Source organism: Tolypothrix campylonemoides VB511288_2, assembly GCF_045999855.1.
Classification (GTDB): Bacteria; Cyanobacteriota; Cyanobacteriia; order Cyanobacteriales; family Nostocaceae; genus Scytonema; species Scytonema bouteillei_A.
In genome coordinates this window covers 173,014-230,440 of the sequence record NZ_JBFPMW010000016.1, presented here as the reverse complement: position 1 = coordinate 230,440, position 57,427 = coordinate 173,014, and the positions used below count along the sequence as shown (strand labels likewise).

Genomic DNA, 57,427 nt, shown 5'->3' with positions numbered 1-57,427 from the left:
CCTCCATTAGTATTGTCAGTATTGCCTTGGGTATCGTTTGGAAGTGTGGGACCGGAATTGGAAGTTGGGGGTAAATCCACATCAATACTGTCATCTTCAAAGAGAATAACAGAGTTTGCAGGTAGCACTATAGTATTATTATTGACCGTATCCCAAGCAGTTAATTCTTGACTATAACCAGAGTCAGAAATAATATGTTTGCTGACATTAGATGATGTTGAGTTCCAATTATTGAATGTAACAGCAACTTCTTGAGAGCTATTTGAAGAGTTAATTAATACATAGGCTTTATGAGAACCAGGACGATCTATTGCAAAAGTTTCAATATTACTGTTATTGCTGGTTGTAGCAATACGATTACCAACTAAATATTGATTAAACAAATGTAGAAGTTCGCCACCAGGACGTAACGTATCATTATAACTTGTTTTCCCGTAGCTACCGTCTTTTTCATTCCAAGAGAGCGATGCTGAAGCACCGTTTTCTATAGCTTTTATTATTGATAATGCATCAAAAATGGCTCCTTTGTTGTTAGCCATACGTGGATCGTGAGTTTCCCAAGTCCAGCTAATGTTATACTCACCTAATATAGCAGGAATCTCTCGATCGGGGCTGAGCTTTTTGAGCGTATCAACAATACTTTTTGTGTATTTCCCAATAGAATTAGTAGCATTAAAGACTTCTTGGTCTGGAGTCGAAGCACTACCTGTAGGGTAATAGTGATAGGTAAAAAAGTCTAGATTGTCTATTGTTCCTTTGACGAAGGGTTCATAGAAAGGAGTTAAGTCAGGACGAGCAATACTTGGTCCACCGACTTTAATGCTCGGATCGACCGCCTTCATTGCTTCAGCAACTTTGTTATAAATAGTTATTAATTCGTCCAAACGATCTGGTTGATTTGGGTCAATCAGCTTACCCCAACCACTTTTAGTGTGAAAAATACTAAAGTATTCAATATCTTTCTCGTTAGTAATTTCCCAATATTGAACGCCTAAGTTATTATCCTTATTAACAATTTTGACTAAATCCGCGCATAATTTTGCGTATTCGTCAAAGCGATCGCTATCTAAATAACCATCATTGTTGGCGTCCATCCAACTTGGCCATGAAGGAATATTGAACATGCGTTTGGGCTGATCTGCACCAAACATATCAATGGAAGCTTGAATAGTATTGACAACTTTTTGAACGTCCCACGTTTTATTTTTAGTATCGATTAAGCCATGATCCTTGCTAGAGTCTTTCATATAATCCACATTATGAAAGCGGATTATTCCCGGACTCATATAGTTCATGTTGCTGCGATATTTTGAGTTACCTGCATCTGCAACAGCCCTATAAACATTTATTCCAAAATGTTCATCTTTGGTCTGTCCTTCAACAGCATTCCAATCAACCGTTACATTTAAATAAGTAGTATTCATGAATCATTTTTGGGTAAGGGTAACGTCATGGCAGAGCACCCAAAATGACTCCCAAGTATATAGACTAAATAATTATAAAAATGTGCCTGAGTGATAGAAAATTTTTAAGAATTTAGAAGGCGATCGCGTTTCTCTATTTTTCTACAAACGACATGACCGACTCCCATCATTGCTAACTCAAACACAGTCATAAAGTTTTTCTTCTCTCATGAGAACATTATGTCAACTCAAGAAACCATGGTTTTTTAAAATAATTATTAGTTTTTGATATTTACTGTTACATTAACAATAAAATGTTTCTCCAGAAACCAATTGTTCGATGAATAGATGCACTAACTTTGACACACTCGTATCTATAGTAACATCAAAATACTGAGAATCGAAAACCGTGTATTTACTGATTTAGTACAATTTTGAATTGAGAACACCTAACTCAAATGACTCATATTTGGGAGTGTTCGTTAAATTGACTCATGGAGAGCATATGTCGCTAAAACGCTACGGAGTTCTTAAATGTAAAGCTGTAGACAGCAAGATGGAAAGAGAAGACGACCAAAGCCCTCACTTTCAGGTTCTTGCTAAAGATGGTAAAAATGAATACCGTCTTGCCATTAATGTGAAATCAGTACAGGCTCCTGTGGATTTGCTTTATTTTGTCAATGATAATTTTGAGCATCCAATTACCAACCAACTGCTTAACTTAGAATTCGGCTTTACCGAAATTAAGGAATCGGAACGGACAGCAGGAGGTATTGCATTGGATTATATTCGCGCTAACCTCTTCTCTCCCAATCAGCTAAAAGCTCTACCGGCTGATGCTCCAGGACAAGATGATGATTTACATGACATTATTGACTTATTTATTCAGCGATCGCTGAACAATCCAAATGCCGCTCTGTACGTTTTTGGAGAACCTTTTGGACCTGAAGACAAGCCCGACAAAATTTTTGGTTTCCGACCGGGTAGAGGTATTCATAACATTCATATGAATCAGGGTAGCAGCGGACGGTTTAGCCAAGATAACGGTGTTTTTCAAGATGGAGGTTTACTCATTCACTTTCAAGATCGGAACCAGTGGTTAGCAGCTTTCTTTGCATTTCAGTCCCAGTCGTTCCATACAGACGATCGCACTGGCAATCCAATAGACGCTAGAGTAGGGACAGAACCTACCTTGCCTGCAGAACCAGTCACCAGAGCAGAAGTTCGCATTGTTGCTGCGTTGGTAAACCCGCTTGGTGCTGACTCTGGCAAAGAAACTGTAACGTTACTGAATACGAGTTCCAGCAGAGTCAACTTGAATGGTTGGTCAATTACCGACCGATTAAAACGAAAGTTACCACTAGATGGTGTTCTTGAGCCTGGAAACACCACTATAGTCAAACTTTTAGGTACGGATATTCAGTTGGGCAATGAAGGTGGCATTATCACGCTTTTGAATCCACAAGGAATTAAGGTTGATGGTGTTTCTTATACAAAGAAAGATGCTCAAGAACAAGGTCGGACAATTATTTTTTGATTGTACCTAATTAATACTATCTAATTAGGGAGCATCCCCATTTGGAAAAAACACGTTTGGGATTGAAATCGCGTCTACACAAACGAAGTCCCTCCGGGTTCGCCCTATCTCAGGAACGGAGACGCTAAGCGCAAAGCGCACGCTCCGCGATGCCGCAGGCTATCCCCGTAAGGGCTTACGCCAGTTGCCTACGCGGACTTCCATTAAGTCCGCGTAGGTGAACTTTGTTTGTCTAGCATCAGAATCCTCTTCTAAAGGCAATATGCCAAAATGGAATGCTCCCTCTAATTGAGTGAGAACTGAGAAAGAAACTCAGTCCTCAGCGATATCATTAAGCGGGCAACAGCAATCGAGCTAATGCTCTAGCACTGTTGAGCGGGTTATTAAAGTCGAACGCTAGATTAATGTTGCGACTTTGATTCAAATACATCAGGCTAAGGCTAAGGGAGATAATTCCACCTACAGCCGAGTTGAGACTGGTATCGAAATTAGCAGAACGTACATTTAGCAGACTATTCAATCCGTTGCGTCGGATGAAGTCACTTACGGAGCTAAATACACCCACAGTGGCTGTGATGGATCGCAGGGTGTCTCGCAACTCTATCAAAGTGGCATTGGCAGATGCCCGTGCTGCAAGCAGAGTTGCTATACGTGGGTCTGCATCAATGGGGAATGTGGCAACTCCCCGTTCGGCTAATCTCAACGTTTCCTGGCTGCTCCGCAAAGCTGTTTCTGCCAGAGGTAGCCCTGCCTGACGGAGCCGGAGTTCCCCTTCGAGACGGACGATTTCATCCGGTCGGCGTGGAACACAAACATTGGCTCCAATCACAGGCGGAATTCGGGTACAAACTTGATTGTTCCGTTCGCGGTTAAGATCGTTTTGCAACCGCTGGATGTCTCTCTCGATATTATCCAGATTTTGTCGGGATCTGTTGACAGTGGCGCGTGCATCGTTGAGACGGGAGTCTGCTGTTGCCCGTTCCTGTCTCACTATATTACGTTGAGCAGTAATTTGCGTGTCGAGTTGATTAACTCGATTTTGAGCATTCTGAACATCCATTTCCGCTCGTCTGAGATCCGCCGTTACCGTATCCACTGCGGTTTGAATGGCAAAAGAAGTTTCTCGGTTGAGGTACTCGAACAAGTCATTTTGCATTCTACCTGCAACTCGGAAGTTGGCGGCATTGTTGAGCTGTTGTCCCTGAACTTCTAAGACAGACTGGAAAGCATTGAAGAGGCGACCTTCGGTTTGGAAAGAGAACCGATCCTGCGCCACAGCAATCTGAGTTTCACTTGCAATGCCTAACAGCCGAATGGCACCGGAAATAGCTGCTGTCAGCGGTTGTTGCGGGCTGACCCGGAACAATATTGAGGGGTTTGGTCGCCCACCAGCACCAATGAGTTTGAATGCACCATTTAGGACGCTTAAGCTTTGGATTGTGCCCTGAACCATTGCCCCACGATTACCGTCAATCTCCACCGACAAATTTGCTTGCAGTCCCCACAAGTTAATATTTACATTTCCTTGCAACAATAACTGATTTCTAGCGTCTACGTTAAGGGTGGTCATGACTCCCAACCAGTTACCTTGAACAAAGAGCCGATTGTTATCTACGATCGCCCTTGCATTCACCAAATCGAAGCCTGCAAGGGAAGTGTTCACATTGCCTGCAAGGTAAAAATTCGAGTTGCTGAGCAGTCCTTCTAGATGACCGTTTACCTGTATGGGAAATCCCTGTGGGAAGAGGCTCAACTCACCCCGATAGCTAAATTGGTCATTGACGATTTGGAGATCGCCGTTAAATATCTGGCGATTGAGAATTGACAGGGAACTGCGCCCCGTTAAGTGAAATCCTGTGGAGGATGCATTGTCTGGTAAGTTAACTGGAATCAGTATGGATGCTGGGAGTCTTTGCCATTGGGCACCTTGAATAGTGCCAGTATTCCTGTTGCCGGTCAGATCGTTAGCAACAGTGCCCTGTCCTTCGTTCAGCTGCCAGTAGCCCACCAGTCCAATCTCATCTCCTCTAAGACGACGAGACATATTCACCCGAATTTCTGGGCTTGAGAGGGCGCGGTTCCAAATGCGGACATCCTGAATTTGTCCCTGGAAGAAACGTTCAGTTCCAGTACCGCGAGCGCCAATTGCCCAGTTTTCGCTGACAGCGATCGCTCCTCTAGCTGCTTGATTCACACTGGCTTCTACTCCATTGCGGTAGAGTCGCCAGCTTGTGCCATCATACAGCCCCGCTAGGTGTACCCAATTGCCAATATCCTCAGCAGGAATTGCTACTGATGTCAAGTATTCTTGTCCATCCCAAGAGCCAATCTGATAGCTGCCGTTACTAATTCTCAAAAATACCTCACCGTTGGGGGAGCGGGTAAACCCGTGAGCGACAATGTTACGCAAGCTGTCCGTAACTTCAGGTCTAACCCAAGCTTCAATCGTAATTTGACCCGTGAAATTCAAACTAGCAGGGTTGTTGAGGGTGATGTAATTATTTTGTCCATTAAATACTAGAGCGTAAACGGGGGATGGAGTTTGGGATGACGTGGGTGCTGTCGGCATTAACGATGCTCTAAGAGTATTAATGACAACACTCCCAGCCATCTCCAAATCGATAATATTAGAAATAGCACCTGCAATCCGGAATCCGGTAGCAAAACCTTGTGAGCCAGATGCAGCTAAACCAAATACGGCATCCAGCATAGCAACATTTGTTACATTCCAAGTTCCCCGCATCAATACCATTAACCCCTCGTCGTTGCGACTACCTCCAAGTGTGGGGATAACAGCCAAAGCGGCGTTTGCCTGCTGCTCGCTGGCAAAGCCCAACTGATTGTAGACCGTTTGACGAGGTGCTGATTGAGCCGCAATTTGACGGAATTCATTTGGGGTTGTAATTAACCAGCCTGCATTAATAGCAGCGGGACCAAAGTTCAAACCAACGCTGTTCACGCGGTACTCCAGCGGCATCGCCTGAATCAACTGGTTGACTGATAAGGTTTTCAAACCATTTAACAAATTGGCAAGGTTGCGGTAAGCATCAATTTCAATGCCACTAGCTGTGGAACCCAACCGTTGGCTGCCTAGGTATTTTGGAAGTTGTAAGAAGTTGCCGCTTAGAGGTAAGGTGAATCTTAGGTTGACATCTGTGGGAGCATCGTCGGGATTGAGCAAGAAATCGCGATCGGTGAAGAACTGTTGGAAGTTCGAGAGAATTTGCCCGACCTCTGCCAAATTTACGCTGGGCATGGGGAACTGGGTGTGAGTTTCAAAGTTCACCCCTTCCAATCCCAGGTACTCAATCCCAATTTCGTCGTAGAACATGGGAATGGGGATGGGAATCCCAGTCTGATAAACAATCAGCATGAACAGCTTGTGCAAAATCAAGCGGCGGTGTAGCTCGCGGCTATTAGGTAGCGGGATGCTGTCGTTCTCAGGTAGTAGCAGCGCACCTGCTAGCGTTAGCAAGTCAAACGAATCCACATTGGCATCGACTTCTAGCAAGAACAGGCTACCTCCGGAGAGCGTACCAAAAGAGAGACTGCGTAGTTCAATCCCAATGATAGAGGGGATGGGGTTGGGAACTGGGAAAGTGGGGTCGGAGAACAAGAACCGGATTGGGCGATCGCCTTCGTTGACTCGCGCTTCCAACTTCACTTCACCTGTGGGTGTAACGGCAATATTAAAAAAGAAGTTGTCGGGAATTTGGATGTTGAGATATTGGCGGAAACTGTCAGGAAGTCGATCTAGGCGATCGCCAATTACCCCAAGCGCCTGCATGACTTCATCCGGCAGTTCCGCACTGCTAACGCGATTGAGAATGGACGCCAGTTCATCTACCCTGAAATTACCCCGGTCATCTAAAATCTGAATGGGTTGCAAAGGCACTCCATCAGGCAGAGTATCAGCAACGGCATTTAATCCTGTAGCATTGAGCAGTAGTTTGGCGGGGGTTAGAGGCAAGCTGAGGTCTCGGACAACTTCAAAGCCACCACTGGCTAGGAAACTGGAAGTTGTACTGTCGTAGCTGAAGACAGGAACCCGGAACTTGACTTCACCAAAACTATCCAGATCCAAATACCAGAAGGTTTCGTCGTTTTCCTCTTGCAGGCGCACTGCTGTAATAATGGAAGTGCGGGGTGTTAGCCGGATACCGCTAACTGCGTTAATTGTCAGTTCGACCCGAACAACCGTGTCTTCTGGATGCCTTGGATCGAAAGTATTAAAAAATCTAACTCTAGGTGTGCCATCTGCCTCCCTGCCAAACAGATTATTCAAATTTTCTGGTAGACCAACCCCAATGCGAGCAGACAGTTCAATTTCATTACCAAACAAGATTGCTAAGTCAGAGACATCAATCCGGGCATTCCCGAGGGGAATGCGAGTGTTGTTATCGATTTGGATATCAGGGATCGCAAAGTCGAAAGGCGCAACTACGCGTTCAGCACTCAGGCGAACAGAATCATTGTCTGCTGTGAATGTCGCATCGATCCGGTTTGGCAAAACTTGTTGTACTGAAGGATGCCAGCCACTAAACGCCAAGTTCACTGAAGCTACAAACATCCATGCTGTGCGATTTGGTGTACTTGGATCGGGGCTGCGTCTGACAATGGAAATGCCGCCAAACTCTAGATTCATAGACGACCGTCGATCCGGTGGTAAGGGAATGGAGAGTGTTGCTTGATTGGGTATGAACACCAGACGAGTCGTTTCTTCTTCACGAGCAAGGGTGAGATTTCCTTGGAAGTCAAAAACGGAGTCTACACGCATGACTCCATCTGCTGAGACTTGCCAAGTGGAAGTTGCAGTGGTTTGCCCTTCAATTAACTGTCGCTCAAGAGCGATCGCCAGCCCTGTAATGTTGAAAGTACCTACCCCTGCCAGATTTACCAATTCGGCAGATGTTGTTGTCATCAACATGAATTTTTTAGTATTGTCGTTCTGGTTGTATGCAGCAGACAATGTCAACATCTGCTCAAACAACTCTGCTGACACTTCTCCAGATAAGCTCCAATCCCCACCTTCTAAGGTGAAATTTAAGTTAAAGTTTTTCAGTACTAGTTCATTAGCGATCGCCAATAGCCCTTCACCACTAATGCTGAGGGAGGCGTCAATTTGACTCATACCGAGCATGACAGTTCGATTTGCCGTCAACGTCACCTGAACTCCCAGTTCGTCGCTTCCGGTAGCCAAATCCAATTGAGTGGTGGTTGCTCCTCGGAGAGCAAACATCCCAGTTGCTGGGGTAATGCTAATGCCAATCATCGTCAACTCAAAGTCTGGTAACTCAGCGGGACGAGAAACGCCACCAAGGAATGTCTGGGCGATCGCAGATAGACTAAATCGAGAAATTTCCGTTTGCCAAGTCGTCTCAGTGGCTGCATCAATTGTCAAAATGACATCAACGGCGTCAATATTTCCGCCAGACAATACGCCAGCAATTGTCCCTGTAAGCTGATTTGTTGCAGCACTCAAGTTCAATTCAAGTTGCACATTCTCCAGTGAAAGCCAAGTTGCTCCCGGAATGTGAGCGATCGGGAGCATCGCATTCAGCTTAGAGGTGACTTCACTGTCAGTTTCGGTAAATAGGATGGCAAGCCCAGCATTCTCAACACCAAGTAGAGATGTTTTGCCAGTCAGAGAAGCACTATTTGCAGAGATATTAATTTCTACATCTCTTAAGGCAAATTGTTCTAAATTTAGAATATTCAGAAACTTGTTAAGAGGAATCAATTCTAGCGTTGAGCTTGTCAGCACAATCTGATTATTTTGAATCTGATTCTCAAGCGTAGTTACAATGTTTTGGAGTGTCATGATATTTGCAGTTCTATTTATTTAGAAAAAGTATTTCCAAAGATTCCACCCTTTGGAAGGTGTTCATAACGGATTAATCTTGCTAATGCCAAAAGCTTAGACAAACTTAATTACCACTATGATTGAGCGGATAGTTAACAGGGCTTTCTACAGTAGAATGTAGAATGGGTAAAAATTAATCTACTAGGGGCGCAAGCTTGTGCAAATAACAATATGCTTGTTGGTCAAGCAAAGGTTAAAATTCTGTTCCAGTGCATATTATTCATAGAATTCATTTGACTTGTCATCAGTTCAAATCCTTGATTGCTAGTGTTCTGTTATCTTTATAGAATTTACCCAGGGAAAAGTCGATACAGAAAAGTTAAGGAATTAAAGGTAGAATCTAACTTAACTTTTACTAGATATCTTAGGTACTTAAAGAAGTAAAATGAAATTGTGATGACTTCGGACTATTGAATGGTTTAGCCGAGCTTCCAGCAACCTGCTCGCTTTTTGTCCAAGTAGCAGCTGAACTGAAGAAACATCTGCAATAAGATGCGAGATGTTCTTCTACGTCTACACGAATCAAGCGATCTCTAGCTTATAAGAAAGATTTTGTTATGAAAATTGTTATCATTGGTTATTGGGGCGATCAATAAAAAACTGGTGAACCAAACTTAAAGTGATAAACAAAAGACAAGTCATATGACAAATTCTGAGATAAAAATCTGTCAAAAGGAAAAAAATTCATGAATGCTGCTTCAGATAATCTAATTTGCCGCCATAAATTTACAACCCAAAGTCTGGTAGACACTCATCCACCAAAATTAAAAAACAAAAACAAAAAAATTGTTTATCAGATCGCTTGTCCTCCAGGCTGTATTCATAGCGGTGAAATAGTCTTCTCTCGTTGGCGTAAAATAACACTCCCAGTTAATCTATCTTCTTCAAGCGATCGCACTGAGTTTGAGGAACGATATGGTTACTTTGAATACGAACCATCGCATGAAAAAAATGATGAAGTGGAGTGGTATCTGAACTTTGCTCATTGTGACCTGTTTTGTGCCTACAGTGGCTCTCTACTCGCACAAGATGAGATGCAAGTGGCTGAACATCCTGCACTTGGTTCTTTACGAGAAGCATTGCTTGATGCAGGTATCGATCCCTTTACAGTAGAAGCTGGAGAACCGACGCCTATATTAATTCGTGGCGTGGAAAGACGGTGTGCGATCGCGACCGATGCTAGTGTAGAAAACGCAAGACCTTACGGGCTCTATGGTAACAATTTTGCACGTGCTACAGCAGAAGCTATTGAACTCGCAACAAAACCACTGAATCCGCCCACAGTGACTAATATTATTGCCATGGAAGCCCCCTCTAACGGCTATGGTGTTTACACTCAACAAGAGATCCGATACATCCTTGATACAGCATTTACTGGGTTTGCTACAGCAAAAGTGGAATCATGTTTTGAATCTGCTCAAGAGCAATTTGTAATTATTCATACAGGTTTTTGGGGCTGCGGTGCTTATGGAGGTAATCGTATTTTAATGGCTCTTTTACAACTTCTAGCTGCTCGCCTTGCACAAGTCAATCGTCTTGTCTTCCATACAGGAGTTGATGCTAAGAGTGCTCAAGATTTTGCAACGGCTCAACATATTCTTAATGAGAACTTAGCACCTGTGGGTTCAAACGTTGAAGTTTCAACTTTATTGGTAAAAATTCAAGCGTTAGGATTTCAGTGGGGTATTAGCGATGGAAATTAGAAATAGTCTCACTCTCCAGCAAGCTCTCTTAATTCAGCAACCCGTGAAATATTTAACTGCATTGGACAGTATGAATACATCGGCGAACCAACATAAGCTCCAGCCAGCTTGCAATGACTATCTCGATAGCTCAACCAAAACTTTTGAGAAAGTTCAAACTTTTTCGCATCTTCCGCCTGTCGAGATGCAATTTGATTGTAAATTTTACTGTAGAGGCGATTCATTTCCTGCTCTGTAGCCGTAAACGTTTGGCGCGAACACCGATCCACTGAACTATTATTTGTAACACCAGCCGCCTTCAAGCATTTGCCATACATCTGTTGATAGTCAACTCTATTTACAGGAGTAGCCTGCGCCACACCCGAAAAAAGTAAAACAGCAACCATCTGCTTCAGCATAAAACGCTCCTTACGTGTTCAAAAACTAAATTTTTGGAGTATTGTCAATATCCACTTATCAACTATACTTGTCAAAGCTTGTAAAATTAAGCTTTTAGTTTTGGCGAAAATGGCGATCGCTATAGGACAGACATTCAAGCATCTCCTGCACTCACAGGATATCTTGAAGATAGCCTCCTGCTGGCGTCTTTAAGAATTTGAAGGATTTAGGAAGCTTAAATATATATTCTATGTTCAAAAAATATTATATTTGTCAATTTCAAAAAAAATTAAATTTATCACTCCATCCATCAGATGGTCTTGGCTATGATGCAGTGTGGAAGAAACTAGAACAACAGAAATTAACAATTCCCAAAGCTCTTTTTGAATATTATGCATTAACTGGCGATCATTGGCTCAATATCACCCACAATCAGTTACTAACAATAGAAGAACTTGAATGGGTTGATGACAAACTTGTGTTTATGCAGGAAAATCAAGGTATTGCCTGTTGGGGAATAATCAAAGCAGATGCGAGCAAACCCAATCCATTTGTATGGCAGGGGGTCAATGGTCAATGGGATCGGGAAGAGTACAGGCTAAGCAAATTTCTTATAAGAATGTGGCAGTGGACAATTGCTGAAGAGCCGGAATAACCAGCTACATTGGCCGCTGACAATCTGTGCAAATTTATGACCGTGTTTGAGGAAAGCAATGCCAAAATGAACATCAACGGTCAAGTGCTGAAGATGCACCATTCACTGGGATGACAGCAAATCCAACTACTTGGCAGCACAAAGACCCCAAAACACCCTGTTCTTTGCAGGCGAACACTGCTCTAGATTCCCCGCATGGTTGCAAGGTTCTATTGAGTCCTCTCTGGAAGCTGTTCTCGACATTGTGAAGTACAAGCAAGTTGCAAAATCCACTGTAGCCAACACCATTTCTCGTATCCCCATTGATGACATCAACCCATTAATTGATATCGCCACGAGATTTGAAGTGACTTGACAGGACTAGACTTCTTTTCAAATATTCCTAGAGATATTCTTTAACGCATTGAAGATTATTTGGGTCCTGTTACAATACCAATGACTTCACCTCTTTTTGCTGACACGGAATCGATACCTTGCTCAATCAATGTACTCAGTTCTGATAGTGCCATCCGGCATGATTATGAAGGAATTTTATGCCGAGCAAAAAATGGATTTCAAGAGTGATTGGTCGCAACACTCAGCCGAACGCATTGCGACTCTACAATATTTAACAAGGATGCAAGTACTTGCCTGAAATTCTGAGTAACCTCAGTTTCAAGTTACTTTGAAATTGTCGGAACGGTTTATTAAACGCTAAACACCTACACTATAATTGAGAAACTGAACGCCAGCGAGACAAAGACTATGCTGTCAAAAGATCTCAAAAATGCGTTACCAAGCACTGACGAATTGCCTTGTAGTGACGATACACCTGTGGATAACGAAGACCAAAACTTTTTGCCCAACGTCTTACTATTTTTACTGAACTCAATTTGGGCAAATCGTACAGATTGGTATTTTGGGGTAGATATGGCAGTTTATCACACGACAGGAGTCAGTCCCAAAGTACCCGTAGTGCCAGATGCTTTTTTAAGCGTGGGGGTAGAACGCAAAAAAGGTGGTAAGTCTCGCCGTTCTTACGCAGTTTGGGAAGAAAACTGGGTAGTTCCCATACTGGTGTTGGAAATGGTGTCGCACACACCAGGGGGCGAATATGATGAAAAGATGGACATCTACACCAAACTGGGTGTGTTGTACTACGTAATTTATAATCCCGAATTTTGGCGACGCGACCAACATCAACCTTTTGAAGTGTATAAGTTAGTAGATGGTGAATATAAGTTGCAGATAGGTGAACCCTACTGGATGAGTGAAATCGGTTTGGGGATTGGAAGATATCAAGGGATAGCTGCTGGCATTCCCCAAGAGTTATTGTCATGGTACAACGAAAGGGGCGAGCGCTATTTGACAGGAGAAGAACAAGCCCAGCAAGAACGGCTGCGAGCCGAACAAGAACGACAACGTGCTCAACAAGAGCAACTAAGAGCCGAACAAGAACGACAACGTGCTCAACAAGAGCAACTAAGAGCTGAACAAGAACGACAACGGGCTCAACAATTGGCGCAGTATTTGCGATCGCTCGGTTTTGACCCGGATAATTTACCTAGTAAGTGATGTGATGGTGGCAAGTTCGGTTGGCTGAATACCGTATTGAGGATTGAATAGAACTAGGGGGGCGATCGCTACAATTAACATGAAGATATCTAATCGATCGCTGGACGCCCGGATGCAGTCCGTCTATAATGTTACTAGATTGATGTTTGGCAAACCGAAGCGGGGGCTAAAACCTAGGGGGTTCTGCCAAAATCGCCAGAACCTAGACAAGTTAATAGTTGTAGCATTTTGCGATTCTCCATTATTGACATTTTATGTCAAGAAGCGAGGCTGAAATGAGGTCATTTTTTCGATCTGCCAAAACTTCTAGTAGAATCCTTGCTCTATAAGGGTTTCAGTTGGCGGACTTGAAACGTAGCGATTCCCGGCAACGGGATTGAAACGATCGCCTCGGTAAAAGCCAGTAAAAACGCCACTTCTGAGGCTTGAAACGTAGCGATTCCCGGCAACGGGATTGAAACATCCCCGACTGTGCAAAGGCAATTTTCGGATTTAAGCTTGAAACGTAGCGATTCCCGGCAACGGGATTGAAACAGTTCTGGGGCATGAATTAGCTCTCCTTCAAGGAGACTTGAAACGTAGCGATTCCCGGCAACGGGATTGAAACTTTTATCCCGTAAATGACCCTTGTACCCCGATACGCTTGAAACGTAGCGATTCCCGGCAACGGGATTGAAACATTAAGGCTTATAGGTGCTCGGGACGCATTACAACCCTTGAAACGTAGCGATTCCCGGCAACGGGATTGAAACCTAGCTCCAGTGGGTAAAGGTAAGGATGCAGCTGACCTTGAAACGTAGCGATTCCCGGCAACGGGATTGAAACTTTGCTTCGGTGGGAAAGACGAATTGCCTTGCCTGGACTTGAAACGTAGCGATTCCCGGCAACGGGATTGAAACGCTTCTTCGGAGGGGCGACTCGCAGAGTCCCGCTTTTCTTGAAACGTAGCGATTCCCGGCAACGGGATTGAAACTAAAATATGCCCAGGAGATTGACTCCAGCCGAATTAGAGCTTGAAACGTAGCGATTCCCGGCAACGGGATTGAAACATTACGAGCAAGTACTGAAGCGCGATCGCACTTTTCTTGAAACGTAGCGATTCCCGGCAACGGGATTGAAACCAGGAACACGGCTTATCTTCATCTGGCGCGATCGCTTGAAACGTAGCGATTCCCGGCAACGGGATTGAAACACCTCTAAATCTAGACTAATCCTATCTATTTGTCATCTTGAAACGTAGCGATTCCCGGCAACGGGATTGAAACAATAAATTACAAACGGAAATAAAAATATGTCTGAATTCTTGAAACGTAGCGATTCCCGGCAACGGGATTGAAACTATCTTTGCTTACCCATCTGGCAATTTGCGCGTGACTTGCTTGAAACGTAGCGATTCCCGGCAACGGGATTGAAACTCTCTATCTCTCCAAAGAGTAAAGAAAGGTTCTGAATCTTGAAACGTAGCGATTCCCGGCAACGGGATTGAAACCGCTCACTCGCACGCATAGCTGACTATATTACCACCTTGAAACGTAGCGATTCCCGGCAACGAGATTGAAACGAAGAAATAGTTATGTCAGCATATTTATAACCGTCAACTTGAAACGTAGCGATTCCCGGCAACGGGATTGAAACCCGAAATACTTCTCGGCTAAATTATCCAGAATGCTTGCTTGAAACGTAGCGATTCCCGGCAACGGGATTGAAACTTGTCTCGCTCCTAAAGGACTGTAACCAAGCATTGAATCTTGAAACGTAGCGATTCCCGGCAACGGGATTGAAACCGATTGCTCAAAGAACAGTATTTAAGGCTGAAGCGCCCTTGAAACGTAGCGATTCCCGGCAACGGGATTGAAACAAAATATTATCACAAGAAATATCTTAGGTTCCTAAACTTGAAACGTAGCGATTCCCGGCAACGGGATTGAAACAGAAATGCTGGAAACTCTCACGTCCCTGGTTGGCACAACAAAAAGCAACATCGCGCATACTACCCACATTCCGCACTTCATTTTGTAGTACAAATACAAGTAAAATAAGTAACAAAAACAGCTTGCGTATAAATATTTAGTTAATTCAGTAATAAATATAAAAATAGTATAAAAAGTGCCAAGAAATGGAAATTCATAAGGTATTGACAATAAATTCAAGAGCAAAAATGAGAAAATGAGCCTGAATTAAATAAAAATACCCAAAGATATGAATTACCAAAAAGAAGAGTTGGAGAGTAAAAACTTAGATCACTTAGGAATAATAGCAGGAATAATAGATGAGATAGGAATAGTAGAAAAATTCAATGAGATATTCTTAATAGATAGTAGAGAGAAAGTTAATACAGGAGAAGTAGTCAAAGCAATCATTCTTAACGCGCTAGGTTTTGTGTCGAGGCCATTATATTTATTTTCTCAATTTTTTGAAGATAAAGCAATAGAGCATTTATTGGGTTCAGGGATGAAAGCAGAGGATTTAAATGATGATAAAATAGGCAGAGTAATGGATAAGCTGTACAAATATGGATTAACAAAATTATTCCTAATAATTTCTTTAGAAGTAGTAAAAAAATATGGAGTATCAACTAAATATTCCCATTTAGATTCAACGTCATTGCATTTACATGGAGAGTATAATAATTTTCCAAGTAATCTAGAAAAAGAATCAGGAATAAGCCGAGAAAATCCTATTATAATTACACAGGGATATTCTCGCGATCATAGACCAGACCTAAAACAATGTATATTAGATTTAATAGTAAGTAGTGATGGAGATATCCCCTTATTTTTTAGAGGAGCATCAGGAAATGAATCAGATAAAGCAGTATTCGCTCAAATCCTAGTGGAGTATGAAAAACAAATAGATTTTGAAAGTATAATGGTTGCTGATAGTGCATTGTATAGTGAAAGTAATTTAAAATTAATGTCGAATATGAAATGGATAAGTCGAGTACCTTTATCCATTAAAAAAGCTAAAAATTTAGTTAAAGTCTTCACAAGTAAAGAACTGAAACGAAGTGACATCAAAGGATATAGCTATCAAGAATCAAAAGTATCTTATGGAGGAATAGAGCAAAGATGGTTATTAGTAGAAAGTACAGAGAGAAAAAAAGCAGACTTAAAGAAATTAAACCAAAAAATCCAAGAAGAGTTCTTAAAAATTAGTAACCAGCTTGTTAAGTTATCAAAAGAAGAATTTGAACAAGAATCTTTAGCAGAATTAAAAATTCAAGAGTTAGCAGTCAAACTAAAATATCATAAGATATCAGATTTAGAAATTAGCGAGAGATTAAAGAAAAGGCAGATAAGAGTTTATAAAGTAGGAGGTAAAGTCATAGAAAATCAGGAGCTAATCAGCCAAAATCAAAACTGTTGTGGTCGATTTATTTTAGCAACGAATATTTTAGAGACAACCGAATTAGAACCCAGAGAAATATTGAGAATATATAAAGAACAGCAATCTACAGAAAGAGGATTTAGATTTATCAAAGACCCGTTATTTTTCGCTGATAGTCTTTTTGTGAAAAAGCCAGAAAGAGTAGAGACAATGATGATGTTAATGACATTATCTCTTTTGGTTTATAATTTGGGACAAAGACAATTAAGAATCTCGTTAAAAACCCAAAAAGCGACAGTTAAAAATCAACTAAATAAATCTACAGAGTCCCCTACCTTGCGTTGGATATTTCAATGTTTTCAAGGAATTCATTTTCTGATTACACAGGGAGTTTATAGGATTCTTAACTTGACTGAGGAACGTTGTCGAATCTTACAATTCCTGCCTACAGCTTGTCAAAAATATTATTTATTGTCTTAGTTTTCAAATTTCTAATTCACTATTATATAATTTTTTGTTTTTATAACTGATTGAAAAAATTCAATATTGTTGTCTTACTGGCTTTTTAAACATAATAAATAAAGCTAGATTTTTGGCGTTCATAATTGATTTTTGGTTGTTCTTTAATTTTTTTTACTATAGTTTTGAATTACTGGTGAGTGTAGTTTATTTATGTTACTTCTTGAAGTGCGGAATGTGGGATACTAGGTTGGTACAAGCGTTTTAGTTGATGCGGTTTGGAGGGAATGCGGCTCTCCCCGAAAAGCAATAGTAAAGTTAAGGAGATGACGGTAGTGATGGCAGCGTTACTGTTTTCATCCCCTGGCGGGGCGAGGGAATTGTAAAGTCTTTGTATAAATCTGGGTTGTCAACAGCCCAGATACAGATGGTTTCCTTAATTGCTTATATTAAACGTTCAAAGTCCAGACGCTTGCTGTACTTTCAAGATTTCCTCAAGAATCCCCATAACATTAAGTTTTGTAATTCTTGAGTAAATCCTAGTTTTGCAACTGAGTTCTAAGATAGAGCATTACATTTGAGAGCTTGAGCAATGAACGATAAAGCGCCGATTGATGAAGGAAATGGTCGAGAAGCGAATAATATCCAACAGAAGCCAGACTATGCTAAGTGGGTTGGTATATTTGCTACCTTTTTAACAATATTTTTAACATTTCTTACTTATAGATTGGATGCCGATCGCAGAAATGCTGAAACACAACTTCAGCTTGTAAAGAATCGTCAAGACGAACTTAGTGCCAACCTAGAAGAGATTAGAGGAAGGATAGAAATTGATTCTAACTTCTATTTTGAAGGAGCAGCAACAGCTCCTAAAAAATTTAGGGAGAGCAACATTTTAAATAGTATGTTTCCCAATGAAGTGTACAACCAAGTTGTGAGTCAGATGAAAACGGGAAGATGGGATAGCTTGAACAATTTGATGAGATGTGTATATGGCATTTACGATGCTAACACTAATTTTGGAATAATAAACTCCCGCCAAATACTGTATTTAGAGATATTTTATAATCCCTCCTCTGATAGCAAGAAATCACCAGCTGAGAAACTGGAAATTACTTATCGATTTAAAGATTTTCCTTCTATGCCTGTAAGTGGCTCGCTCACTCGACAGTATAGTTTTAAGGAGTTGGAGTCAGATGTGAATAATTGGCCAACAAAAACTGTAGAAGTTGGTCAATTGAAAGCTGGAAATAAGATAACTATTCCTATTGCTCATATGGTAGGTCCATACGTATACAGCGAGCGTTTAGTCATACCTAACAAAATTCATTGGTATAATCCTCTCTTAAAAAAGAGTGAAGAAAAATCATTAAATTTGAAAAGTATGTTACCTGAATTAGATGCAAAATCGCAAGGCTCTCTTCTCGGTAATATTGGTAAGTCATGCCAGTAAAGGCCTTATCTTTGGTCTAGAGTTTGAATTGTCAGCATTTGAGGGGGCGTAGCATCAGGTGGGTAGAGAAAATCTACGTCAACCAATCGCCGCTGACCGGGAGATATTTTTAATTGAGCAAGCGGTTCTCCCATCTGTCCCTGTTGTTGAACTAAATGCCAATATTGGGTTTTGGGTAACTCATTATCGTCATCATGACTTCACATCCCAATCCTTACTTAGCAGTAAAACTGAGCATTATTCAAGAACGCTTACGCCAATCTCGTTACAGCTTTAACCTTTCTATGGTTGCAACTACAGTATCTGTTTTAATTACCCTTACAGGTGCTGTAGCGTTGCTTTCAAATCAAGCATCAGAGGGGACTGTTACTGCTGCTTGCGGACTCACTGCTAGCGTGCGATGTATTCAGATGACCAAGGACGCAAACAATCGGCTAGATAAGATTTTAGCCGATCTAAAGGATGAGAGTTAAGCGAAGACTGGGAAGGTGGACAAGGGGCGCATTTGAACAATTCACTCTCTTGTGTCCCGCTCCCGTCCCGCCCAGCGATCGCAGTTGTAAAGGTGCGATCGCTTTCTTGTGGCTATTGCAAGTTGTGTAACGTCGGTTAATAGAGTAGCGATCGCAACCTTTTAACCAACAGTACCTTAGCAATAACCATAGAAAGTGCGAGAGCACTATAGGAGTGGTGCTTTAGCTGCTATAGGAGCAGCAATCTGATGATTGTAGGTTTCTGAAACAAAAACACGGACTTTTTTAGTGTAAGAATAACTGCGATCCAAAAAGTCTTTATAGGTAAGTTCTAGAGGATAATCACCAGGATTATTTAGAGTAATACTAAGGTCTGGTGTTGTGCTAACTACAGAGCCAGCAAGTTTCCACACAAAATTCTTAGCAACAAAATCCATATTTGCTCCCCTTGCCTTCCAAGTTGACTGAAGATTTAACTTGTCCGTTGTCCGTACAACAGTCGTACCTACATACTCAGCAACATGGTTATCCTCAGGGTAGAGGATATGTGCTGCAAGTTTATCTGATGCTGAAAGCCCGGTAAAGCCATAATTGCCAATGATATCGCAGGTAGCTCCACCAGCTAGTGAAAATGCATAATGCATTACTGACTGGGTGTCATAAGCTGTCATATATCCCTGGTCAGTCCAACGAGGATCTTGTTTGGGATTGTAGCAAGTTGCATCTTTTCGCTCATGCTCGTGGCTAAGCCCCAGTGCATGACCAAATTCGTGCAATGTGTGGTTTAAATAAGGAGTGCTGTTCCAGGGGTCATCACCCAACTTCAGATTGTACAGACAAGCCCGCTTGTTAGGCAAATCATTTGGTGGATTAGACCAACTTCCCCAACCTGTATTGCCATCAGTCTTAGGACAACCTTTTCCTGGTATTTGACCGAGGGCAAAGTTGGGGTTGCCGTTATATGTGGTCGATGGTAGAGCAACACGAATGTCACCATCAAAATAGTCATTCCCATTAGATTGCACTTTAGCAACCGGACAAGTGCCTAAGTATTTGAACTTGATGTTTGCTGCGTACTCATACTCTTTTATAAAGTTCAAAACCTGCTGGACTCTGTTAGGACGTGAGGTAAGCGCATCACCCACAAAACAGACACTAATCTCTTTTGCGCGAACGCCTGCATTCCAATACAATGCACCGTTCACAGGCATAGAGTGAATACTGATGACAAACACAAAAGTCAATAAGGCTATAAGTAGAAAGTTCACTTTGACTAAATGCCACTTCATCCGTTAAATCCTACAGCTTGAATTAATCGGCAATCATTGGTTTGACAGCCAATATCCGCTCCACTTAAATCATCTGGGTCATACCCGATAACTAGAGTTCTACCAGCGACTTGTGCGGTGGAGAGGATACTGAGAACCCGTGCTGCCTGCGCTGCATCTTTGGTTGACAATGCAAAATAAATAATTCCGCCTACTGACTCGGCGCACCTGACATGCAAGCGGGGTGCGGTTGTGAAAACTAAAGTTTGTACGGGATTACAAAATGTATCAGTAGAGGAAGCATATGCCGCCTCCCCAGAAAGAAATGTCAGAAGCAATGTTGAGAAAAGTATTCCTAGAAAAGTGAAAACACCTCTGGCAATTTTATTCATGTTTTTCTGTATTTCTTTAAATGATTTTCTCCTGTCGATTTGTCAGGAATGGCTTGGAAATTTACGCAGCTATCTAAAAATTATTTACACTTATTAACGATCGCGAATTGCATCGCACTCGCCATTTGTCAGTAGGGAGGCGATCGCTTCGTTTCTTAACTGGGATGGCACGCCAAATCATGAATTTTTGTAAAGAAATAACAGTATTAGCTTAAAGTATGCATTCGTAGTTAATAAATAGGTAGAAGCTGCGTGGGTTCAAAGTGAGTGTGGACAGTTTAGAAAAAAATCTTGTAAAATTTCCAAATCTTTCTTTAAACTACTTACACCTAAAACAGAGTAGCATAGGTCATAATAACAACCGTAAGCAATTGAGGTTCTTCAGTACTTGTTATGCTAAACTAACAAGTACTGAAGGGGGAACAGGGAACAGGGAACAGGGAACAGTGAAGAAAGGAACGAAGTTTTCTGATGGCTTCGTCTGATAACATTGTTGGAAGTATGATAGTCATGGTAAGGAAAAAAGGCATTAAGGCTCTGACGGATATTCTGAGTATAGAAGGGGTAAAAGTCATATCGCATCGGCTTCATGCTGGGATTGGACTCATACTCCAAACGGAATCAACTTCATCATATAGTATTTGTCCACGTTGTGGAACTAAGAGTCATAGATTACATCAAAATCATCGATACATAGTGAAAGACTTACCGTTTGGAGAACAAGCAGTCTTTTTAGACATCAACAGAAGACAATTCAAATGTGATGTATGTAAAAAACCTTTTAGTGAAGAATTAGATTTTGTAAGCTGAAAAAGAACATATACAAAAAGATTGGCTCGGAAAATAATACAAGACGTTTTAGAAAACGATATACATAGTGTCGCATCCAAAGGAATTGTGACAACAGAAGAAATAGAAAGAATGTTAAAAGATGCATCGAAAGAATTATTTGAATCAAAGTATAAAGGAATAAAAAGACTTGGAATTGACGAAATAGCTCTGGTTAAAGGTCATGGAAATTACTGTGTGGTCTTTATAGATTTAGATACATCGAAGTTAATTGCAATGTCATATGGACGTACACAAAAAGTTGTGAAGAAAATCTTAACTGAATGGGGAAATGAAGTTTTAAGTCAAATAGAAGAAGTCAGTATAGATTTATGGCAAGGTTACAGAAGTTTAGTAAAAGAATTAATACCTCAAGCACAAGTAGTAGCTGATAGATTTCATGTAATGGCGCAAATAAACAAGGAGCTAGATACACAAAGAAAGAGAGAAAAGCAATTTTTAGAAGAGAGGATTAAGAAAGCTAAATCTCCAGAAGAGAAAGCAGAAAGTCAAAAAGTCTTACAAGAAATAAAAAAAAGTAAGTATATCCTGTTGAAGAACGAAATAGAGCTAAATAAATCACAAAAAAACAAATTAATTATAGTCAAAGAAATGTCTGCTAGTCTGAAGAACGTGCATGAATTAAAAGAGAAAATCAGGCAAATTTTTGATAAGACAAATAATTGGTATACCGGAGTTTTTGAACTAGGAATGTGGTTATCAGAGGCGAAAACATATTTTCCTAACAGTTATAATACGATCCGGCGTTGGTTTGATGAGATAATTGCTTACTTCGATAATAGAACGACTAGTGGTGTTGTTGAAGGTATCAATAATAAACTCAAGTTAATTAAACGCTCAGCTTATGGTTTTAGAAATTTTGATAACTTCCGAATTCGATGTTTATTGAATTGGCAATTCAATTGTTAGCTTAATATCAAAAAAAATTGTCGCTCCGAGGTTTTCCATGCCAGACATTAATGATTTTAAAGACCTAAAAATTTGGCAGAAAGGAATAGATATAGCTGAAAAATGCTATTTTTTGACTAAACCCTTCCCTAAAGAAGAGTTGTATGGTATGGTTCAACAAATCAGGAAGTCAGCAGTTTCTATTCCAGCTAACATAGCTGAGGGATATGGAAGAAGATCGACAGCTGAATATATTAGATTTCTTAATATTGATCAAGGATCTGTGAATGAATTAGAAACACATATTATTTTATCTTGCCGAGTAGGACTATCTAAACAAGAAGATATAGAACCAATTGTTTCTTTACTACGAGAAGAAAGCCGAATGATTATTGCTCTTATTAAGAAACTAGAATAATATTCTCTTTTCCCTTCTTCCCTTTTTCCTTTCTTCACTGTTCCCCGTTCCCTGTTCCCTGTTCCCCCTGCAAACCTATTAATTTAGCATAATAAGTACGGAAGAGCCGCAATTGATAAATGAGGAAGCCATACACCATTACAGCGGCTATAATGATTTTCTAATATTTTCCATAAATTTCTGTCTACTAAATTGAAAACTTCATCATCAGATAATCGTTGATTACTAGAAAAATATTGTTCAATTAAAGTTTTTAATTTGCAACAAGTATGATTTTTTAAATTCATAATAATTTTAAATTCTACTTCCTCCCACAGTTGCTGAAAATAAAAAAACACTTCTTCACTAAAAGTTAGATGCGAGTTCGTAGTTTTAATTGTATAAATTCCCTGCTCTTTAATTTGAAAGTTACTTTCAATATAAAATTTTTCAGTTAGCTTTTTTAAAATGTTTGGACTATTAGAGTAACTTAGATTTGACCATACTGAACCGCCCCAAGTTTCAGATAGAACATCCCACAATATTGACCAATGAAGCTGCTCTGTAGTGTATTTTCGCAAAAATAGATCCAAACATTCTTTAAGAATTAGCTCTATTGCTATATAGGGGGTATCAACAAAAATAATTTTAGGTTTAGGTAATCTAATAAAGGAATACAGTAAAATAGCGTTTGCCTTAGCTTTACTCCTATCAATGATGTCTGAAGAAACTAAGATTTTTTTCCACTTCTCTTTATATATTGAAATTAATGCTGATTGTTCGGGAGTTAGTAATAATGTAGATGGTGGCATATTTCTAATGAGTTAATTTTCTATTAAAAATAATTTATATATTGAATATATAAACTAGTAAGCAATTCAAACTTTATTACTATAAGCGTAATAAAAAGTTGTCACTATTAAATAATGACTTTACTTTTAGAGTTCCCAATTAGTAAGATTGTGTAACATCCTTAACAAATCTTTATTCATAAGAATTCAGACCTAATATTGCGGAAGTAAATAAGGGCGAGACAGGTAATTATTAGAATCAGCCAGTAGAGCTTGTGCAAAAAAATCAATTCTCTTTTTACCTTGACGGCGCACCGAGAGAGGCAGTTACCAGGGCAACTTAGCGCGATCGCTACAGCTACCGTAGTTTTAAGAAAACCCACAGCAACGTGCAGGGTTTTTCATAGCTTGGGCGATCGCTCTCGGTTGGCTATTGCAAGTTGTGTAACGTCGGTTAATATCTTGATACACATTTTCAAAGGACTTCTCGAAAATTGATAATTTTACCCAATTCTTTGCCTCACTAAGTTTTTTTCACTTCTGTTGGGGTGAGTGACGCAATTCGTTTCTTCTGGTTTGGTGTTAGTGCGTCCCACGCAAGTTCTTTGTACTCGCTATAGCTCTTCAACGCACGAGAAATTTCTTGCCAGGAGGTATTGAGCCGAGATACATGTAAAAACCTGCATTCCGGGTTTGGAAACGCTGTACCTATGTTTCAGCAATTTTAACTTATGATGCTTCCTGCATACTGGACAAAATTTATACATCTCACGTGTCATCATGGTTTGACTCCCATTGTGTCGTCTTCCGTGCTAAGAGGAGAAACTCTCTTATTACTGGTAAGGAATCATGCCGCCGCCAAGCCAGATAAAGTCCGGTTTTAGGGATCTGTTCTTGTAAAGGTCTGTAAATGACTCCGCTTCTGTGGAAGTTTTGCAAGGAGGCGGGAACGATCGCAATGCCCAGCCCTGCTGCAACTAAGCCAACGATCGTCTGCATCTGAACCGCTTCTTGAGCCACTTTCGGAAGAAATCCAGCTTGTTGACAAATGGTAATAATTTGCTCGTAAAAGACGGGTCCCATTTTGGCAGGAAATAGGATAAATGATTCCGAAGCCAACGTGGAGAGAGACACTTTGGTTTGGGCACAGAGCGGATGAGTTTCTGGCAATGCCACGACCAAGGATTCTGGCAAAAAGCACTCCACGCTTAAACCTGGTTCGCTGATGGCAGAACGAACAATGCCAATATCAACCTGTTTGTGATGCAGTGCTTGAATCTGTTGAGCAGTCGTCAGTTCATGCAATCGCAGTTCTACCGCCGGAAACTGTTCTCGAAAGACCCTTAAAATCTCTGGTAGTAACATATACATTGCAGAGTCAACAAAGCCGATTGCCAACCGTCCTACCTCACCCCGTCCGATTTGTTGTGTCACTTCGATTGCCTGTTCGAGTTGCGCTAACACTCCATAGGAGCGCTCTAAAAACACTTTGCCTGCTTCAGTCAGATGTACTTGCCGCTTCGTTCGTTCAAACAGCTTGACTCCTAGTTCATCTTCCAAACTGCGAATCTGCTGACTGAGTGGGGGTTGGGAAATGTGCAACCGCTCCGCTGCTCGACTAAAGTGTAGTTCCTCAGCCACCGCGATGAAATAGTGCAGGTGCCGTAGTTCCATCACACTTATATGTTTAACCTATTAATCTTAGTCAAATATATATTGGACAGTCGCATGGGTGTCTTCTACCGTAAGAAATATGAAGCGTGTTTCACCATATTTGTATTGGAGAAAATAAATGAACTCAGACAAAAATTGTGTTGCTCCTAAAGTTTGGTTAATTACAGGATGCTCAACAGGATTCGGACGTGCTCTAGCAGAAGCTGTGTTGAAGAAGGGCGATTATCTACTAGCTACTGCTCGCAAACCAGATCAAATTCGCGCTTTGATTGACCAGTATCCAGAGACCGCAAAGGCTGTACATCTGGATGTAACGTTATCTCAAGACATACAAGCAGGTGTTGATGCAGCAATCGCCACATTTGGTCGAATTGATGTGCTGGTCAACAATGCTGGACATGGGCTAATTGCCGCACTCGAAGAAGTCAGTGATGTTGATATTCACCAATTTTTTGAGACCAATTTCTTTGGAGCACTCCGCTTGATGCGAACTGTCTTACCTGTGATGCGTCAGCAAGGCAGTGGCCACATTGTGAATATGTCATCGACAGCAGGATTAGTGGGATTTGGTGGAAGCAGCCTTTACTGTGGTGCTAAATTTGCCTTGGAAGGTACGTCTGAAGCCCTGGCTAAGGAGGTTGAATCCTTTGGAGTTAAAGTTACTTTAATTGAACCTGGGGCATTTCGCACAGATTTCAACGGGCGTTCTCTGGCAGCTGCCCAACAATCCATTGATGCCTATGCGACCGTGAGCGGTGCTTCATTCCAATGGTTCAAACAGATGGATGGTAAGCAACCGGGTAATCCAGCGAAAGCGGCGCAAGCCATTATTCAAGCTGTGGAAAGTCCTCATCCACCGATGCGACTGGCATTAGGTACCGATGCCATGAGCCTGATTCAAGAAAAACTGGAATGGATCAAAACGGATTTGGATGCTTGGCAACAAGTAACTGTAAGTACGGATTATACAGATACGAGTGTTTTGGAGAGGGAGTATGGGGTTGAGTAGTGCAAGTACTCCTACAGTAAGCTTGAGTTTTTCAGTAAATTTTATGACAAGAAGAGTGAGTAGACAGATGTCATAACTGAGCCAAAAAACTATCCAACCTGGATGCACTCACAACTTCCCAGAACACGCAACTGTGGTGTTGTACTTGATACACCTTTTCAAAGGACTTCTCGAAAATCGATAATTTAACCCAATTCTTCGCCTCACTAAGTTTTTTCACTTCTGTTGGGGTGAGTGCCGCAATTCGTTTCTTCTGGTTTGGTGTGAGTAGTCAATTTTTGTGCGATCGCACTTATCAAAACGCCGTAATACCCCATCCGTCTACACGAAGTAGGGTGGGGAGTGTCAATGAAAGTCATTGGTTACCATTCATACAGCCAAAGCTCTTCAGACTCAACTTTTTGGTAACCAGATCTTGCAAGTGAATCAAGTATAAAGGAGTTTTGAGGGAACATTCCGCTAACTGTTTGGTAACCCATATAATATGCTTGTTGGGGCAACTGGTGCAGTAAAGTCGGTAAGCTTTCATTGTCGCCTGTAACAAAACCTATCCATAAGGTTTTGTTGGAACCTTCGAGATAGCTTTGAATAGCCATACTTTGGCAACAATGGTTCTGCTTTAAACCCCACACTTGACCGGATTTAAGACGTTGTGTTAATTGTTGCGCTGTCAGTTCCTGCCACTTGGCACCACGATTGATATACAGACAAACTTCTCGCTGGTCGTGAGGGTAAATGGTTATTAATTTACAGAGAGAATCAAAATCAGAAATTTCTAACTTTTTTAACTGACTGGATGAAGAATTTATACTAGGAGCTACATACCCAAAATAGGAACCAACTTTTTGACGACCCCGCCGTACCATAATGTCGTTCATAAGCGCGTTACTGGCAAGAACGGCACTGCGCGAGATACTAACATTTGCCTCAGCCAAATATCTTTCTACCGATGCTTCTAAAACCTTAACCAAACCGCGTTTTCGATACCGGGGATCTACTCCCAAGCCTTCCCACCACGCCTCGCGTTCCGACATCAAGACAAGTCGTATCATTGCCACGGGTTGACTATCCATGACAGCTACAAAAATCTTACCATTTTCATCTGCTAACCACTTATCCCAAACCCGATGAATGTAATCTTCCCTGTCTTCCCAAGTGTGTTGGCAAAAAGCGAGTACAGCTTCTTTATCTTCTGTCTGGGCTAAGCGGATTTTCACTTCATTTCTAGATTCAATCATCTTAAGAGTAGAAAATCTTACTACTGACTCTAGGTTAAATAATTTTTGAATAAACTTGAGGCTTGTGGCAAATGGCATTTATGATTTGTGCCTAAAGCTCTTTACCAAACTTACAAATTTACAGTTCAAGAAATTCCCTTCCAATTGTTAGGAGTAGAAGTGATGCAGCAGCCAAATATTTCTCTTAACTGCTGCATAATTTTATAACGTACATTCGATTTAAAAAAGTTGCCCAATCTCATGTCTGTTTAATTGTCAACTTTTTGACTTTTCTCTAGATAGTGATGAACACCCTTGCTTACCTGTAGTATGTTCGGTCTAATATTCTTACTGAGGAAATCTTCAACCGTGTGACCTACCATACCTGCTAGCATCTGAGGCATACCCTTAATCTGCTTGGTATCGATGACGATCTCACCACGGGTTTCAATTAGAGTACCGCGATCGGCTTCTTTAAAGTAGTGAACACCAGCACAACGAACTGCTTCAGTGAAAGCGTGTGTCTTGATATGCCACTTGGCAGTGAACTCAGACTCGTTCCAGGTAGCAATATCAGTCCACGAGAGCATTGTATCACTCAGTACGGCACGCGCTACGGCGGGAATCTCACCGCCGCCATGCCACTCGTTCACAAAGTCAATGCGATCGCCCTTCTCAGTACGCGATTTGACTTCAATGTGTCGCACATTGGGTAAGTAGGGTACAAGTTCGACAAGCTTGTCGCGGTACGTAGCATAAACCAGCGGACGTGGAAAGGGAATGTAGGTTTCGGCAGAGATAAGCATGGGGAAATACGGCTTTATTGATGTTAATTTTTATACTAGAAATTATGGCAGTTGAGTACTTGTTATTTAGAGCGCAAGCAGGACATACTGTATATTTAGGATATTATTGGTTGTTAGAATAGTGCTATTTTTTTAGGAAGCAGTCGGGAGATCATTTGCCATTTTGTCGAGAATGTTAGATATCTATAAATATTTTAGACCTAAAACCCGAAGCAATTTTATATTTTTCTTTTGTGTTTAGCTTCTTTATATCTAAAGATGTATAATTTTATCACCGTGGTAAATTGTTTCATTAAATAAAACTCTAGAGCCATTCTAAGTACTTTAGTGGTAGAACCGTTATTGCTTTTGATAATGAGAGTACTGTTGGAGTAAAGAGCTTAATTTTATATGTTCAATTTTTTCTTCAGGCTATTATTTGATATTTAAAATAAACTTTTTCTAAAAGCTGTACTATTGGCAAAAATACTTTACGATCGAGTTGTGAAGTTGCTAGAAAAAGAGGTACATATAAAGTAAGATCTAATTCTTTTAAAAGAAGGTTTAAGTGAGTCCTATCTAATTAAATATGATATGTGTGATATAAAAATATAAAATCACCCGGATGAGAACCTGCACCATGCAGTTGCACAGCAATATTAATTTAATCGATCCAAAAACTGGGCAGCGTTTTCCATCTGCACCAGACCAATCTGTAGTTCTGTCAAGTGTTCAAGCAGGATGGCGCAATCATCTGACTCTCGAAGTTCAGCGATTGAACCCTATGGAACTACCAGAACATTATATCGAAGGTCATCGATTGATTATTAATTTGGGAAGTTCGGTGCGTTTTGGCTGGCGAACAGGTGGGCGTACTCATGAAGCTATCCTCCCTCCAGGAGGATTTTGCTTGCAATCTAACGGTGAAACGAACGCGCCCTTTTGGCAAGATGAAATGACGGTGGCTGCAATTGCCATTAAGCCTGCGTTCATTGAAACCATCTTTGAAGACCGGACTCCGGATGCTATTGATACCTTTGCAGAACGGCGGTGTATCGAAGATGAATTAGCTTACAACTATGCTAGAGCACTCGCTTCCGAACTTGCCACACCAGGAGAGCCTCTCTACTCGGAAACACTATCACTTGCTTTTACGCTGCATTTATTAAACTGTCATAGCTGCAAAGCCAAAAAGCCGTTAAGCCCAAAAGGTAAATTGTCTGCAACCCAACTGCGTGATGCGATCGCAATAGCCCGAACACAACTTGGTGCAGAGCTAAACCTAAATACGCTTGCAAATGCAGCCCAAGTTTCTGAATTTCATTTTTCCCGCTTGTTCAAGAAAACAACAGGCATGGCACCCCATCAGTTTGTCCTGCGCTTGCGACTCGAACGAGCACAAGCACTGATTAAAACAGGTCAAATGCCCCTGTCAGAAGTTGCAGTTGCCGTTGGTTTTTTCGACCAGGCACACTTTACAAATGTCTTCAAGCGTGCTTTTGGCATGACTCCACGAGCTTTTGCTAAAGCGCTTTAAAAACTGAGCAAGATTTTCCAATTTTTTCCCGGTTGCGTCCTGGGATTATTGAGCTATCGGCGAACAACAAAGCCGACTCAAGCCATCAATCCAACAGTTAAAAACTAGAAAATCACAGGAAAAACCGCCATGCTTTCAGTTAAAAAATTTGCCTTAACAACACTTACACTGGCTTCTGTTAGTTTGTTGACTTTGCCCCAAATGAGCAATGCCTCACGGCAAAAAATTGGAGAATCTCCCATGCCTACTGTTACCGAAACCACGACAACAAATAAGATTACTGTCCGGAAAGTTCAGTTTCTCAGCCAGGGTACAAAAGTGGTAGGTAATCTCTATCTTCCTACAACTATGAGTCAAGGAGCAAAGCCCGCCGTTGTTGTGGTTGGTCCTCAGTCAAGCGTAAAAGAACAAGTGCCTGCAGTCTATGCTCGTCAATTAGCCAAAGAAGGATTTGTTGCCTTAACTTTCGACCATCGTACCTTTGGTGAAAGTTCAGGTGTACCCCGCCAGTTTGAAAACCCAGAAATGAAAGTTCAGGACATTCTCAATGCAGTCACATTTTTGCGAGCATTACCCGAAGTTAAGCAAAACTCCGTGGGTTTACTAGGTATTTGTTCGGGTGGTGGATACTCTGCCAAAGCTGCTGCAATGGATAAATCGATTAATGCTCTTGTGACTGTGGCAGGTTTCTATCACGATCCCCAAGTGATGCGTCAATGGCTTGGCGATAACTATGAAGCACGTATCAAAATGGGAAGAGAAGCACGTATTAAGTATGAAAAAACTGGTCAAATTGATTACATGACAAATGTTGACCCAAAAAACCAAAACGTGGCAATGCCCGGTCAGGAAGCTTATGATTATTACGGCACCTCACGTGGTTCTCAATCCGGTTGGGTAAATCGTTCAGCAGTGATGTTCTTTGAGCCTTTCTTACAATTTAATGCCATTAATGCAGGTCGTGACATAAAAGCTCCTACTTTAGTCATTCACTCGGATACCGCTTTAGTTCCAGATGGTGCGCGTCGCTTCTTTAATAGCATCCCAACCAAGCAGAAAAATCTACACTGGATGACGACAGAAAATCACATTGCATTTTACGACCAACCAGAGGTTGTGGAAGAAGCCGCAAGTAAGGCAACAGCATGGCTCAAACAAACTTTAGGTGTTTAAATCCATTGCACGGGATTCAGGTGATAGTAGCGCTTTAAGAGATCGTAGAGTGCTGGATGCTGATTCAATAATTGCTGAGGTTTTTCAAAAAACGTTTCAGTTGCTACGGCAAAAAATTCTGCGGGATTCGTTGCACCATAGCTATCAATTACAGTCTTGACTCCTTGTTGAACATCTTGACAAAATTGTTGATATTCTGCTGCCATTACCTTAGCCCAGATGGGATAATCTGATTTTTGGTGCAAAATAGGAACACCTTCTGCTTTACCATCCTCTTGATCTAACTGGTGGGCAAATTCATGCAAAACAACATTATGTCCATCTCTCCAGTTACTAGTATCTTGCTTCACTTGTTCCCAAGAAACTACTACTTGATCTCGACTCCACGATTCTCCCAATCTTGCTACACGCCTTTCTTCAACAACATAATCGCTCACTACAGTGGTTTCTTTTACTAAATAAGTACTTGGATAAATCAGAATTGAACGAAGTTTGGGGTAGTATTCTCCTCTATCATTTAGTAAAAGCAAGCAAGCGATCGCAGCAATAACTATCTTCATTTCTTGCGTTACCTGTAATCCTCCACAACCAATGAATTGTTTTTCTGCTAAGAACACTTGAATGTGTCCCTGCAACTGTCTTCGTTCTGCGGGAGAAAGGCGGAGGTAAATAGGAAGATTGTTCTCAATAATAGCGTTCCAAAGTGGAGGAAAAGGACGACGTTTGATACTGTTTCTGCGTTGTTTGGTTAGGAGTGGGCTAATGAAAATTCCCGTAAGAATTAACCCAACAATCAGAAAAACAATAACTGCTGCAATCATAAGACAACAACTTTTCGGACATCTTCTCATCGTAACTTTGCTTTGTGCTCTTTGTGTCTTCACAAGTAAAAATTATTTTGGAACCACAAGGACGCAAAGAAAATACTTGAAGCAACAACTACAGAATAGGTACAAGTAGCGGTAGAATTAATAGCCAACCCGCATCTATCACCATTATCAACGCCCATGCTCTGCGACTACCTGCAACTCATTCTGACAGCTCGCGTGTACGATGTTGCCCAAGAAACTCCACTGGAGTATGCTCCAAATCTATCCGCAAGATTAAATAACAAAGTTTTACTGAAGCGGGAAGATATGCAGTCAGTATTTTCCTTTAAGTTGCGAGGTGCTTATAATAAAATGGCAAATCTGCCACCGGATATGCTGGCACAAGGTGTCATTGCTGCGTCTGCAGGAAATCATGCCCAAGGTGTAGCCCTTGGTGCGCGGAAGCTGGGTACGCGGGCTATTATCGTTATGCCAGTCACCACACCCCAGGTGAAAGTAGATGCAGTTAAAGCCCGTGGGGGGGAAGTAGTGTTGCATGGAGACACCTACGATGATGCTTATGCTTTTGCCCGTCAATTAGAGATAGAAAAAGGGCTGACTTTTATTCACCCTTTTGACGATCCCTATGTAATTGCAGGACAGGGTACTATTGGAATGGAGATTTTACGGCAATGCCAGCAACCCATCCATGCCATTTTTGTGGCAATTGGAGGGGGAGGATTAATTTCTGGAATTGCAGCATATGTAAAACGGATACGTCCGGAAATTAAAATTATTGGTGTTGAACCAGTTGACGCTGATGCCATGCATCAATCGTTGAAAGCCGGAGAGCGGGTACGCTTACCCCAAGTGGGTTTATTTGCAGATGGTGTTGCAGTGCGACAAGTGGGTGAAGAAACTTTTAGTTTGTGTCAGCAGTATGTGGATGACATTATTTTGGTTGATACAGATGATACTTGTGCGGCCATTAAAGATGTGTTTGAGGATACGCGCTCTATTTTAGAACCCGCAGGTGCGTTGGCGATCGCTGCAGCCAAAGCCTATGTAGAAAGGGAACAAATCCAGGGACAAACATTAATTCCTGTTGCTTGCGGTGCTAACATGAACTTCGATCGCCTCCGCTTTGTAGCAGAACGAGCAGAGCTAGGCGAACGCCGTGAAGCTATCTTTGCTGTCACCATTCCTGAAGAACGAGGCAGCCTCCGCAAGTTTTGTGAATGTATGGGAAGACGCAATCTGACAGAGTTTAATTATCGCATTGCCGATGATAAGGAAGCACACATTTTTGTAGGCGTGCAAATTGAAAACCGCGCCGATGCAGCAAAGATGCTTGTAACTTTTAACGGTTGTGGGTTTAAAACCTTTGACTTAACGGATGACGAACTTACCAAATTGCACTTGCGACATATGGTAGGTGGGCGATCTTCCCTCGCACAAAACGAATTACTCTACCGTTTTGAGTTTCCCGAACGTCCCGGTGCGTTGATGAAATTTGTCAGTTCTATGAGTCCCGACTGGAATATTAGTTTGTTTCATTACCGCAATAATGGGTCAGATTACGGACGAATTGTTGTAGGAATGCAAGTCCCTCCTCATGAGATGGAAGAGTGGCAAGCGTTTCTTGATACCCTTGGCTACCGCTACTGGGATGAAAGTCAGAACCCTGCTTATAAACTGTTTTTGGGGTAGAGCGGCGATCGCTCCAGAGCTAAACTGTGCTGCCTTTAATTTTCTCATGTTGACCGCGAGGGAGAGGTGAGAACCGAAGAGTGGGGAAGGGTTTGACTCATTTTTCCCAAGCCTGGGAATTGGCAAATTGTATGCGCGACAGCTTACAGTATTAGAATGGATAGAGTAGATTAAGTACGCAGTGCTGGAATACAGTGGCAACGTATCAATCGTTACTCATGGCACTAGCAAAAAGATCGGTCATGACTAAACCGAGTGAAAACAAGGCGCAATGGGCAAACCTTGGCAGTGCTATATTTGCTTGATTCCAGCGGTCAACAAGCGCAGTTTGCCCCTTGGAGAAACCTGGAAGCTGGCACAGCTACAGAATGGAGGTAAAAGAGCGCATGGCGCAGCAGCAAGTAACGGAACAACTTTTTGCGGGTAAGGGCGAAATGGCAATGCGGATGCGATCGCACGATTGGTCAAAAACGTCATTGGGTGCAGTCGAAACCTGGTCGCAAAGTCTGAAAACTGCTGTCCGCATTATGCTCACTTCCAGCCAACCGATGTGGGTATGGTGGGGTGAAGAATTGCTAAACCTTTACAACGATGCTTACAGACCGATTATGGGCGGTAAGCATCCGGCAATGTTTGCCCGTCCCGCTTCTGAAGTATGGCGGGAGATCTGGGATGAAGTCGGACCGAGAGCAGAATCCACAATGCTCAACAATGAGGGAACTTACGACGAATCGCTGTTGCTGATTATGGAGCGCAACGGTTACCCAGAAGAAACTTACTATACGTTTTCCTATAGTCCCATTCCTGACGATCGCGGGAATCCGGGGGGCATTATTTGTGCTAATACAGACGACACAAAGCGCATTATTGGAGAGCGCCAACTCGCTCTCCTGCAAGAACTGGCAGCCCGGACTGCGGATGCACGAACATTCGACGAAGCTTGTGTACTGAGCGCCAGATGCCTGGAAACCAATCTTTACGACCTCCCCTTTGCGATGATTTATCTGGTCGATCTGGAGCAGCAGCGTGTTGTTTTAGCTGGAACCAGTGGTATTGACCGCAACCACCCTGCCGTTCCGGAAACGGTTCATCTCAATTCTGATTCAGCTTGGTCGTTTGCACAAGTCATTCAAACTCAGAAGCCAGTCCGGATCGCCGATTTGGTCTCGGTGTTTGGCAATTTACCCACAGGGGCTTGGAACCGACCGCCGCATCAAGCCGTAGTTGTCCCAATTGCACCTTCTGGTGAAACGGGGCGCTCCGGCTTATTAGTGGCTGGTTTGAACCCACTGAGACTTTTTGATGATACCTACCACAGCTTTATTAATTTAGTGGCTGGGCAAATTTCAGCAAGTATCGCCAATGCCAATGCCTATGAAGAAGAACGAAAACGTGCCGAAGCACTGGCAGAAATCGATCGTGCTAAAACTACATTTTTCAGTAATGTCAGCCACGAATTTCGCACACCCTTAACACTGATGCTCAGTCCCCTCGAAGAACTCACCAACACGCTCAACGAACGCCTGCAACCTGACGAGAGGGAACAGCTACAACTTATCCAGCGTAACGGTTTGCGCCTGCAAAAGTTAGTTAATACATTGCTAGATTTCTCGCGGATTGAAGCCGGACGCATTCAAGCCCTGTATGAACCCACCGATCTGGCAGCGTTTACTGCAGAATTAGTGAGTGTGTTTCGCTCGTTGATTGAACGAGCGGGAATGACGTTGGCGCTCGATTGTCCCCCATTGTCGGAACCCGTGTATGTGGATCGAGAAATGTGGGAGAAAATCGTGTTTAATCTGATGTCCAATGCATTTAAGTTTACGTTTTCTGGGAGTATCACCGTTCGATTGCAGCCTTTGGGTCGTTCCGTTGAATTGAGGGTTACAGATACAGGTGTTGGTATTCCTGAAACTGAATTACCTCGATTATTTGAACGATTTCATCGGGTAAGTGGAACGCGATCGCGAACTTATGAAGGGTCTGGAATTGGACTTGCTTTAGTTCAACAACTCGTTAAACTCCATGGCGGAACAATTCACGTTACAAGTCAGGTTGACTGCGGTACGACGTTTACAATCTCCCTTCCCTTTGGCTCGGCTCATTTACCTCCCGAACGTTTGCGACGTGCTGAAGGCAAAGGACTTGAGGCTACTCGCACCCTCACATCAACTGCATTAGGAGCAGATCCCTATGTGCTTGAAGCGTCGCGCTGGCTACCAGAAAGTAATTTTGGATTGCCGATTTTAGATTTTGCTTTAGAAGACAACCGGGGTGAATTCAACTTTTCATCCTTAAACAAAGCCCATCAATCTAAAATCCTTTTGGTTGATGACAATGCCGATATGCGGGATTATGTGAAGCGATTATTGAGTCAGTACTGGGACGTAGAAACCGTTAGTGATGGCTTAGAAGCCCTGGAATTCATTGCTCGGCAGCTTCCCGATCTGGTACTGAGTGATGTAATGATGCCCAGACTTGATGGATTTGGGTTGCTCCGGGAACTCCGTACCAATTCACGTACCAAAGAAATTCCGATTATTCTGTTATCGGCTCGTGCTGGAGAAGAGTCACGCATTGAAGGATTGGAAGCAGGAGCCGATGATTACTTGATCAAGCCCTTTTCAGCCCGTGAGTTGTTGGCGCGGGTGGAGTCAAATTTAAAACTGGCGCAATTACGACAAGCAGCAGCCCAGCAGGAACAGGCATTGCGGATGGAGGTACAAGCTGCAAAAGACAGCCTGGAAAGTGTTTTAACGCGAATTGCCGACCAATTTTTAGGATTAGATCGGGAATGGCGTTACACTTATGTCAACGAGCAAGTAACACAGGTTACTGGTATACCTAGGGAAAACCTTTTAGGCAGGAGGATTTGGGAAGTTTTCCCGGATACCACAGAAACCCAGTTTTATACAGAAGTCCATCGCGCTTTAGCGGAGCAAGTACCCGTTCAGTTTGAGTACTTCTACCGCAGATGGAACCGATGGTTTGAAAACCACGTTTATCCATCTACCAACGGTGTTTCTATCATAGTAACTGAAATTACCGAGCGCAAACAAGCTGAAGCTGCCTTGCAGCAGCGAGAAGCAGAACTGAGACTGATCACAGATGCAGTTCCCGTTTTAATTTCTTTTATCGATTCCGAGCAGCGATACCGCTTTAACAGCCAAAAGTACGAAGAGTGGTTTGGGCAACCTGTCACCGCAATTTATGGCAAGCCCATGTGGGAGGTATTGGGTGACACGGCTTATGAAAGGGTTCGCCCCTATGTGGAGCAAGTGTTGAGCGGAGAGCAAGTCACCTATGAAAGCGAGGTAGCTTATCAGTATGGTGGCACCCGCTATATCTATGCCACTTACGTTCCCCGGTTTGACAATCGGGGTAACGTCGAAGGATTTGTTGCATTAGTCAATGATATTAGCAACCTCAAACAGGTAGAAATCGCCTTACGGAAAAGTGAGGAGCGCTTAAAAGTAGCTCAATTGGCTGCCAAAATCGGAGCTTGGGATTGGGACTTAGCAACAGGCAGCGTATTTTGGTCAGAAGAATACTACACTCTTTATGGACTCGATCCCTCAATTCCATCCACCTATGAGAACTGGTTAGCCACTGTCATAGAATCAGATCGAGAAAATGCCGATCGATCTGTGCGGGAAGCCTTGCAGCAACAGCAAAGCCACCTTAACTTTGAGTTTCGGATTTGTCATCCCACCCAGGGAATCCGATGGTTTGGTTTCCTCAGTCAAATTTTTTACAATTCCAATGGGAAGCCTCAACGCGCCATTGGAATCTCAATAGACATTACCGATCGCAAGGCAGCCGAAACCGAACGCGAACAACTGTTGGCCCGCGAACAAGCAGCCCGCGAGCAAGCGGAAACTGCCAATCGCATTAAAGATGAATTCTTGGCAGTATTATCTCATGAGTTGCGATCGCCTCTCAACCCGATTCTCGGCTGGTCAAAACTTCTACAAATTGGCAATCTGGACGCAGCCCAAACCACTCAGGCATTAGCAACGATCGAACGCAACGCCAAACTGCAATCGGAATTAATTGAAGATTTGCTAGATGTTTCCCGGATTCTGCAAGGCAAACTCACCCTCAACGTTACAGCAGTCAGTTTAACTCCAATTCTTAGAGCTGCGATTGAGACAGTGCGACTGGCAGCAGAAGCCAAATTAATTAAGATCGAGACAAACTTGAGTGCTAATCTGGGACAGATATTGGGGGACGCGACTCGCTTGCAGCAAATCATCTGGAATCTGCTCTCCAACGCAGTCAAGTTTACACCTGAAGGCGGTCGCGTTAAGGTGCAGTTAGAACCAGTTGACAACCAAGCACAAATTACCGTTGTGGATACTGGTAAAGGCATTCCTGCTAACTTTTTGCCCTACGTATTTGATTATTTTCGCCAAGCAGACGGTTCAACGACTCGCCAATTTGGTGGGTTGGGGTTGGGGCTAGCGATTGTACGTCACCTCGTCGAACTGCATGGCGGTACAATTTGTGCAGCTAGTCGGGGTGAAGGACTCGGCGCGACTTTCACAGTTAGACTTCCACTCATACCGATTCAGCCAATGGTTGAGCCAGCCGATAATTTATCAGAGCAAGCCCTTGATTTAAGCGGGGTGCAAGTTTTGCTTGTGGATGACGAAGCCGACTCAAGGGACTTTATCTCCTTTGTACTGGAGCAAGCTGGAGCAAAAGTGATTGCAGCTACGACTGCAGGCGAAGCCTTTGCTGCGTTCACTCAATCCCATCCGGATGCGATTCTCAGTGACATTGGTATGCCTGATATGGATGGTTATATGTTGCTCCAACAGATTCGAGCATTGCCAGTAGAACAAATGGGACAAATCCCGGCGCTCGCCTTGACTGCCTACGCTGGAGATTTCAATCAGCAAAAAGCCCTACAAGCTGGATTTCAACAGCATTTAGCGAAACCTGTAGAGCCGGAGGTGTTGGTTGCGGCGATCGCAAATCTAGTCAAACGCAATTCGCTTTGATATGTCCGAATTAGATTGGTAGCAGCCCCATTGAGTGAAACTATTGAAAGAGGCGTGATGACTGACTTGGAAGCTGGTATACGCCTTAACCGTCTTCAAGTTGATAGCTTACAGGTAGCAATTGACCTGATTTTAGGAACAGGGTTGATGGCAATGCGTAGCATTCTAGAAGGACGGACAGAGCCAGATTACCCAGAACAAATTGCTAAAGTCATTCTCAAAACCCTCGGGGTTGCTGATGCTGAGGCTCATGCGATCGCTTTTAAATTTTTACAGCCCCTGTAAGCTAATAGAATTGCCATGATTTTTAATTGCCAAGGAAGATCGATCCTAAGTATCAGTAAAACTTACCTGAGATTGTAAATGCAGCCCAGTAGAAGGGGTGCTCGTAAAGCTTATTTTCAGGTGGCAATTTACTGCTTCTATATAACTCTGTTGCTAAATTAGCTCTAATTGTGGTTCCTTCTCTATCCAACGTATTCAGTGTTTCTTCATACCACTTTTTCAGTTCCCCTGCTGTCACATTTCTAAGCCATTGTGTTGCTTCTAATAATGCCGTTGCGACTGGTAGATCGCGTATTAGCCTTCGATAAAACTCGATCATCACTAAAGCACTGGCTGATGATTCTACATTCCAAAGAGTGCTGACGACATAATCAACTCCTTGGTTTAACAAAGTGTTGACTAAACCCACATACTCAGTTGAGATTGTTGAATTCCCAGGGATTGCTATTTCACAAGTAGAAAGGGTCAATAAATTATATTTTGCAATATTCTTTTGACAAATTTCTTCTATCGTTAATCTGTCTTCACCTGCTAAAAAGAATTCTGATTCTTGAGGCTGATTGAAATTATCGGTGACATATCCAGTAAAATGAAATATGTTGTAATCACCAGTTAATACTTTTTCTACTTGTTTTTTTGTAGCTTGCAAACCTTGAATGCGTTTGCAGCGATGAAACATTTGAGCGATCGCTTCCGATTCAAGTTTGGCAAATGCCAGGGCAGAATTGTTAGGACTATCTGGATTTTCAACACTTAGAAGTGGGAGACTTTGTACTCGCCATAGAGGTTGCGATTTCAAAGATAATCCTACTTGTACGCTAGGCAAATATGTCAGCGTAAAACTAGCTTGTGTTTGTTGTTGGGATTTTTCTAAAGGAGAAGAAATTTGAAAAAGAGCATGAAGGGGAAATCTGTGTAAATCGCGATGAGGAATGAGAATTAGATGGGTAATGTCTTCTAACTCATTAATAACTGCAGAGATGTTTAAAATACCTTTTAGCTTTAACAATCTCTGTTCCATACTTGCTAGCCAAGAGTGATGGCTTTCATTTTGTGCTTCAGGATTTGGATTGCGATATTCCCGCTCGTGTTGATTCCAATCTTCCAACCACTCCTCGAACTCAACCAAACGTTTTATTGCTTCGGGTAAAGGTTTTTCTTCCGTCGCTTCTACATTAAGTACGGGTGTAAAAACGGGTATTGGTTCTGGGGATTTATATTTGATGATAAAAGTTCGCAGGGTGCAAGGGCTAATATGCCAGTAAATAATAGCAGTTGTTGGGTTAAGAAGGTCGTGAATCGAACGATAGCTAGGCGAAAGAATTTCATTTTTCCAACCAGAACGAAGCCAAGTTATACAAGCATTTTTATGGTATTCTGCAAGTTCTAAGGATTGTGCAATTTCACCAAACTGTATAGCTATATCAATTGCCAATTGCCAAAAACCTATATTTCTAAGACATAGATCTTTTTTACTCTCATTAGAACGAGTCGGTTCATTTAAATATTCTTGTAATAACGCTATGGCATATTGATTAAATTCTTGTGCTTCAGATGGTTGTTCTAGTCCTATGTATGTTTTAACTATGTTTTGCACAACCTCTAAATGCAATTGAGGAAAATCATCTGCTGTTAAGGCTTTTAAGGAGAGATCGTACTCAGTAATAGCTTGTTGCCAATAAGGACGGGGTACAGTATCTCTCCTTCCTTTCTCATAATAAGCATTACCCAGTGCTAAACACAGTCTACCCCAACCTTCAGCATGGGTAGATGGCAAAACGTATTTCAGACCTTCTTGATAACTTGCTAATTTTCCTTCATATCCACGTGCGTACAAAGAAGGATTTGCTGCTGCTATATTAGTTGGAATTGTGTGAGAGTCATTATGAACGGCACTTCCTGCAGCAGCACCACGCCCAATCCAAGCCTCCCAATAATCAATTTTGATTTCTAAAGCGCGATCGTAAGAGGCGATCGCTTCTTCAAATTTCCCTATATAAAACAGTGCGACTGCGCGATTATACCAAGCTAGATAAAAGCTCGGGTTAATCTCTACAGCTTTGTCATAAGATGGTATGGAATCTTCACGGCGTCCCAAGTTTTCCAAAGCGACAGCACGGTTAAACCAAGCTAAGTAAAAGTCTGGTTTAATTTCTAGGGCTTGTTCCCAAGAGGAGATTGCTTCATCCCAGTGTCCCAGACTTGCGAGGACAACTCCTTTATCAATCCAAACTTCATATGCACCGGGTTGTAGTTCTGCCGCTCGCTCGTAAGATGCTATTGCTTGTTCTTTTTTCCCTAATTTTTCCAACGCGCTTCCCAAGGCGTACCATGCATCATAAAAATCTGGTTGAATATTGGTTGCTTGCTCTAAACTGGCAACTGCATCTTCATAGCGCTCCAAATTAGACAGTTCTATACCCCTGTTGTACCAAGCTTCATAAAAATCTGGTTGAATTTCTATAGCTCTATCGTAAGAAGCGATCGCATCATTTCTTCGTTCCCCATGAGCGAGTGCAATTCCTCGATAATACCAATTTTCCTGGTCTTCTGGTTGCAACACCAAAGCTCGATCGAAACTAGCAACAGCTTCTGTTGGATAACCTAACTTGAGTAATGCCGCAGCTCGGCTCGACCAAGCTTCTGGGTAATCGAACTTAATTTCTATAGCTTCGTCGAAGCAGGCGATTGCATCCTCATATTGTCCCATCTCACCGAAAATTCCGCCTCGGTAGTACCAGCATTTGTAAAAGTCGGGTTTCAATGCGATTGCGCGATCGTAAGATGCAAGCGCTTCAGTAAAATTTTCTAGATAAAAAAGTGTCAACCCCCTGTTAAACCAATACTCATGGGAGGTTGGGTTAATTTCAATCGCCTTATTGTAATATGTAATTGCTTCTGCTAAACTACCCGCTTTGGCTGCAGCCAGACCCTGGTAGAACAATGCTTGAGATCTTTCCTCTGCCAAATGCAATTGTTCGTTCGCTAAATTTGTATTAACTGATGGTTCAGTCGATTGAATTCCGAGATCGGTAGCCAGTTGCTGTACTAAATTCGTACTTTGCTCCAACCTTACCAACAACTCATCCAGTGTTCCCGCCACAGTTGGCTGTAGAGGCTCATTTTCCGATTGCTCTATTGAAGCTGCTTGTTGGTTTTGCTCCAACCATGCTTGTTCTCCAGCATTAGGGCTAGGTTCATAATTGGTAGGTGTAATTTTTGTATCTGCTCTTGTGAACTCCCAAACTAAATCATTGGAACTGCTTGTTGGCTGTCGCGGTATCAAATTTGATGCATCTACAGGTGTTTTTGTTTCCGTGTATTCCGTGTAATTGCTATCTGAATGTTCTTCTTGCGAATTTTGTACAAATTCTTCTACAGGAGTCAGACGAGCTGTTGCGATCGCGGTTTCAGTATTTTGTCTATCTGTATCCCAGTACGGATTGCCCAAATTACGTGTTAATACTCGTATTCCAATATCGTAGGAAAGCTCTCCAATTGTGCCAATCCCAAGTTCTCCTAGTTGCACCATCCGTTCTGCGAGCTGATTGTTTGGTGCAGGTGAGGTTAAAAGTCGCTCTCCAAAGTCCAGCAACCAATCTATCCAGCGTTCAAGAGAAATCCGATTTTCCATCCTTTGGAGATACTTGATTGCCCATTGCTGTCCTCTTGCTTGATAGACACCTTCTAAAAGCTGGGTAAACAAAAATTCCAAATCCGCGTTAGTGAGTTCGGGTAGCGGTTGCAGTACCGTCCTTTCCCCTTTTGGTTGAGTAGAACGAGTCTGCTTTTTTCCAAAGGGATATTTGAAAATTTTGTTAAACCATCTTATCAGCCACTTGAGCATTTCGGGGACTCTTGGGTGTTTCTCATTATAAACTTATAGCGGTGTTAAAAGAGTTCTGAGTTAAGTAAAAAATCATTGAAATTCCATAATTTTTAGTGTTTTTTTGCCTACTAACCAGTACTAGTATGGCATGACATAAATAGACTACCCTTGAAAAATCTGGAAAAACTTGTTTTACCAGCTTTTGCGGCTTCAGCCCTCTACCTTCTTAGTTCTGAACTCACGTGTTAGAAGTTCAATACTTTTTTGTTACAGCAATACCACGAACTTACAATCTTACGTCATAAAGGACATAATTCTTGTTAAGAAAGCAACAAATGTGTTATTTTTTTATGTCCCTGGAATTGCTCTTCGTCTGATGGTGCATGAGTTTCTGTTAGAAGGAGTGGTATGAAATTATGCTTCTGCTTGATTTGTATTAGATTGAGCAGATGCCTGAAATTGATTTAACAATTCTTGGATAATAACCTCTGGATCGTCTGTTTGAGTTCCTAATTGCTGGGCAATTTGTTGGCGGAGATTTTCATCCTGTTGTAACATTTCTAGCAGTTGGTCTAACGTAACAGCTTGATATTCACCTTCAGGTAAATTTTCTCCATCTTCAGACACATCTTTATTTTCCGTTGAGGTTTGAGTAGATTCTACAGAATTTTGGCTAACAGCATCCTGCCCGTCATATTCCCAGATGGGCTCGCCAGAGTTGCGCGTTAACAAATTCATTCCAATATCATAAGCAAGATCTCCAACGGCTCCAACTTCTGACTCTCCTAGTTGTATCATTCGGGAAGCTAACTCGTTGTTAGGTGAAGGTGATGCTAGCAATTTCTCACCAAAGCGTTGTAACCACTCCACCCAACGCTCAGTTGGAACGCGGTGTTCAATATTATGCAGCCATTTTTGAGCCCAGGCTTGCCCTCGAGCTTGATGGACACCTTCTAGTAGCTGAGTAAAGAGAAATTCCAAATCTGTATCTGTCAGGGGTGGAGGTGGCTGTTTTTGAGCATGAGTCTCTACTTCGGCTGGTGTGTGTTTCCCGCCAAATAAGCGTTGAAATAACTTTTTAAAGAACTGAACTAGCCGATTGAACATCTCCCGCACCCATAAGTGTTGGTGGTTACCCTAAGATTGTAGCGATGTATAGAGAAAGCAGCTACGCGTTTACTAGCTGAACTCCTTACGCTGACTCGTTTAATAACGATATCTCATTTAATAACCACTCTTCGATTTACTCAATGCCCATTTGCCTAATGGCTGCGATCGTCCAATGAAAAACATTTACAGGTTTTTTCTTTTCAGTCTTACAGCAATATGGTATACTTGTACTATAAGCAAAACTTTTGTGTACTAACTTGAGTTTATACATTTAAAATGTTGTGACGGCTTCACGAACCAACCTCCACCGAGAGTGCGGTATACAGTGAGGCTGTAAATAAATTTGTCCATCCCAAACTCTATTGGGTGTTACTCGTCTGTATTAACAAACAAGGCATAGACATTGCAAATCCATGTCCTACGAACCGCTGCACCATAAGTATCGCCCAAAGAGTTTTGCTGAATTGGTAGGGCAAGAAGCAATCACCACCACCCTAACCAACGCCATTCGTGCAGCTAAAATTGCCCCTGCTTACTTATTTACCGGACCTAGAGGGACTGGAAAAACTTCCAGCGCCCGGATTTTGGCAAAATCTCTCAATTGTCTTAAGACTGACAAACCCACAGCCGAGCCATGTGGGGTCTGCAATATTTGTCAAGGAATCACCAAAGGGTATTCTTTAGATGTCATTGAAATAGACGCCGCCAGCAACACTGGTGTCGAAAATGTCAGAGATATGATAGAAAAGGCACAATTCGCCCCAGTTCAGTGCCGCTATAAAGTTTATGCGATTGATGAGTGTCATATGCTCAGTACTGCAGCGTTCAATGCGCTACTGAAGACACTAGAAGAGCCACCCAAACACGTTGTCTTTGTCCTTGCAACAACCGATCCACAACGGGTATTACCAACAATCATTTCCCGATGTCAGCGATTTGACTTTCGGAGAATCAATTTAGAGGCGATGGAAAAGCATTTGAACCACATCGCCTATCAAGAAAAAATTAATATTTCTCCAGAATCCGTCACGTTGATAGCTCAAATTTCCCAAGGAGGGCTGCGGGACGCCGAAAGCCTCCTCGACCAGTTAAGCTTGTTAACTGGTGAAATTACCCCCGAACGAGTTTGGGATTTAGTTGGTTCAGTTAGCGAATGGGATTTATTGTATTTACTGAATGCGATCGCATCCAACAACCCCGAAGCAGTTCTAGATTATACACGTAAAATTCTAGATCGAGGTCGAGAACCCTTAATTGTTCTGCAAAACCTTGCCGCATTTTACCGAGATTTATTGATTGCCAAAACGGCACCAAATCGTGAAGATCTAGTGACTTGTACCCCTCAAACGTGGCAAGCACTGATTGATTTTGCCCAAGAATTTGAAATAGGAACAATCTTAGCAGCACAGCAACTCTTGCGAACCACTGAAGTACAACTCAAAAACACTACCCAACCACGTTTGTGGTTAGAGGTAACATTACTAGGATTGTTACCCTCAGCAAATCTTGGAACGCAACAAATACCTCAGCAAAATGGTAGAGGATATACACCCACTGCTAGAATCATAACCCCAACCCCATCAGCCAATCCCGCACCCCCTCCAGCAGCCAATCCCGCACCCCCTCCATCAGCCAATCCCGCACCCCCTCCATCAGCCAATCCCGCAACCCCCCAATCTGCCCATACCTCATCCCATGAACCCCAAACAGTAGGAGAGACAGAATACGATATCAATCAAGTGTGGCAGCAAGTCCTCGCGAACCTTCAACCTATTTCAAGACGAGAGATATTGCGTCAAATGTGCCATCTCATAGAATTTGATGGAACTTCAGCACGCGTTGCGATCAAACAAGCTTGGTATCAGAAAATACAAGCAGATAAACCTAAAATTTCAGATGCTTTTAAAGTAACTTTTAACACAGATATCCAGGTCAACATAGAAATAGCAACGTCCTCAACTTCTACCCCATCTCAAACTTCCTCTTCTTCAAAAAAGCCAACAGCATCTTCTCCTCCCCCTGTCAGTCACAAATCACCCCCCACTTCCCCATCTCCTGAGCCTCCCACACCCACTGCACCAGATACACCACCCTCCCAAACCATTCAACCAAACAAAACACCGACTCCAAAAACGGAATCGGTGACAAATGCAAAAACCGCGCAAAATATTCCTCCACCCCAAGCCTCAAATCCACCTCCAGTTTCCATAACACCTTGGGAAACAGATGAAGGAGCGATTGCCGCTCAACGGTTAGCTCAATTTTTTGATGGAGAAGTCATTAGATTGACAGATGATACTGAACTACGCGATTTAGGTCCTTTATCTCAGTGGGATGATGAATCAGAAGTTGATGATGAGTTTTAGCTAATAGCTAATAGCTAATGGCTAATGGCTAATGGTAAGACCAGCGCTGATAGCGCAGCGTGGCACGCTCATTGCCATAGGCGGGTTTCCCGCGCCCTGGCTAGCCCTTACGGGCATAGCCCAAAGGCATCGCGGAGCGTGCGCTTTGCGCTTAGCGTCTCCGTAAGGAGATAGGGCTAATAGCTATTAACCATTAGCCATTAGCTATTAGCCATTAGCCATTAGCCATTAGCCATTAACTCTTCCCCTGATGTACCGTCTTTACCCATTTCAAACGCTTTGGTCGTACTGACATACGGGCAGTAGCAGTACTCATGACCACAAGCCAATGGAACATATACAACGTACCGCGTAGGGTCTCAAGCATGAGTAGAAGGGTTGTAGAAATTTTAAATTCCTTGTCCTTGCGTATGCGCCTTAAACCTACAAACATCCCTGTTATTGACATCGTGACTGTCAAGCCTGTAACGGGGCTTAAAATTGGTGGACGATGCCTTGCTATTGCCATCAATAAATCTGGTACTGCTGCTGTAGGTAATATGTACTGTAACAGCATATACATCAATAAATCCCAGGTTTTGCGTGTTCCCATACGGTTTCTGAGAATGAGATCCCAATAATCCAAATACCGTTGGTATCCACCTTCAGCCCAACGATTGCGCTGATGCCAAAGTGCGATCGCATTTGTGACACCCTCTTCTTCTACCGTTGGGTTGAAAACACATTCAATATCCCAGTCATCAAGATGCAAGCGAAACGTCAAATCTAAGTCATCGGTGATTGTTTCCTCATTCCAACCGCCACAACTCAGTAGGGCTTCTCGCCGAACAAATTGACCGTTTCCACGCAGTTCCCCGATACCACCTGTAGCAATTCTTTGCTGCTGCATGTGGGCATCAAGTGCCATTTCTGCTGCTTGACCTTTTGTCCAGAAATTCTCTGCAGCATTGGCAATAACTTTTCTTACCTGTACCGCACCTAAATTTTCTTTTTCAAATAAAGGTATGACGCGCAGTAGTAGGTCTGACGACACTTGGGCATCCGCGTCAAACACCGCCACTATTTCTCCTTTAGTCAGAGGTAAAACCTGATTTAAGGCACCCGATTTTCCTCCCCCCGCATCTGGTTCTCGCCGCAAAACCTTGAGTTGGTCGTACTCTTGGGCTAAAGTTGCCAGTACGTGGGGTGTTTTGTCCGTACTGTTATCGTCAATAATCCAGACTTCGTATCGTTCTTCTGGATATTCTAAACTACACAGGTTTTTGACTAATCGGTCTATAACCGCTTCTTCATTTTTAGCAGCCACTAAAACGGATACTACAGGCCAATCCCCTTGCATTTCTTCCAAACGTTTTTTGGGTCTAGCAAATACTGCTACTAGGGTATGAATGCCTAAGATTGTTGTTAATCCCAGAACAAACAAAGTACCCCAAGAAACTAAATGCAGGGCGATCGTACCGCTCCAGACTATCGTTAAAACTAGAGCAGCTTTGCGTCTGCGACCTCGAAACCGGGATGGATGAGACATAGAAGGCGATGTTTCATCCACTGACTCTTCTGATACTGATAGGTCAGCAAGCAAGGAGAAGTTTGAATAGCGCAAATCGCCGCTCAAATCTTCGGAGGAGTTAAGCGGATCGAGTTCGTTATAAGGATCGTTTTCGGGCCAGGAATTCGCTGGCATAGGTAACTTGGTTTCAGCAACAGTATTTATTTACACCCATCAAGAAGTTGGGAATCAGGTTACTCCAGAATGTGCAACCTCTACATACTTTGAGCTTACCTTGAGATTGGTGGTATTTTTCAACAGCTATGGGGTTTACACAATACCCTTAGAAGCCTGAGTGTTTCCCAGCTCCAATAAAAGCCAGTGCAGACCTATTGTACCCGACATTGTCATATTTCTTAGCAAAAAATGATGATTGGTAGTAGAAAGCGAGGAATGGGGGCAAAGCCTAATACTCAATCCCGGTTAGCAATCGCGTGGTTGTCACTCAGGTGATGACTGGTCACTGATTTTTGGGAATACTATTGTCAGCCGTTAATATATCTAGTTGTCAATTTAACATTAGGAATATTCAGAGTATGTCTATCGATCAACTCCAGCCCGCCACTCAGCAACAAGCAAGTGTTTACCTGCCTTACATTCAAGGTAATAACAAGCGGAATTACTTGCCTTTTGCAATTGGTCTTTACCAAAAGGGTGTTTTGGAAGGTCACCGCAAGATAGAAGGCAGTGACAATATTCCCTTTGTTGCGACTTGGAATGTTGCTACCTTGCCTTCAGACTTAACTCGCTGTCGAGTCCAGTTTGACGGTAATGCCGAACTCAGCTACGAAGTGATGATGGCAAGCTTTGAGTTTATTGTTTTTTTAATCGAGCTTTTAGAAAACTATAAACGCTACCGCACGACAGATTTTTCCCAAACCTTCTACCGGAAGTTGCTGCGTATAGAAGATTAAAAGCCCTTAACCTCCTAACCCCTATTTCAAGCAGTATCTCTGGGAATGTGCCAGAATGCAATAAAGGTACTTTTAAAACGTCACTTCTTTTTTCGAGGTTTTTAGCAAAGTGTTACTAATCAAAGATAGCAAAGTTAGACCTAAAATTAGGAAGACCTAGCTAAGTTGTGAAAAGCCATCAGCAATTAGCCATCTGCTTTTAGCAAAAATTAACCTGACTGCCATTTGCGTAGAGTTTCCGCTACTCGCATATGCAAGAGTGCTGAAAGCTAATTAACGTTTGAAACTAGGAGTGCATACGTGCCAAAGTCCACTAAATATTTGTTGATTGGATCTACAGAGGCTTACTGCGGTAAATCTGCAACAATTCTCGGTTTATCTTATCAACTACAGCAAAAAGGGCTTGATATTGCTTACGGTAAACCATTAGGGACCTGTTGGAACAAATCCTCAGACAGTTTACTTGAGGAAGATGTTCAGTTCATTAAAACCAGCCTTAATTTACCGGAAAACCGGATTGCGCCTACCATGCTGAGCTTAGATGAAATGACTGTGCAAAAGTGCCTGCAAGGGTTCGATAAAACAGATTATCAAAAATCTTTGGTGCAGCAATATTCACAGATGCAACTGGGTGATTTGGTGTTACTTGAAGGACCGGGAAATTTAGAAGAAGGAACTTTGTTTAATTTGTCTTTGCTACAAGTGGCAGACGCTGTAGATGCATCTGTCCTGTTAGTAGCTCGTTATAAGTCTCTACTTTCCGTCGAACCATTGATTTCCGCCAAGCAGCTGATTGGCGATCGCTTGATTGGTGTTGTCATTAACGATATACCCACAGACCAACTGTCAGTCGTTAACACGACCATGCGCTCTTTTTTGGAACAACAAGGTATTCCCGTTCTCGGTCTGTTGCCAAAAAGCGAATTATTACGCAGTGTGAGTGTCCGCGAACTGGCACACCAGTTAAACGCAGAAGTTTTGTGTCGTAGCGATCGCCTAGATTTAATGGTAGAAAGCCTTGCAATCGGCGCGATGAATGTCAATGCTGCCGTAAAGTATTTTAACATGCGCCGGAATATGGCAGTTGTTACAGGGGGCGATCGTGTGGAAATTCAACAAGCTGCTTTAGAGACTTCCACCCATTGCCTTATTCTCACCGGACAGCTACCACCTCCGGCCTTCATTCTCAACCGCGCTGAAGAATTAGAAATCCCAATTTTATCCGTCGATTTGGATACCCTTACCACTGTGGAAATTATTAATAGCGCCTTTGGTAATGTGCGCCTTCACGAGCCCATTAAAGTTCAGTGTATTCGCCATTTTATGGCAGAGCATTTTGACATCGGGCGTTTGCTTTCCCTGTTAGATTTCAATCCTGCAGCAGCACTGCAATAGGGTATTGATTGAGAATTAGGAATTTGGGACATGGGGGACATGGGGGACATGGGGGACATGGAAGAATTATCTCCCCGTCAGCCCATATCTCCATCCCCCTATTCCACTAGATATTCAACCGAAAACTCCCCTTGTCTGCTAAAATATCTTGGTCGTTTAATCTACTATTTGTTCATCTTTGAGCCAGTCAATAGACCTTATTAACGTCGATACATTAGCGCTAGAACTGGCGACAATCCAGCAAACAGGTTCAAAAAGAATCGCGTTGCTGGGATCTCGTCATGTGCCGATTACCCATCAGAATCTTATTGAGATGATGAGCTATGCCTTAGTTTTAACAGGCAATCGGATCATCACTTCTGGTGCTACTGGTACTAATTCAGCTGCTATTAAGGGAGCAATGCGGGCTGATCCTAATTTGCTAACGGTGATTCTACCTCAAAGCTTAGAACGCCAACCCTTAGAATCGCGTCAGCAACTAGAACAGGTGATGCATCTGGTTGAAAATCCTACCAACAATCATCTGTCTCTTGCAGAAGCAAGTTACTTATGTAACAAGGAGATTGTCTCCCGTTGTCAGCAACTCATCTGCTTTGCATTTCACGACAGTAGAACTCTGCTGCAAACTTGTAAGGAAGCAGAAGAACAAAGAAAACTGGTGACGCTATTCTACTTCGATTAGTCATGTGTCATTTGTCTTTTGTCCTTTGTGTTGGGCTAATGACCGATGACTCATGACTAACGCTTGATGACTCACGACCGATAACTAAATGACTATTTTTTTGTACTCTATTGCGGCGGCTGCCGTTCTGATTTACGTGCCATTTTTAGTGGTCAGTTATGGTCGCGTACAAGTTGGATATGACATATCTGCTCCTCGCGCTATGTTTGATAAACTACCACCCTACGCTCAACGAGCAACTTGGGCGCACCAAAACTCGTTTGAAGCATTTATGATATTCACGGCAGCAGCATTAATGGCATACGTAACGGGCGTAAATTCTCCCGTTGCAGCAGGAGCTGCAGTCACCTTTGTTGTAGCTAGATTGCTATACTCAGCTTTTTATATTTTGAATGTTCCCATTTTGCGATCGCTGATGTTTGCTATTGGCGCTCTTGGTTCTGCCACTCTCATTGCCCTCAGTATAATTGAAGTAACTCACAAATAATGGCTGGTTGTTAGTTGTTAGTTGTTGCTAGTTAATAATTTTTAACCACTAACTACTAACCACTAACCACTAACCATTAATTAATAACAATTTTAAAATTTCCTATGGCTTCTACCTTTTCCTTTGATATCGTTAGCGACTTTGACAGACAAGAGTTGGTCAATGCAGTCGATCAAACTGTGCGCGAGATTAAAGGTCGTTACGACCTTAAGGATACTCAAACAACTGTTGAATTAGGAGAAGACAGGATTACCGTTAATACTGATAGTGAGTTTACATTGGAAGCAGTACACGGCATATTGAGAGATAAAGCTGCTAAACGTAACCTCTCACAAAAAATCTTTGATTTTGGCAGAGTTGACTCTGCTAGTGGTAATCGCGTGCGTCAAGAAATTACCCTAAAAAAGGGTATCAGTCAGGAAAATGCCAAGCAAATTTCCAAGCTAATTCGGGATGAGTTCAAAAAAATACAAGCATCGATTCAAGGAGATGCTGTACGCGTTACGGCTAAAAGTAAAGATGATTTACAAGCTGTGATTCAAAGGTTGCGGCAAGAAGATTTCCCAGTTGCTCTGCAATTTACAAATTACCGATAAATTGGGTTTCGTTCCTCAACCCAACCCAATCAGATAAACCCAACACAATCATCTATTTGTTGGGTTTCGCTCCTACTAACCTCGCGCTCCGATGGTCTTTTGAAATGCCGGACGCTCAGAAATTTTTTTGATGTAATTTAAGACTGCTGGATAGGGGCTGAGATCTAGCTTTAACATGAAGGAGACATAGGATAGAATTGACCCTACGGCAACATCAGCAACAGTAAATTCATCACCTAGCAAGTAGGGTTGCCGTCCAAATATTTCATTAAGAGGAGTTAGCAGCCGGGGCGTTTCTTTTTCCCGGCTTGCTTCTGTAAAAATGCCTGTTGCTAATGTAGCGTTAGAAAATAATACCCATTGTGCGACTTGGGCATTTTCTTCTAGTGAAAGTGCAACTTTTCCATACTTCTGGGCAAGGTAAAGCAAAATTGCTCCCGATTCCCATAGTTGCAAGTCACCATCTACAATTGCAGGAACTTTTCCTATTGGGTTAATTGCTAAAAATTCCGGTTTGCGTTGTTCACCCGCTTGCAAATCAAGCTTCACGAACTCGTAGGGAACTTCAAGTTCCTCTAGATACCATTGAACAATGGATGCACGGCTCATTGCCCCGCCATATAGTTTTAGCATTTATCAGTTATCAGTTATCAGCTATCAGTTAACAGTAAATAATGATAACTGATAACTGTTAATTCCTTAAAGGACTTTATGGGTGTTGGGATGTTGTTTGATGTTATCTTCTTTAGTTACATTCCTTGTCACATTTAATACTCTTTTTCGTTCAATAGAATATTTGAAATCGGTATAGGTTGTACCTAAAGGAATCAGAGTTTTTGCTACTTCGCGACGCTTGTAGGTACGAGCAGCTGCTATTGCCCGTTCCATAAAATCATGACCGAATTGGGCAGATTCCGGAAATTCAGAGGGAATTTTGAGATGATCTCCGTCCATTAAGCTACCTAAAGTGGTAGCATAAGCAAGCTTATATGAGGTACTGGTACCTTTAAAGAGCGTTTCTAGGGAAGCAGAGGGAATTGGTTCTATAATATCGACTTGATTCACTTCTCCGTCTTCTTTTACAAAACAGGTTGCTAAACCGATGACAATATAGTCATCCGCCGTAAGGTCAGGTGCATTGGAATAGGAAATTACTGTTGTCATAACAAATTTTTTCAAAACTTTACAAAGTCTACAATAAGGTTGAATTCAAGCTTTTCAGGTGCAGAACTACCGAATTTTATGTGAAAGCCCGGAGTTCTGATTAATGAGTCCTTAGTAATTTCCGCAATCCTACTCATTCTTTATAAGTCAGACCTCTGTACTATCAAAGCACTTGCACTACAAGAAAGGAATTGGGAAACGGGGAACTGAGGACTGGGAATCGGGGACTGGGGACTGGGGATTGGTTAATTTCAACCTTTAAGCTCTAACCCTAATCCCTAAACTCTAACTCCTTTGGTCATTTTATCAAGTTGCAGCTCCCTCTACTTGAATAATCTAGGGGATTGATAACTGCTGTATCTGGAATTGAACTTGGGGATGAAGTATCCATTAATAGATTGAAGCATCAATTATGTAAGGTGCCTCAATTTGGTAAAGAACCCCAAGAGCCATATGGCTCCTCTAAGCATAAATTCTCACTTGTTAGGACAACTCAAGTCCGGCTTGGATGCTTGCGCCCAAGTACTTACAGACACCTTAACAAGTGACACAGGGGCAAAACCACAAGCACGGTGAAACCTATAAGTTGATCTCACACGAGCAAGCAGCTCAGGCAGGAAACTATGAACAGTCACTCATTTTTAGCTTCTGGTGACCAGCAAAATCACCTCCACCCATTTGCACTAAATAGAAATGCATCGCGAGAGCAAGAGGCTAACGGTAGAGACGAATCCTCTGTAGGAGATAGCTACTTGCGCTCTCGTGCTCTGACAATGGCTCAACAAGGACAGTACGTCGCAGCAATTGAGTTGTTGAATCAATTGATTGCTCGCCATCCCCTCAATGCTGTAGATTACAACAACAGAGGGCTGATTTATTATCAAAGCGGTGAAACGGAAAAAGCTCTTTGTGATTACAATACAGCTCTAGAACTCAATCCTAAATTGGTAAGCGCTTACAATAACCGAGCCAATTATTATGCTGCTACCGGAAAATTAGAAGCAGCACTCGAAGATTACGACCGGGCGTTGGATTTGAATCCGGGTCACGTGAGAGCATGGATTAACCGAGGTATTACTTTCCGAGACTTGGGGCAATATGAGGAAGCAATAGAAGATTTTGAGGCGGCTCTACTTTTTGGTGACTTAGAGGGACACATCATAGCAGAGAGAGGCAGAACATATCATCTCTGGGGCGATTGGAATTGTGCGATCGCTGATTACCGTCGTGCTTTAACTTACCTACCTTCTTATGGTTCCAAAAAAGGAGAACCGAGCTTCCGCTTGCGCTTGCAAGTTGAAAATTGGTTGGATGAGTTGTTGCACCCTCAGCAGTATTTAAGATGGTAATTCCCAACTGGCTGGACAAACAGAGGAGACACAAGGCAAACAGAAGCAAAGAAACGGCTTTTACGAGTGACACGAAGCAGTGTTTTGCCATGGACTGTGAGGATTTACCTTGGGTGGTTGAGCAATGAGAGTGACTTCACCATTCTTATCCACAACCCATCCTTGAGCTTCGACAATTTGACTGGGAGACAGGGAGACATTTTCACTTTTGAATTTTGAATTTTGAATTTTCAATTGATGCGTATTTCTTGGTTTTTGAGTAGAAAGTACATTTATCTCCGGGTTTGAAAGTGATACCCACCCCACCTGCACATTATCAGCTGCTAACATTTGGTAAGGGCTGGGTGCAATTCCTCCACGTCCTGTAATCACAAATTCACTCTGTTGTGTATCTGTATCATCCTGACAAGCTTGGGCTACTTGAGTATCCGTTGGTGGTGCTTGTGGTAGTTTGGTTAACCCGCGATTGGGATCGATGTCTGGAGTGTTAATTTCAACAACACCATCTATGCCAAATTCAGAACTGGCAGTAATATCACTATCAGGAGATAGCAAAATTCCCCGAGTATTGATGGTTATGTTACCTCCTCTCCCTTTAGCTGCATTAGCTGTAATGTAACTGTTCTCTAAAGAGACTAATATCTCCGAGTCAATATTGATATTGCCTCCATTCCCCTCAGCTTGAGCAGTTCCTGCAGTAGCAGTTATGCTGCTATTACGTAATAAAATACTTCTGGCTGTGAGTTTGATATTTCCACCTTCGCCTGAGGTTGTTTCTGTTGAAATAGTGCCTTGATTGTTAAGCTCGATAGAGCGAGCATTCACTTCAATTTTGCCTGCATTGGCAGTTTCATCGCCTCGCACACGAGCAAATAATCCGCTATTAGAGCCATCATTATCAACTGTCTCACCACCAAATTGTTCGCGTCGAGCACTGAAAGTGCCATCGCTTCCAGAGATATGGACGCTATCGGTGGCATTAACAGTTATGTTACCTGCACTGCCACTACTAAAACTACTAGTTAAAATTTGTCCGCCGTCTGTTAACTGAAGAGTGTTGGTGTTAACAGTGATATTACCGCCATTTTTGCCACTTCTCGTTCTAGCACTCAGAACTGCTCCATTAGATATGCGTAAGGTGCCAGTAGTTACAGTAACATCACCTCCCGAGTCGGTTGCGCCTTGCTCGGTGGAACTTATCAACCCACTGGAAAATCCTTTTGGAGAAAAACCAGAAAGATTTACGGATTCTGAAGCATTAACGCGAATATTTCCTGCTTTGCCATTTCCACGGGTGAGAGATTGAATTTCCGCTCCATCAGACAAAGAAAGAGTGCGCGAATAAATTTCAATATCACCTGCATTACCAACAGCGCCCTTTTCTACCGTGCTAAAGAGACCAGTACTACTGTCAAGTCTTGCGATCGCAACTTCAGTGGGTGCTGAAGAATCGTCTTCCATAAAGGAAAAAGGCACATCTGGAAATTCTTTGTTTGAATTAACAATCGAGATGAAGTCATCTACCCAAATATAGATATTTCCTGCATTTCCTTGTCCAAATGTACTGGCAACGACTTCAGTATTATTGCTGAGGCTTAAGGATCTTGCTTTGATGAGAATACTACCACTATTACCAACTGCTTCAGATTCCACTGCATTGGAGACGGAACTTCTAGACATCTCAGTATCACCTGTAGCATTAAGTACAATATCCCCCGCTTTGCTGCTGTTTGTCCCCAGCCCTTGCCCGATACCAGCATTGAGACGGCTATCTGATATTTTTAGGGAGTGAGCGTTGATGGCAATACTACCCCCATTGGATGCACGTACATCTATAGCCGAGAAATTGCTGAGAGATACATTAGCTAGGGCAACACTTTTTGGAAAACTTAAACTGAGCTGGTCGCCGCTCATGTTTAACCCCACCGTTCCTGCTTCTGCCAATCCTCCCAACTCCACTCTTCCACCAGGAGCGCTGAGAGAGCCACCATCGAGAATAATACTTCCAGCAACGAATAACAAACTCTTACCGTCTCCAACACGCAAACCAGTTGAATTTGATTCAGGTCTTTTTGGTAGTGGTACGATGGGTGGTGCAACGGGTGGCGGTGCAACGGGTTGTTCGGCTACAGGTGGTACTTCTCTCAGTACTTCTGGTGTTGTTACTGGAGAAAAATCTAATGGATCGGTTGATGAGAGTGGTGCAATTGCAGAAAATATTGTAATTAATTCAGGAGCGTCCTGAGAGGAAATGTCCTGAGAGGAAATGTCCTGAGAGGAAATTGTGACTGGGATCGGTCCGACGGAGCGATCGACAACTATTGGTTTAGGATTTATTTGATTGAATAGAAAGGCTGATGGATTGATGGTCAGTAACGGGGGAGTATTGGGATTTGAAGCACTGAAAAAACCGCGATCGCCAAACTCAATGGCATTAGCTGTTGTTGCAACAAATGAACCTCTCACATCTAAGCTGGCATTTTTCCCAAAAATAATTCCGTTAGGGTTCATCAAAAACAAATTGGCATTACCCTCAACACCAAGCTTCCCAAAAATTTTGGAAGGGTCAATTCCCGTAACTCGGCTCAAAATGTTCTCAATACCGGATGGGTTGGCGAAGTAGACTTGTTGTCCTTCACCAACATGAAATTGTGAAAAGCTGTGAAATAGGTTAACTCCGCGAGTTGCTCCACCCTCAATTTTATAGGTTTGGGAGTCTATTTCCGTAACTGTAGAACTTTCAGTACCTAAGGTGTTGTCTGGCACTAGCTTGAGTTCTTGAGCAATAGCATAATTTGTACCGAATGAGTACGTACACAAGCCTAGTGTCCCCACTTTTGTAAAAAGGCTCAAAAACAGGTTATGCTTACTTTTTTTGGACATTCCGTTTGTCAAAGAAACAGCAGTGACCGAATAACAATTTTGCTACACGTTAATTAATTACTGGTAATTAAAATGACTTTTTGCAAACTCCCTTAATAGGTTGCATATATTTTCAGGCAAATCCGCTATTTTTTCACAAAACTTAAAGATAAGACTATTTTGGATTTGAAATTTAAGATTTTGGTATGAAAAAGTCTGACTTAAACTTATTTTTTGAGTAAAAATTTTTAGAAAAACAAAAGACTTTTTATGACATTTTCTAACCGTCAAAGTCTAATGAATAAATTAAAGTAAAAACATCACGAGATTCAACCTCAAGCTTTCGCACTCAGAGTTTTCTCTGGGTGCTTTTAGTTTTTTATCAAGGTCTGAGGATTCTCTTGAGGGTTTTGCTGCAAAATTGCAAGCAGTTCCTACGCCTTAGGCTTTAAACCTAATTAATATTTTATAATTGCTCTCTATCACCCGATCGGGTGACCCAATTGGATGAAGTCTGGCAATCTCTCTT

General features: G+C 42.3%; 40 protein-coding genes, 3 pseudogenes and 1 CRISPR repeat array. Of the genes and pseudogenes, 25 read left to right on the top strand and 18 right to left on the bottom strand.

All coding sequences use genetic code 11. The features are described from left to right. Nucleotides 1-1,424 (bottom strand): GH39 family glycosyl hydrolase (locus tag AB0756_RS35005; protein WP_408104038.1); only part of this gene is annotated, 1,424 nt, incomplete at its 3' end. A gap of 484 nt (nt 1,425-1,908) precedes the next feature. Between AB0756_RS35005 and AB0756_RS35000 the strand changes: the two genes are divergently transcribed. Beyond that, a complete protein-coding gene (locus AB0756_RS35000) occupies nt 1,909-2,940 on the top strand; it encodes a DUF2278 family protein (RefSeq protein WP_050045443.1) in 1,032 nt (343 codons plus the stop codon). 331 nt (nt 2,941-3,271) lie between these two features. Here the strand turns inward: AB0756_RS35000 and AB0756_RS34995 are convergent, their stop codons facing one another. After that, the gene (locus AB0756_RS34995; RefSeq protein ID WP_038073212.1) at nt 3,272-8,761 is read right to left on the bottom strand and encodes a LamG domain-containing protein; all 5,490 of its coding nucleotides are present in this window, start codon (nt 8,759-8,761) and stop codon (nt 3,272-3,274) included. A 728-nt stretch (nt 8,762-9,489) separates the two neighbouring features. On the opposite strand from AB0756_RS34995, the gene AB0756_RS34990 reads away from it, so the two are divergent. Beyond that, nucleotides 9,490-10,506 carry a hypothetical protein gene (locus tag AB0756_RS34990; protein WP_038073215.1) on the top strand — a complete coding sequence of 339 codons (1,017 nt, stop codon included), beginning with the start codon at nt 9,490-9,492 and terminating at the stop codon, nt 10,504-10,506. Between the two features lie 8 nt (nt 10,507-10,514). Here AB0756_RS34990 and AB0756_RS34985 read toward each other — a convergent pair whose 3' ends face one another. After that, complete coding sequence (locus AB0756_RS34985) at nt 10,515-10,904, bottom strand: lysozyme inhibitor LprI family protein (protein ID WP_038073218.1); 390 nt, start codon at nt 10,902-10,904, stop codon at nt 10,515-10,517. Between the two features lie 230 nt (nt 10,905-11,134). On the opposite strand from AB0756_RS34985, the gene AB0756_RS34980 reads away from it, so the two are divergent. The 5 genes and pseudogenes from AB0756_RS34980 to AB0756_RS34960 all read left to right on the top strand — a co-directional run bounded on the left by AB0756_RS34980 (nt 11,135) and on the right by AB0756_RS34960 (nt 18,332). Then, a complete protein-coding gene (locus AB0756_RS34980) occupies nt 11,135-11,539 on the top strand; it encodes a hypothetical protein (protein ID WP_050045444.1) in 405 nt (134 codons plus the stop codon). Between the two features lie 94 nt (nt 11,540-11,633). Then, nucleotides 11,634-11,894 (top strand): annotated as a pseudogene (locus tag AB0756_RS34975) (hypothetical protein); the annotation flags it as partial. A 389-nt stretch (nt 11,895-12,283) separates the two neighbouring features. Continuing rightward, the gene (locus AB0756_RS34970; protein ID WP_038073224.1) at nt 12,284-13,093 is read left to right on the top strand and encodes a Uma2 family endonuclease; all 810 of its coding nucleotides are present in this window, start codon (nt 12,284-12,286) and stop codon (nt 13,091-13,093) included. A gap of 346 nt (nt 13,094-13,439) precedes the next feature. Then, nucleotides 13,440-15,024: a CRISPR direct-repeat array (repeat unit 37 nt; unit sequence CTTGAAACGTAGCGATTCCCGGCAACGGGATTGAAAC). 268 nt (nt 15,025-15,292) lie between these two features. Further along, nucleotides 15,293-16,900 carry an IS1634 family transposase gene (locus AB0756_RS34965; protein WP_038071781.1) on the top strand — a complete coding sequence of 536 codons (1,608 nt, stop codon included), beginning with the start codon at nt 15,293-15,295 and terminating at the stop codon, nt 16,898-16,900. A 571-nt stretch (nt 16,901-17,471) separates the two neighbouring features. Beyond that, nucleotides 17,472-18,332, top strand: a complete 861-nt coding sequence (locus AB0756_RS34960; RefSeq protein ID WP_038084037.1) for a hypothetical protein — start codon at nt 17,472-17,474, stop codon at nt 18,330-18,332. 5 nt (nt 18,333-18,337) lie between these two features. Here the strand turns inward: AB0756_RS34960 and AB0756_RS34955 are convergent. Next, nucleotides 18,338-18,529, bottom strand: a pseudogene (locus AB0756_RS34955) (DUF3370 family protein); the annotation flags it as partial. On the opposite strand from AB0756_RS34955, the gene AB0756_RS34950 reads away from it, so the two are divergent. Together AB0756_RS34950 and AB0756_RS34945 are read left to right on the top strand one after the other, a co-directional pair. Next, nucleotides 18,527-18,805 carry a TRADD-N-associated membrane domain-containing protein gene (locus AB0756_RS34950; RefSeq protein WP_038084035.1) on the top strand — a complete coding sequence of 93 codons (279 nt, stop codon included), beginning with the start codon at nt 18,527-18,529 and terminating at the stop codon, nt 18,803-18,805. The pseudogene AB0756_RS34955 and the gene AB0756_RS34950 sit on opposite strands and share 3 nt — an antisense overlap. Beyond that, nucleotides 18,795-18,935, top strand: coding sequence for a hypothetical protein (locus tag AB0756_RS34945; RefSeq protein ID WP_167844587.1), 141 nt, complete (start codon nt 18,795-18,797; stop codon nt 18,933-18,935). The genes AB0756_RS34950 and AB0756_RS34945 overlap by 11 nt, the downstream gene beginning before the upstream one ends. A gap of 76 nt (nt 18,936-19,011) precedes the next feature. Here the strand turns inward: AB0756_RS34945 and AB0756_RS34940 are convergent, their stop codons facing one another. Together AB0756_RS34940 and AB0756_RS34935 are read right to left on the bottom strand one after the other, a co-directional pair. After that, nucleotides 19,012-20,094: a zinc metalloprotease gene (locus AB0756_RS34940; protein ID WP_050045445.1), complete on the bottom strand. Its 1,083-nt coding sequence runs from the start codon at nt 20,092-20,094 to the stop codon at nt 19,012-19,014. Beyond that, nucleotides 20,091-20,465 (bottom strand): hypothetical protein, encoded by a 375-nt coding sequence (locus AB0756_RS34935; RefSeq protein ID WP_038084033.1) that lies wholly within the window; start codon nt 20,463-20,465, stop codon nt 20,091-20,093. Before AB0756_RS34935 ends, AB0756_RS34940 begins: the two co-directional genes overlap by 4 nt. Nucleotides 20,466-20,975: 510 nt before the next feature. Here AB0756_RS34935 and AB0756_RS34930 point away from each other — a divergent pair. Next, nucleotides 20,976-22,223 (top strand): annotated as a pseudogene (locus AB0756_RS34930) (ISL3 family transposase). Between the two features lie 37 nt (nt 22,224-22,260). Further along, entirely contained in the window at nt 22,261-22,620 is a 360-nt protein-coding gene (locus tag AB0756_RS34925) for a four helix bundle protein (RefSeq protein ID WP_038084028.1), read from the top strand. Between the two features lie 83 nt (nt 22,621-22,703). Here AB0756_RS34925 and AB0756_RS34920 read toward each other — a convergent pair whose 3' ends face one another. Next, complete coding sequence (locus AB0756_RS34920) at nt 22,704-23,411, bottom strand: hypothetical protein (RefSeq protein WP_038084026.1); 708 nt, start codon at nt 23,409-23,411, stop codon at nt 22,704-22,706. Nucleotides 23,412-24,158: 747 nt separating this feature from the next. Next, nucleotides 24,159-25,064: a LysR substrate-binding domain-containing protein gene (locus AB0756_RS34915; protein WP_038084024.1), complete on the bottom strand. Its 906-nt coding sequence runs from the start codon at nt 25,062-25,064 to the stop codon at nt 24,159-24,161. 118 nt (nt 25,065-25,182) lie between these two features. Between AB0756_RS34915 and AB0756_RS34910 the strand changes: the two genes are divergently transcribed. Further along, the gene (locus AB0756_RS34910; RefSeq protein ID WP_038084022.1) at nt 25,183-26,073 is read left to right on the top strand and encodes an oxidoreductase; all 891 of its coding nucleotides are present in this window, start codon (nt 25,183-25,185) and stop codon (nt 26,071-26,073) included. Between the two features lie 206 nt (nt 26,074-26,279). Here the strand turns inward: AB0756_RS34910 and AB0756_RS34905 are convergent, their stop codons facing one another. The 3 genes from AB0756_RS34905 to AB0756_RS34895 form a co-directional block, all read right to left on the bottom strand. Next, nucleotides 26,280-26,432, bottom strand: a complete 153-nt coding sequence (locus AB0756_RS34905; RefSeq protein ID WP_153021571.1) for a hypothetical protein — start codon at nt 26,430-26,432, stop codon at nt 26,280-26,282. 3 nt (nt 26,433-26,435) lie between these two features. Beyond that, nucleotides 26,436-27,389, bottom strand: coding sequence for a GNAT family N-acetyltransferase (locus AB0756_RS34900; RefSeq protein ID WP_038084018.1), 954 nt, complete (start codon nt 27,387-27,389; stop codon nt 26,436-26,438). A 170-nt stretch (nt 27,390-27,559) separates the two neighbouring features. Further along, nucleotides 27,560-28,096, bottom strand: a complete 537-nt coding sequence (locus AB0756_RS34895; protein ID WP_038084015.1) for a hypothetical protein — start codon at nt 28,094-28,096, stop codon at nt 27,560-27,562. A gap of 604 nt (nt 28,097-28,700) precedes the next feature. On the opposite strand from AB0756_RS34895, the gene AB0756_RS34890 reads away from it, so the two are divergent. Together AB0756_RS34890 and AB0756_RS34885 are read left to right on the top strand one after the other, a co-directional pair. Further along, the gene (locus AB0756_RS34890) at nt 28,701-29,612 is read left to right on the top strand and encodes a helix-turn-helix transcriptional regulator (RefSeq protein WP_082051637.1); all 912 of its coding nucleotides are present in this window, start codon (nt 28,701-28,703) and stop codon (nt 29,610-29,612) included. Nucleotides 29,613-29,741: 129 nt separating this feature from the next. Next, the gene (locus AB0756_RS34885) at nt 29,742-30,785 is read left to right on the top strand and encodes an alpha/beta hydrolase (protein ID WP_050045447.1); all 1,044 of its coding nucleotides are present in this window, start codon (nt 29,742-29,744) and stop codon (nt 30,783-30,785) included. Here the strand turns inward: AB0756_RS34885 and AB0756_RS34880 are convergent. Next, nucleotides 30,782-31,606, bottom strand: coding sequence for a M90 family metallopeptidase (locus AB0756_RS34880; RefSeq protein ID WP_038084013.1), 825 nt, complete (start codon nt 31,604-31,606; stop codon nt 30,782-30,784). The two genes, AB0756_RS34885 and AB0756_RS34880, sit on opposite strands and share 4 nt — an antisense overlap. A 186-nt stretch (nt 31,607-31,792) precedes the next feature. Here AB0756_RS34880 and ilvA point away from each other — a divergent pair, with 186 nt between their 5' ends. The 3 genes from ilvA (at nt 31,793) to AB0756_RS34865 (ending at nt 38,595) form a co-directional block, all read left to right on the top strand. Continuing rightward, nucleotides 31,793-33,304: a threonine ammonia-lyase, biosynthetic gene (gene ilvA, locus AB0756_RS34875; protein ID WP_038084010.1), complete on the top strand. Its 1,512-nt coding sequence runs from the start codon at nt 31,793-31,795 to the stop codon at nt 33,302-33,304. A 368-nt stretch (nt 33,305-33,672) separates the two neighbouring features. Beyond that, nucleotides 33,673-38,310, top strand: coding sequence for an ATP-binding protein (locus tag AB0756_RS34870; RefSeq protein ID WP_408104037.1), 4,638 nt, complete (start codon nt 33,673-33,675; stop codon nt 38,308-38,310). Nucleotides 38,311-38,340: 30 nt separating this feature from the next. Beyond that, nucleotides 38,341-38,595 (top strand): hypothetical protein, encoded by a 255-nt coding sequence (locus tag AB0756_RS34865; protein WP_202048697.1) that lies wholly within the window; start codon nt 38,341-38,343, stop codon nt 38,593-38,595. Nucleotides 38,596-38,647: 52 nt separating this feature from the next. On the opposite strand, the gene AB0756_RS34860 is transcribed toward AB0756_RS34865, so the two are convergent. Further along, nucleotides 38,648-42,442, bottom strand: coding sequence for a tetratricopeptide repeat protein (locus AB0756_RS34860; RefSeq protein ID WP_038084008.1), 3,795 nt, complete (start codon nt 42,440-42,442; stop codon nt 38,648-38,650). Nucleotides 42,443-42,838: 396 nt separating this feature from the next. Further along, nucleotides 42,839-43,531, bottom strand: coding sequence for a hypothetical protein (locus tag AB0756_RS34855; protein WP_038084005.1), 693 nt, complete (start codon nt 43,529-43,531; stop codon nt 42,839-42,841). A 416-nt stretch (nt 43,532-43,947) separates the two neighbouring features. On the opposite strand from AB0756_RS34855, the gene AB0756_RS34850 reads away from it, so the two are divergent. Next, entirely contained in the window at nt 43,948-45,900 is a 1,953-nt protein-coding gene (locus AB0756_RS34850) for a DNA polymerase III subunit gamma/tau (protein WP_167844847.1), read from the top strand. A 235-nt stretch (nt 45,901-46,135) separates the two neighbouring features. On the opposite strand, the gene AB0756_RS34845 is transcribed toward AB0756_RS34850, so the two are convergent. Then, nucleotides 46,136-47,584 (bottom strand): glycosyltransferase, encoded by a 1,449-nt coding sequence (locus tag AB0756_RS34845; RefSeq protein WP_038081572.1) that lies wholly within the window; start codon nt 47,582-47,584, stop codon nt 46,136-46,138. Nucleotides 47,585-47,985: 401 nt separating this feature from the next. Here AB0756_RS34845 and ebsA point away from each other — a divergent pair, with 401 nt between their 5' ends. From ebsA to AB0756_RS34820, 5 genes are all read left to right on the top strand, one after another. Beyond that, nucleotides 47,986-48,363, top strand: a complete 378-nt coding sequence (ebsA, locus tag AB0756_RS34840; RefSeq protein WP_038081573.1) for a type IV pilus biogenesis protein EbsA — start codon at nt 47,986-47,988, stop codon at nt 48,361-48,363. A gap of 300 nt (nt 48,364-48,663) precedes the next feature. Beyond that, the gene (locus tag AB0756_RS34835; RefSeq protein ID WP_038081574.1) at nt 48,664-49,758 is read left to right on the top strand and encodes a phosphotransacetylase family protein; all 1,095 of its coding nucleotides are present in this window, start codon (nt 48,664-48,666) and stop codon (nt 49,756-49,758) included. 178 nt (nt 49,759-49,936) lie between these two features. Beyond that, nucleotides 49,937-50,440, top strand: a complete 504-nt coding sequence (locus AB0756_RS34830; protein WP_038081576.1) for a hypothetical protein — start codon at nt 49,937-49,939, stop codon at nt 50,438-50,440. Nucleotides 50,441-50,528: 88 nt separating this feature from the next. Next, nucleotides 50,529-50,927 (top strand): MAPEG family protein, encoded by a 399-nt coding sequence (locus AB0756_RS34825; protein WP_038081578.1) that lies wholly within the window; start codon nt 50,529-50,531, stop codon nt 50,925-50,927. Nucleotides 50,928-51,031: 104 nt separating this feature from the next. Further along, nucleotides 51,032-51,523: a YajQ family cyclic di-GMP-binding protein gene (locus AB0756_RS34820; protein WP_038081580.1), complete on the top strand. Its 492-nt coding sequence runs from the start codon at nt 51,032-51,034 to the stop codon at nt 51,521-51,523. Between the two features lie 75 nt (nt 51,524-51,598). On the opposite strand, the gene AB0756_RS34815 is transcribed toward AB0756_RS34820, so the two are convergent. Together AB0756_RS34815 and AB0756_RS34810 are read right to left on the bottom strand one after the other, a co-directional pair. After that, nucleotides 51,599-52,156, bottom strand: a complete 558-nt coding sequence (locus AB0756_RS34815) for a glutathione S-transferase family protein (protein ID WP_038081582.1) — start codon at nt 52,154-52,156, stop codon at nt 51,599-51,601. A gap of 66 nt (nt 52,157-52,222) precedes the next feature. After that, nucleotides 52,223-52,687, bottom strand: a complete 465-nt coding sequence (locus AB0756_RS34810) for a hypothetical protein (RefSeq protein WP_038081584.1) — start codon at nt 52,685-52,687, stop codon at nt 52,223-52,225. A gap of 453 nt (nt 52,688-53,140) precedes the next feature. On the opposite strand from AB0756_RS34810, the gene AB0756_RS34805 reads away from it, so the two are divergent. After that, the gene (locus tag AB0756_RS34805) at nt 53,141-53,263 is read left to right on the top strand and encodes a hypothetical protein (RefSeq protein WP_272900254.1); all 123 of its coding nucleotides are present in this window, start codon (nt 53,141-53,143) and stop codon (nt 53,261-53,263) included. 47 nt (nt 53,264-53,310) lie between these two features. Further along, nucleotides 53,311-54,036: a tetratricopeptide repeat protein gene (locus AB0756_RS34800; protein WP_038081586.1), complete on the top strand. Its 726-nt coding sequence runs from the start codon at nt 53,311-53,313 to the stop codon at nt 54,034-54,036. Nucleotides 54,037-54,096: 60 nt separating this feature from the next. Here the strand turns inward: AB0756_RS34800 and AB0756_RS34795 are convergent, their stop codons facing one another. Continuing rightward, a complete protein-coding gene (locus AB0756_RS34795; RefSeq protein WP_038081588.1) occupies nt 54,097-56,919 on the bottom strand; it encodes a beta strand repeat-containing protein in 2,823 nt (940 codons plus the stop codon). Nucleotides 56,920-57,427 lie beyond the last annotated feature (508 nt).

Coding starts and splice junctions, on each gene's coding strand:
- AB0756_RS34870 (WP_408104037.1), top strand. CDS start 33,673: ATGGAGGTAAAAGAGCGCATGGCGCAGCAGCAAGTAACGGAACAACTT.
- AB0756_RS34985 (WP_038073218.1), bottom strand. CDS start 10,904: ATGCTGAAGCAGATGGTTGCTGTTTTACTTTTTTCGGGTGTGGCGCAG.
- AB0756_RS34915 (WP_038084024.1), bottom strand. CDS start 25,064: ATGGAACTACGGCACCTGCACTATTTCATCGCGGTGGCTGAGGAACTA.
- AB0756_RS34880 (WP_038084013.1), bottom strand. CDS start 31,606: ATGATTGCAGCAGTTATTGTTTTTCTGATTGTTGGGTTAATTCTTACG.
- AB0756_RS34920 (WP_038084026.1), bottom strand. CDS start 23,411: ATGCCACCATCTACATTATTACTAACTCCCGAACAATCAGCATTAATT.
- AB0756_RS34825 (WP_038081578.1), top strand. CDS start 50,529: ATGACTATTTTTTTGTACTCTATTGCGGCGGCTGCCGTTCTGATTTAC.
- ilvA (WP_038084010.1), top strand. CDS start 31,793: ATGCTCTGCGACTACCTGCAACTCATTCTGACAGCTCGCGTGTACGAT.
- AB0756_RS34800 (WP_038081586.1), top strand. CDS start 53,311: ATGAACAGTCACTCATTTTTAGCTTCTGGTGACCAGCAAAATCACCTC.
- AB0756_RS34940 (WP_050045445.1), bottom strand. CDS start 20,094: ATGAAGTGGCATTTAGTCAAAGTGAACTTTCTACTTATAGCCTTATTG.
- AB0756_RS34965 (WP_038071781.1), top strand. CDS start 15,293: ATGAATTACCAAAAAGAAGAGTTGGAGAGTAAAAACTTAGATCACTTA.
- AB0756_RS34995 (WP_038073212.1), bottom strand. CDS start 8,761: ATGACACTCCAAAACATTGTAACTACGCTTGAGAATCAGATTCAAAAT.
- AB0756_RS34890 (WP_082051637.1), top strand. CDS start 28,701: ATGAGAACCTGCACCATGCAGTTGCACAGCAATATTAATTTAATCGAT.
- AB0756_RS34810 (WP_038081584.1), bottom strand. CDS start 52,687: ATGACAACAGTAATTTCCTATTCCAATGCACCTGACCTTACGGCGGAT.
- AB0756_RS34925 (WP_038084028.1), top strand. CDS start 22,261: ATGCCAGACATTAATGATTTTAAAGACCTAAAAATTTGGCAGAAAGGA.
- AB0756_RS34935 (WP_038084033.1), bottom strand. CDS start 20,465: ATGAATAAAATTGCCAGAGGTGTTTTCACTTTTCTAGGAATACTTTTC.
- AB0756_RS34910 (WP_038084022.1), top strand. CDS start 25,183: ATGAACTCAGACAAAAATTGTGTTGCTCCTAAAGTTTGGTTAATTACA.
- AB0756_RS34950 (WP_038084035.1), top strand. CDS start 18,527: ATGACTTCACATCCCAATCCTTACTTAGCAGTAAAACTGAGCATTATT.
- AB0756_RS34815 (WP_038081582.1), bottom strand. CDS start 52,156: ATGCTAAAACTATATGGCGGGGCAATGAGCCGTGCATCCATTGTTCAA.
- AB0756_RS34850 (WP_167844847.1), top strand. CDS start 43,948: ATGTCCTACGAACCGCTGCACCATAAGTATCGCCCAAAGAGTTTTGCT.
- AB0756_RS34845 (WP_038081572.1), bottom strand. CDS start 47,584: ATGCCAGCGAATTCCTGGCCCGAAAACGATCCTTATAACGAACTCGAT.
- AB0756_RS34945 (WP_167844587.1), top strand. CDS start 18,795: ATGAGAGTTAAGCGAAGACTGGGAAGGTGGACAAGGGGCGCATTTGAA.
- AB0756_RS34960 (WP_038084037.1), top strand. CDS start 17,472: ATGAACGATAAAGCGCCGATTGATGAAGGAAATGGTCGAGAAGCGAAT.
- AB0756_RS34795 (WP_038081588.1), bottom strand. CDS start 56,919: ATGTCCAAAAAAAGTAAGCATAACCTGTTTTTGAGCCTTTTTACAAAA.
- AB0756_RS34990 (WP_038073215.1), top strand. CDS start 9,490: ATGAATGCTGCTTCAGATAATCTAATTTGCCGCCATAAATTTACAACC.
- AB0756_RS34885 (WP_050045447.1), top strand. CDS start 29,742: ATGCTTTCAGTTAAAAAATTTGCCTTAACAACACTTACACTGGCTTCT.
- AB0756_RS34820 (WP_038081580.1), top strand. CDS start 51,032: ATGGCTTCTACCTTTTCCTTTGATATCGTTAGCGACTTTGACAGACAA.
- AB0756_RS34970 (WP_038073224.1), top strand. CDS start 12,284: ATGCTGTCAAAAGATCTCAAAAATGCGTTACCAAGCACTGACGAATTG.
- AB0756_RS35000 (WP_050045443.1), top strand. CDS start 1,909: ATGTCGCTAAAACGCTACGGAGTTCTTAAATGTAAAGCTGTAGACAGC.
- AB0756_RS34980 (WP_050045444.1), top strand. CDS start 11,135: ATGTTCAAAAAATATTATATTTGTCAATTTCAAAAAAAATTAAATTTA.
- AB0756_RS34905 (WP_153021571.1), bottom strand. CDS start 26,432: ATGACTTTCATTGACACTCCCCACCCTACTTCGTGTAGACGGATGGGG.
- ebsA (WP_038081573.1), top strand. CDS start 47,986: ATGTCTATCGATCAACTCCAGCCCGCCACTCAGCAACAAGCAAGTGTT.
- AB0756_RS34860 (WP_038084008.1), bottom strand. CDS start 42,442: ATGCTCAAGTGGCTGATAAGATGGTTTAACAAAATTTTCAAATATCCC.
- AB0756_RS34855 (WP_038084005.1), bottom strand. CDS start 43,531: ATGTTCAATCGGCTAGTTCAGTTCTTTAAAAAGTTATTTCAACGCTTA.
- AB0756_RS34900 (WP_038084018.1), bottom strand. CDS start 27,389: ATGCCATTTGCCACAAGCCTCAAGTTTATTCAAAAATTATTTAACCTA.
- AB0756_RS34805 (WP_272900254.1), top strand. CDS start 53,141: ATGGCTCCTCTAAGCATAAATTCTCACTTGTTAGGACAACTCAAGTCC.
- AB0756_RS34895 (WP_038084015.1), bottom strand. CDS start 28,096: ATGCTTATCTCTGCCGAAACCTACATTCCCTTTCCACGTCCGCTGGTT.